Here is a 57,671-nt window from a genome sequence, read left to right as displayed (position 1 = left end):
GCGGTCAGCATGTTGTCGAGCATCAGCACGTCGCCCGTGCGCCACGGGAACACGATGCGCTGCTGGTCGAGTACGCCGCGGATCTGCGCGAGCGCATCGGCCTCGAGCGGCTCGCCGTCGCCGTAGTACACGTTGCGCGGCACGTTCTCGAGCCCCACCGCATCGACGAGCGCTTCCTGCATGTCGTCGTCGAGCGCGGACAGGTGAAACAGGTTCGCCTGGTTGAACCACACGCGATCGCCGGTGCGCGGATGGCGCGCGACGGCCTGGCAGCGTTCGCGCGTGCGCAGCAGCAATTCGCCGTCGTCGTCGGTGCGCCATGCGGATTCGATGCCGCGCGCCGCGCACATCCGCTCGACCTCGGCCGGCTCGTCGGTGCCGAACGACTGCTGCCACGGCAGGTCGAGCCCCTGCCCGAAATTGCGCACGTACAGCAGCTCGCGCCGCTCGAAGCGCGCGATCAGCGCCGGATCGAGCGCGCGGTACACGGCGCGGCTGTCCGCGATCGGCGTCGCACCGCCCTTGGGCGCCGCGAGCGCGCAGTGGAACCAGATCCGCAGCGGCCATTCGCGCGTATACGACTGCTCGTTGTGCAGCGGAATCGCGCGGTGCGGCGGGTATTCGGTCGACGTGTAGACGGCGCCTTCGACCTGGCTGCGCGGCGTCGACGCGTATTCATAGCCGATCAGCGGATCGCCGAACGATGCCGCGAACTGCTGGAACGCATCGATCGACGGCACGTGAAAGCCCGTGAATAGCACGCCGCCCGCCCGTTCGAGCGTGTCGGCCGCGATCTCGCGCGCCAGCGGCGCGACGTCGTCGATCGACATCCCGTCGCTGCCGCGCGGCGACACGACGGTGGGCAGCCCCGGCTCGATACGCAGGTCGTCGAGCGTCGGCAACGAAAGCAGGGTCATGCAACGTCCTCTTCAGGTGGCGCGCCGGATCACGGCGCAGCGGGTCACGATGCGCGCGACGCGCGCTCGCCGTCCATCGCGCGGCGCAGGCTCGCGGGGCGCATGTCGGTCCAGACGGTCTCGATGTGCGCGAGACAGTCGGCCTTCGGGCCGCTTACGCCGACCTCGCGCCAGCCGGCCGGCACGGGCCGGAACGTCGGCCAGATCGAATACTGTTCTTCGTCGTTGATGACGACCGTGTAGACGAGATCGTCGGTGTCGGCGGAAGGCGTCGTGGCTTGCGTCATGATCGGAAAAAAACGGGAGACGGTTGAAGGATGCGAAGCGGCGGATTTCGCCGCTCCTGTCTGATAGACGATTGGCCGGCGTGTTTTTTTACCGCCGCCGCGCGCGACCGCCCAGGAACACCGGGCACGCGACGCCGCGATGGCACGCGTCGAGGCATTCCGCGCAGTGGCGCTCCGCGTCGCGCACCATGAAATGCACGAGCGTCTGCGATACGTTCAGCGCGCGCGCGGTGGTCTGCAGTGTCTCCTCGCGCAGCCGCACCATCTCGAATGCCGCGCGGCTGCGCGCCGGCAGGTCGTCGAGCGCGGCCGAGACGCGCCGCAGCGTATCGCGCGTCATCAGCGCGGCTTCCGGCGTCGGCTCGGGCGACGGCACGTCGAAGCCGTCGTCTTCTTCCGTGTGATAGACGTTCTCGAGGCTCTGCCGGCGGCATGCGTCGATCGACGCATTGCGCACCATCCGCGTCACGTACGCGACCGGTTGGCGCACCGCGTCCTGGTTCGGGAAATCGACGAGCTTCACGAATACGTCGTGCACGACATCCTCGGCACGGCTCGCACAGCCGACGAAGCCGCGCGCGACATTGACGAGCATCGCGCGATGCGAGATCAGCACGTCGAGCAGTGCGCCCTGCGCGCGGGGCTCCGCGGCACGGCGCGCACGCGGCGCGGCGCGCGGCGGCAGGTCCGGATAACTGCCGAGGAACGGGTTCGCCGCTGCCGTCGCCGGTCGGTCGAGCACTTCCGCCATGGCCATCGATCTGCTCCGTCAGATTTCGAGATAGAGAAATTTAACGTAAACGCAAATCATTCTCAATACGATTCCCGAATACCCCTTTCAGTTGTCAGGATTTGTCTGAACAATTGGCGAGATCGTTGTTCGAGCGGACGGGGTTCGCTTCGTCGATCGCAGTGTGTGGCGAGCTTTCGGCGGTGATTCGAGCTTCAACGACAATGACTTCAACATGAAAACGCGACTGAAATCGCTCGCCGCCGCCGCCGTGCTCGCACCGGCCATCGCCGCAGCGCATCCGCATCGCGTATGCCACGTCAACCATCGCCATCACAAGGTTTGTCGCCGGGTGCGGCAAGCCTCGCGCAGCAGATGCGGAAAAGCGCCGGCTGGCCGGCGCTTTTCCATGGCTGGATGACAACACGCGCAGTCGCGCCCGCGTCCGTCAGTAGATAAACAACCGGATCGTCGCCGTCGCATCGAACCGCCCGATCTTCGGCGGCCCGAACGACTTCAGCACGGCGTCCATCAATACGCTTTGGTTCATGACGTTGGACGGGAATTGAGCCAGGTTGAACTGTTGGTTGAACGGAATCGCCTTGCCCTGGCTGTCTTCGATGCCGATACCGAAATTGCTGTCCTTCGCGGGCACCAGCAAACCGTTCTGAACCGGATAGCTCGTTTCGAAGTACCCGTCGACACGTACCGCAACGTTGCATTGCTTGGTCAACGACAACGAGAATCGCTTGCGCGGCACCGCCGGCAGGAAGCCGTTGCCGACCGCTTGCACCTGTCCGAAATTGACGATGCCCGGTTCGGGCGTCACGAGCACGTCGACGAAGCACGGCGTCGGCTTGAGGTTGCGCAGGCCGCTCAGGCGGTACTGGAAGCTCGTGCCGAATGCATTCAGCCCGAACTCGCCGTCGAACTGGAACACCGTATAGATATCGCTCGGCGGCTGGACCCAGTTGCCCTTCTTGCGCACGACGACCTGATAGTCGATGCTGATGCGCGTCTGCTGGCAACGCCCGCGGTTGAAGTCGTACCGGCTGCACGGCGGCACCGAATACCCGGTAAACACCCCGCCGCCGCGATTGCTGGTCTTGTCGAAATAGTCGACGCCCTTGTAGCGGATGCCGATCTCGAGCCCCCATGCGGCAGGGCTCGTGCGATTCGGATTCGCGTAGAAGTAAATGTTGTCGACGACCTTCAGGCTGCCGTCGTCCCCCAGGTCCTTGTAGCAATACCCCGACGTGGTGCGCACCGGCGACACCCAGATCACGTAGCCGTCCGGCGCGTCGGTCGGATACGACGCAACGCCGCCGATCGGCTCGGTCAACGAAGTCGCGCCGCTGTTGGTCAGGCAGCGCAGTGCCCATGCGGGCTGCACGGCCGCGACCAGCAGCACGAGTACGATCCAGCGCAACCAGGCCGCCGGCGATTCCCGATGACGCATTCCCCCGCTCATTTCTTCACGCTCTTGCACGCACCCGCATCGCACGCATACTCGACCGCCACCTGGCCGCCGTAATCGTCGATATGCGTGATGAACAGCGTCGACGGCGTCGCGGCCTTGAACGGCACATCGGCCGTGCTCATCGGGCTCACCATCACCGGCTCGATCGGCACCGGCGTCTTCTGTGCACCCGCGCTCACGTCGACCACCGTTACGTGGTACGGCGTCGGGTTGTCGAACACCAGCTTGTGCGCGGCCGCGTCGACGCGCAGCGTCATCGGCAGCGTCCAGTCCTCGTCGCGCGCGGGCTGCACGGCCTTCGGCCGGTAGAACAGCTTCATCTGCGTATGCAGCGCGATCTGCAGCGTGTTCGGCGTATCGGTCTTCGGCGGCACTTCGCGGATGTTCAGGTAGAACACCGATTCGCGATCCGCCGGCAGCGCCGTGCCCGGCAGCTTCGCGATCCGCAGCACGTTGCGCTCGTTCGCCTCGACGCGCTGCAGCGGCGGCACGACCATCAGCGGCGACGTGATCTTGTTGCCCTTCGCGTCCTCGAGCCACGACTGCACGAGATACGGATACGTCGTGCTCTTGTTGGTGATCGTGACGATCGCGGCCTGCTCGCCTTCGTTGAAGATCACGCGCGTGCGGTCCGGCACGATCGCCGCGTGCGCGGCGCCCGCGAGCAGCGCACCGGCGGTCGCGAGCACGCACGACGCGCGGCGCAGGAAGGACAGGAAAAGAGAATTTTTCATCGCAGGATCCGTGGATTCATCGTTCGACCCGCGCGGCCGCTGCGTGCGACTCGCCGGGCGTCTGGCACGTCACCGGGATCGGCGTGCCTTCGAGTTGGAGCTGGTTCGGCAGCGCATCGACCGCGCAGAGCGTGCGTTCGCCCGCGCGCACCGCGAGCGACGACTTCGGCTGAACCTGCGTCAGGAACGCCGCACCGCCCTCGCCGACGATGCCGAGCTCCTTGCCGTTCGCCGCGTCCTGCACCGACGCACCGAACGGCAGCGGCTTGCCGGCCGCGTCGATCAGCGTCAGGTACAGGTTGCTGCCGCGCGCGGCGGAGAACTTCACGAAGCCGATCGCGCCGTCGGTCAGCACCATGCGCTGGATCGGGTTCGACACCTGCACTTCGAGCGGCAGCTTCTCGACGTTGACGGTCGCGTCGTACACGTTGTACGGCGAGATGCCGTCGAGCACCGCATAGCCGCGCGAATCGGTATGCGTGAGCGTGCCGGACAGCGGCACGTCACGCACGCCGTCGGTCGACACCAGCAGCCGCGTGTCGCCCGCGTTGCCGTTCGCGTGCGCGGACACGCCGTACTGCGTCGCGACGAACGAACCGTCGACTTCCAGCGACGCCGCCGCATACGCATTGGCGAGCGTCGACGCCTGCGCCGTGAGCTGGTACGCCGACGTGCGCTGGCGGAAGCTCGCGTTCGCCGACGCGCGGCCGTCGGTCTCGCCGGCGTTGACCTGGTAGGTGCGGCCGTCCGGATCGTCGTAGATATAGCCCGCGTTCACGCTCGTGCTGCCGCTGCCCGTCGTCAGGTTCGACGTGACGGTGTGGCGGCCGCCGATCGGCAGCGTCGCGGTGATCGAGAACTGGTTGCCGCTCGCGCCCGCGCTCTGTGTGCGAAATGCCGACACGCTGACGTTCAGGTTGCGCAGCGTGCCGACCGAGAACGCGCGCGTCAGCGTGAGACCGACGCGCTGCTCGGACGAACGCGCCCAGTAGGTCGTCTGGTCGTACGAGAAATAGGTCGACGTATCGCCGAAGCGCTTCGACATCGTCGCCGAGTAGCGCTGCTTGCTGTTGGCGAGGCCGTATGCGGTCGGGTCGCCCGTGAACTGCGCGAAGTTCGTGTATTCGCGCTCCGAAAACCGGTAGCCGAAGAAGCGCACGTCGGCGTCGAGCCCGTCGAAGTGCTTCGAATAGTTGACGCGGTACGAGTTGCCGTTGCGCGTCGCGCCGTTCCACCACAGGCGCGCCCGCGCATGCGTGACGTCGGCCGACACGGCGCCGAAGGTGCCGAAATCGCGGCCGACGCCGAGCGCGATCGACGTATAGCCCGATGCGGCGATGAAGCCGCCGTACACCGTGACGTCGAACGGCAGGCCGTACGCGATTTCGCCGAAGCCGAAGAACGGCGTGATGCCGGCGCCGCCGAACAGGCGCGGCTTGCCGACGGCGGCCTTGTAGCGCAACTGCCCGGTGCGCGCCAGGAACGGCACGGCGGCCGTCGTCACCTGGAAGCGCTGCACGCTGCCGTCCTCTTCCTCTACCGCGACGTCGAGCGTGCCCTGCACGCTCGTGTTGATGTTCTGCAGCGCGAACGCGCCCGGCGACACGCGCGTCACGTACAGCACGCGGCCCGCCTGCGACACGGTCACGGTCGCGTTGGTGCGTGCGACGCCCGCGATCAGCGGCGCATAACCGCGCAGCGAAGGCGGCAGCATGCGGTCGTCGCTGCGGATCGACGCGCCCGTCAGCGCGAACGTGTCGAAAATGTCGGAGCTCAGGTAGTCGTCGCCGATCGTCGCCGTCGACTGGATCGACGGCAGCGCGCGAAATGCGTAAAGCCGGCTGAAGCGGAACGTGCGGTCCGCGTACGCCGTGTTGCCCACGTTCGACTGCGCCTGGTAGTCGCCGCGAAAGCGCCATGCATCCCAGTTCGCGCCGATCGTCCCGTAGGCCTGGATCGCATTCGTCTGCCGGCCGCCCGCACCGAAGTTGCGGTTCGTGTTCGCGATCACGCGATAGTCGAGCATCGCGCCGGGGATCCCTTCGGACCAGCGCTCGGGCGGCAGGTAGGTCGAATCGCTGAATTCGAGCGCGGCCTGCGGAATCGTGATCTTGAGCCGCCCGTCGCTCTTCAGGTAACGCACGGTCGCCCCCTCGATCGCGCCGAGGTCGACGCAGCGTCCGCCCTGGAAGCGCGGCAGGTCCTTCGCGAGCGAAGGCTTCAGCCCGAACTGCGCGACGAGCTCCGGCCGCAGGCACGGCTTGCCCGCGCCGGACGCGTCGACGGCAATGAACTCGATCGACTGCAGCCCGTAGAACAGGTCGTTGACCTGCACGTCGAGCATGTACTCGCCCGGCAGCGTGAAGTCGGCCTGCGAGAACTGCGACAGGTCGACATTGCTCGTTCCGTCGATGTCGAGGAACGACGAATTGAATTCCGTCGCATGGCTCTGGCTGCCGACGACCAGCACGGAGACGCAAAGGAAGGAATGTCTGATTCGCACGCGGCGCTACCGGAAGTCCGAGGAAAGGAAAAACGGGAGGAAAAATGAACGAGGAAGGGTGCGCGCACCCTTCCCCGGTACGGCGGCTTACTGGTAGCGGACCGTGAAGTTCGCGACGCCGTCGGCGGTACCCGGCGTCACGCCGGCTGCCGTCGCTTCGTACATCGCTGCGAAGCGGGCGATGTTCGTGCCGTTTTGCAGCACGGTCGGCGCCTTCTGCTCGGCGCCGTTGTCGAGGTATTCACCCGACGCAGCCTGCAGGCGGATGCCGACATTGGTTGCCGAACCGATCGTGGCGAGCAGCTTCGGCTGGCCCGCGCTCGACGTGCCCGTGAACGTGAAGTACGCGTTCTGCGCGATGCTCGTGTCGCAGTCGGTCAGCTTGATGTCGAAGTTGGTCGGCGTGGACTTGTCGCCTGCCTGCTTGAACACGTTGGTCGGCACCTTGCCGAGGTTCACGGTCTGGTTGACCGAGCCCGAATCGATGCCGCATGCGCCCGCGACGATCTCGCCGGTGAAGTTGATCGTGCCGGTGCCCGCTGCGAAGGCCGAGGTCGACAGGGCCGCGAGTGCGACAGCGGTCAGGAGGGATTTTTTCATGACGTTTCCGTGAGAATTGCAAAGGGAATGGACGACGTGGCGGATACAAAAGGCAGCGTGTGGTTGGCTCCCGTCCGTCACGAGGCGGCATTATCGAGATAATCGTGAAAGTTTTTTGTAAATGATTGTTAAATGTCTCTGACAATGTTCGATTTGCGCCCCATCGATCGCATTCTTTCCCGGTAATTTCCAATTCGGACATTTTCATCCGCAGTCCTTTTTTGTTTCTCGCAACTGATTGAAGATTAAAGACATTTCTTTCCGGTAATCGTCGCAACCCCGCTTACCCTTGCTGGAATTGGCTCACGCCAATTCATCCCCGGAAAAGACAAAACATTGTCAAATGCCGCCACCGTTGGCAGATGGCAACGCCAGCATCAAATTATTTTCAACTGTCAGGAAATGAACCGCGCTTTCCATCAATCCTGATTTATTACGCAAACGATTGCGAATTGAATACAAACGTTTTACCGCGACACTTTGCCGCCCTCATTAATTTCAATGCACGGATTAATCCGACCGTCAATTCCATTTCGGGAATCAGACAATTGCGCCGCAGTCGGAACGAGACATGCAGGCCTGAATGGACGAGATGAAAATGGAAGATGCACGGCACACGTTTGCGCCGGGTGGCGACACGATCGGTCGCCGGATGCGGGCCGTTCCGGAAGATGCGCTTCCGCCCTGCCGCGGGATGAAAAACGGTCTGGATGACTTGCCCGGCAGCGGAAGGTCTCGCCGATAGCGATCGGCGATACAGCGGGCGACGATGTCGATCGAAGCGACGGCCGCACGACGAATCGTGCGGCCACCGTCTGGTTGCCCGACGCGCTGCGGCGTCAGGCGAAGTGCATCACATCACGCGGAAGCCGCGACCTCCGCCGACGCCGAGGCCGGCGCCCAGCCGCCGCCGAGCGCGCGATACAGCGCGATCGCGTTCGCGAGCCTGAGCTGCTTGAGCCGGATCAGCTCCTGCCCCGACTCGTAGGTGCTGCGCTGCGCGTCGAGCAGTTCGAGATACGTCGCGACGCCGCCCGCGTAACGACGCTCCGCGAGCTTCAGCCGCGCGCCGTCCGCCGTGTAGACGTCCTGCTGCGCCGCGAGCTGGCGATCGATCCAGTCGCGCGCGGCGAACGCGTCGGCCACTTCGCGGAACGCGGTCTGCACGGTCTTCTCGTATTCGGCGACCGCGATGTGCTTGCGCGCGTTCGCGACGTCGAGGTTCGCGCGATTGCGTCCGCCCGCGAAGATCGGCAGCGTGATGCGCGGCGCGAACGTCCACACGCTCGTGCCGCCCGCGAACAGGCTCGAGAACGCGTCGCTGACCGAACCGTAGTCGGTCGTCAGCGCGATGCGCGGGAAGAACGCCGCGCGTGCGGCGCCGATCTGCGCGTTCGCGGCCTTGAGCCGCGCTTCAGCCTGCCGGATGTCCGGCCGCCGTTCGAGCAGCGCGCTCGGTGCGCCGGGCGCCACGGGCGCGATCGACAACGTGTCGAGCGCGGTCGCGTCGCCGGGCACGTTGCGCGCGAAATCGCCCACGAGCAATTGCAGCGCCCGCACGGCCTGCGCATGCTCGCGCTGCAGCGCGGCCTGCGACGCACGCGCGGACGCCACCAGCATCTCGGCCGAACGCAGCTCGATCGCGTCGCTCGTGCCGGCCGCGTAGCGGCGCTGCGTGAGCGCGGCCATGCGCACGCGCGCGTCGAGCGTGCGCTGCGCCAGCGCAAGCTGTTCGTGCAGCGAGCGCTCCGATACATACGCACCCGCCACTTCGGCGATCACGCCGATGCGGACCGTGCGCTGCGCGTCGGCCGTCGCGAAATATTCGGCGAGCGCCGCGTCGGACAGGCTGCGCACGCGGCCGAACAGGTCGAGTTCGTAGGCGCTCACGCCGACGCCCGCGCGATACAGCCCGCTGATCGCGCTTTCGCGCACGACCGGGTCGTACTGGCGCGTGCGTTCATAGCCGAGATTCGCATCGACCGACGGCATCAGGTCCGCGCGCTGCACGCCGTACAGCGCGCGCGCCTCCTCGAGCCGGCCGGCCGCGATCCGCAGGTCGCGGTTGTTCGCGAGCGCCGCGTCGATCCACGCCTGCAGCGCCGGATCGGTGAAATACGCATGCCAGTCATCGAGCAGCGCGGCGGCGGCAGGCGTCGCATCAGACGCCGCCGCCGGCTCCAGGCTTTCGTCGACCGGCGCATAGGTAGCCGGCACCGGCGCCGCCGGACGCTCGTAGCGCGGCGCGAGCGAGCAGCCGGCGAGCGCGAGCGCGGCGGCCAGCGCGAGCTGCGCCCGCAGCGCAGCGCGTGCATTCAGCGCAAACATCATTGCGATCCCTCCATCGTCGCCGGCTGCGTCCCGCCGCGCCGGCGCGGGCCGACGTCGAACAGGCGGCCGACGATCACGAAAAACAGCGGGACGAGGAACACCGCGAGCACCGTCGCGGTGATCACGCCGCCGAGCACGCCGGTGCCGATCGCCATCTGCGCGCCGGACGCGGCGCCCGACGCAAACGCGAGCGGCAGCACGCCGACGCCGAACGCGAGCGACGTCATCACGATCGGCCGCAGCCGCAGGCGCGCGGCCTCGAGCGCGGCGTCGACGAGCGACATGCGCTGCGCGACCAGGTCCTTCGCGACTTCGACGATCAGGATCGCGTTCTTCGCCGACAGCCCGATCGTCGCGATCAACCCCACCTTGAAATAGATGTCGTTCGGCATCATCCGCAGCGTGACGCCGAGCACCGCGCCGATCACGCCGAGCGGGACGACCAGCATCACCGCGAACGGGATCGACCAGCTCTCGTAAAGCGCCGCGAGCGCGAGGAACACGACGAGCACCGACAACGCGAACAGCATCGGCGCCTGCGCACCCGACAGCCGCTCCTCGAACGATTGCCCCGACCACGAATAGCCGATGCCGGCCGGCAGCTTCGCGGCAATCCGCTCGATCGCGGCCATCGCCTCGCCGCTGCTGTGGCCTTCCGCGGCCGAACCGTTGATCGTGAACGACGGATAGCCGTTGTAGCGCGTGAGCTGCGGCGGCCCCATCGTCCAGTGCAGCGTCGTGAACGCCGCGAGCGGCACCATCTCGCCGCGCGCGTTGCGCACGCGCAGCTTCTTCACGTCGTCCGGATCGAGCCGGTGCAGCCCGTCGGCCTGCACGACCACGCGCCGCACCTGCGTGCCGTGCATGAAGTCGCCGATATAGTCCGAGCCGAACATCACCGCGAGCGTCGTGTTGATCTCGTCCATCGACACGCCGAGCGCCGAGGCCTTCGCGCGATCGATGTCGAGCTTCAGTTGCGGCGCGTCCTGCGTGCCCGCGAACATCAGGTCGGTGAGCGCGCGGTCCTTGCCGCCCGCCGCGAGCAGTTGCTCGCGCGCGGCGCTGAACGTCGCGTAGTCGAGCCCGCCGCGGTTCTGCAGCCGGAAGTCGAAGCCGCTCGACGAGCCGAGATCGGGCAGCGCCGGCGAGTTCATCGCGAACACCGTCGTGTTCGGCGTGCCCGCGAAGCGTTCGTTGATGCGCGCGACGATCGACTGCACATGATCGCGCTCGGCCTTGCGCTCCTTCCAGTTCTTCAGCGTGACGAAGATCATCCCGCCGTTCGGCCCTTCGCCGTACAGGTTGAAGCCGCCGAGCGCGAACGTATACGCGGCCGGCTCGTCGTGGCGGATGTACGACTCGACCTCGCGCACGCTCTGCATCGTTTCCGCGAGCGGTGTGCCCTGCGGCCGGATCACCATCACCATGAAGTTGCCCTGGTCCTCGTCCGGCAGGAACGCGGTCGGCAGTTGCGTGAGCATCAGCGCGGCGGCCGCGGTCAGCGCGCCGTACACGACGAGCCAGCGCAACGGCTTCTTCAGCATCGCGCCGACACGCGTCGCGTAGCGCTGCGTCGCACGTGCGACGAAACGGTTGAACCAGCCGAAGAAGCCGCGCTTCTCGTGATGGTCGCCGGACACGGGCTTGAGCAGCGTCGCGCACAGCGCGGGCGTCAGCGACAGCGCGAGGAATGCCGAGAAGCCGATCGACACCGCGAGCGACAGCGCGAACTGCCGGTAGATGTTGCCCACCGCGCCGCCGAAGAACGCCATCGGCACGAACACCGACGTCAGCACCACGGTGATCCCGACGATCGCGCCGCTGATCTGCTTCATCGCCTTGACGGTCGCGTCGTAGGGCCCAAGCCCTTCCTCGACCATCAGCCGCTCGACGTTCTCGACCACGACGATCGCATCGTCGACGAGGATGCCGATCGCGAGCACCATCCCGAACATCGTCAGCACGTTGATCGAGAAGCCGGCCGCGACCATCACGCCGAACGTACCCGCGAGCGCGACCGGCACGACGAGCGTCGGGATCAGCGTCGCACGCAGGTTCTGCATGAACAGGAACATCACGAGGAACACGAGCACGCCGGCCTCGATCAGCGTCGTGACGACCTTGTTCATCGACACGCGCACGAACGACGACGTCTCGTACGGGATCTGGTACTTCACGCCCGGCGGGAAATACGCGGACAGCTCGTCCATCGTCGCGCGCACGCGCTTCTCGGTGGACACCGCGTTCGAACCCGGCGCGAGCTTGATGCCCATCCCGGTCGCGACCTTGCCGTTCACGTACGACGGATAGTTGTAGTCGTTGCCGCCGAACTCGACGCGTGCGACGTCGCGCAGGGTCAGCGCGGAGCCGTCGGCCTGCGTGCGCAGCGCGATCGCGCCGAAATCGGCCGGCGTCTTCAGCGGCGCGTCGGCGAACACGGTCGCCGCGATCGGCGCGCTGGCCGGCACCGCGCTGCGGCCGATATCGCCGATCGTCACGCGCGCGTTGTGTGCGCGCACCGCCGACGCGATGTCAGACGCGGTGAGGCCGTGCCCGGCCATCTTCACCGGGTCGGGCCAGATCCGCATCGCATATTCGGCGCCCCAGAACTGCACCCTGCCGACACCGTCGACGCGACGCAGCGCCTGCACGACGTTCGCCGACGCATATTCGCCGAGCTGCACGTCGGTCATCCGGCCGTCGTCCGACGTCAGCGACACGACGAGCTGGATGTTGTCGGCGGCCTTCTCGACCTGGATGCCGTCGCGGCGCACGGGCTCGGGCAGCCGCGCCTCGACCGTCTTCAGCCGGTTCTGCACTTCGACGGCCGCGAGATCGGCGTTCACGCCCTGCTTGAACGTGAGATACAGCGACGCCGCGCCGGCGCTGCTCGTCGCGGACGTATACATCAGCCCCGGCGCGCCGTTCATTTCGCGCTCGATCAGCGCGGTCACCGATTCCTCGACGACCTGCGCGGACGCGCCCGGGTACGTCGCATAGATGCTGACGACGGGCGGCGCAATGTCCGGGTACTGCGCAACGGGCAGCGCGCGGATCGCGAACACGCCGACCAGCATGATGAAGATTGCGATCACCCACGCGAAGACGGGGCGATCGATGAAGAAACGTGCCATGTTGGTTTGAACCGGTCAGGTTTGACGGGCGGCCGCGTGCGAAGCGGCCGCTGCCGGCGCCGCCTTCGACGGCGGCGCCTTCTCGACGGGATTGACGGCCGTATCGGGCGCGAACTGCGCGGCGTTGTCGACGATCACGCGCTCGCCGCCCGTCAGGCCGCGCGTGATGCGCCAGTCATGGCCGCTCATCTGGTCGGCCGCGACCTCGACGTCCTTGACCTTGCCGTTCGCGCCGACGACACGCACCGACGTGCGATCGGTGGTGCGCAGCAACGCGTCGCGCGGCACGAGGATCGCCCGCTGGTCGACCGCCGTGTCGAGCGCGATCCGCACATACGCGCCCGGCAGCAGTTCGCGCTCGGGATTCGGGAACAGCGCGCGCATCGCGACGGTGTCGGTGGTCGGATCGACCGCGAGATCGCTGAACAGCAGCTTGCCTTTCAGCGGATACGCGGTGCCGTCGGCGCGCAACAGCGTCACCGCGATGTCGTGCTGCGCGATGCCCGTCGCGCGCCCGCTCTTCACCGCGCGGCGCAGCGCGTCGACATCGGCGGCCGGCTGCGAGAAGTTCACGTAGATCGGATCGAGCTGCTCGACGGTCGTGAGCGGCGTCGCCTGGTCCTGGCCGACGAGCGCGCCTTCGGTCACGAGCGCGCGCCGGGCGCGGCCCGCGATCGGCGCGGTGACGGTCGCATAGTCGAGCTGCAGTTGCGCACGCGCGAGCTCGGCCTTCGCGGACGCGACCTCGGCCTTCGCCTGCGTGTCGCCGGCGACGGCCTCGGTATGGTCGCGCTCGCTGACCGCGCGATCGCGCACGAGATCGTCGTAACGGCGGCGCTTGTCGCTCGCCGCGAGCAAAGCGGCCTGCGCCTTCGCGAGCGCGCCCTGCGCGGCGTCGCGCGCGGCCTTCAGCGGCGCGGGATCGATGCGGAACAGCACCGCGCCCTGCTTCACTTCCTGGCCTTCCTCGTAGGTGCGCGCGGTGACGATGCCCGCGACCCGCGCGCGCACTTCCGCCTGCCGGTACGCGTCGAGCCGGCCCGGCAATTCGACGGACATCGGCACGGCCGTCGGGCGCACCGTCACGACGGTCGCCTGCTTCGCGGTCTCTTTCTCCGCGCCCTGCTCGCCCTTGCCGCATCCGGCCACGACGAGCGCAGCCGCCAGCGTGAATGGCGCCAGCCGGCGGCAGCGCGACAGGAAGCACTTGTTGTTATTCATGTGTGACCTCGGATCGTTCGCCGCCGATAAAATGCGGCGGCTCAGGGTGGCCGATTATAATCAGTCACGACTGATTAAATAAACGCTGTTTCAATCTGACCGCCACACTGTCTCAATAAAACGACAGCGAATTGTAAGGAAACTCACGACATGGCCCGCAAGACCCGGGAAGAATCGCTCGCCATCAAGCACCGGATCCTCGACGCCGCCGAGCTCGTGCTGCTCGAGAAAGGCGTCGCGCTAACCGCGATGGCGGATCTCGCCGAGGCCGCCGGGATGTCGCGGGGCGCCGTCTACGGCCACTACCGCAACAAGATGGAAGTGTGTCTCGCGATGTGCGACCGCGCGTTCGCGCGCACGTCGGAAGGCTTCGACGCGGGCGACGGCCTGCCGCCGCTCGCCACGCTGCGGCGCGCCGCGTCGCACTACCTGCAGGAATGCGGCGAGCCGGGCCCGATGCAGCGCGTGCTCGTGATCCTCTATACGAAGTGCGAGCAGAGCGAGGAAAACGGCGCACTGCAGCGCCGCCGCATGCTGCTCGAGCTGCAGATGCTGCGGATCACGAAGGCGCTGCTGCGCCGCGCGATCGCGGCCGGCGAACTTGCCGCCGATCTCGACGTGCATCTGGCCGCCGTCTATCTCGTGTCGCTGCTCGAAGGCGTGTTCGCGTCGATGATCTGGACCAACCGTCTGCGCGGCAACCTGTGGAACGACGCCGAAGCGATGCTCGACGCCGGCTTCGATGCCGTCCGCACGTCCGCCGCGCTGCGCGGCCGCGCGCACAAATTGCCGGACTGACGAAATTTGTCGTAACAAATGCTGATTTAACCCGATTTACCGCACTGCGAAACGAATGAGCTGACCCCCTTTAAAATTTTTAACGTTTCGCGGAACATCGGTAGACTGACGCTGTCATCTTTCTTTAGCGTCTTCGTGATAACCGGGTTCGACCCGGTATGCACGCCGCCGTTCGAAGCGGGCCCGCCCCGCGCGTTGGGTCGAACGGAAACGACACAGGCCCCTGCCGGGGCCTGTTTTGTTGCACGCCCGCCGCCCGCCCCGTCGCCATCCGACGGCTGTGCCGCCGACGGCCCCTGCCCACACCCCTTTGAACCGCTTTCCTGGATGTGGACACCTTGGTCAAGCCTGCCGCAACCCCTGATGCTTTCGCGCCCGGCCGCGCGCAGCGCGTCGCGCGCGCGCTCGTGCCGGCCGCCGTGCTCGGCGCCCTCGCCGCACTCGGCCTTGCCGCCGCACTGCCGGCCGTGTCGCAACTGCCCGGCGCCGTCGATTCCGGCACGGCCGCGCTGCCGCAACGCGTGCTGTCCGACACGCCGTTTCCCACCGCGCAGCATTTCGTGACGAGCGAGCTCGCCCGCACGCTCGGCGAGCGCAATGAATACGGCGAACGCAACGACCGCAGCCAGCAGCCGGGCCTGTTCGCGCCGCTCAGTGCGCACCGCAACGACATGCTCGGCTATGCGAGCCTGTTCCAGTTAGCGCCGCCCGAAAACCAGCACGGGATGCGCGCGGGCGACATCGAGCTCACGCTCTCCGATACGCTGAACCGGCTCGACGTGCCGCCCGAGGTGCGCATCCAGCTCGGCGATCTCGTCACCGGCAAGGTCGCGATGCGTGCGAGTGCGCAGCGCGGCGACTATTACCGCGTCGCGTACGACACGAACGACGGCACGCCGCGCCTCACCGCGCTCGAACTGCGCGTCGCCGGCCGCACGTTCGGCGCGATCTGGTTCCGCGCGCCGGGCGCCGAGCACGGCGCGTACTACAACACGCTCGACGGCTCGCCGCTCGAAGCCGCCGCATTCACGATGCCGGTCAAGTGGACGCGCATCAGCTCGTTCTTCGGCGAGCGCATCCATCCGCTGTCGCAGGCGATGGCGTTCCATACGGGCGTCGATCTCGCCGCGCCGTCCGGCACGCCCGTCGACGCGGCGGCCGACGGCGTCGTGTCGTTCGTCGGCACCGATCCGGGCGGCTACGGCCGCTACGTGATCGTCGATCACGCGGACGGCTACTCGACCTACTACGCGCACCTGTCCGCGTTCGCGCACGGGCTCAAGACCGGCGAAACCGTGAAGCAGGGCCAGCGGCTCGGCTCGGTCGGGATGACCGGCGCCGCAACGGGCCCGCACCTGCATTTCGAGGTGCGCGTCGCGAACGATCCGGTCGACCCGCTGGTCACACTCGCCAACGCGCAGACGGCGCTGTCCGACATGCAGCTCACCGCGTTCCGCCAAGAGGCGGCGCAATGGCGCCTCCGCCTCGCGTCGATCAATACGGCGCCGTTCGCGTTCGCGCAGAACGACGGACCGCTGTGGGGCGATTTCGCGACCGACACATCGACGCTGCGCGCGGTCTTCAACGCGCACTACTCGGCGTCGTGATGCGCGTGCCGCCCGCCGTCGCGCTGTAAGCGGCGGCGCGGGCGGCCGGCCATCTATCGTTCATGTCCGTACTGCATACCGGGCCCGACCTGCCCGGTGTGCTGTCCGCTGCGGATATTCACCAGCGTTTCCTCACCGGCAGCTCACCACGGCCGCGGCACCCCCTCACCGCGCGGGTTCCGTGCACTCGGCCGTCGCCCGCTCGGCCGTCGCCCGCTCGACGCGTTCCGCGCGCGAGCCGCGCGACAGCAGCCAGCGTGCCGCGCCGTCGAGCGACGTGCACAGCACCAGATAGATCATCGCGACGAACAGGAAGATCGGCGCCGGATACACCATCAGCCGGTTGTTCACCTGCGTCGCGACGAACGACAGTTCCGGCACGCCGACGATATACGCGAGCGACGTGTCCTTCACGAGCGCGACCCACTGGTTGACGAACGACGGCGTCATGATCCGGATCGCCTGCGGCAGCAGCACATGGCGCACCGTCTGCCAGCGCGTGAGCCCGAGCGACAGCCCGGCCTGCCATTGTCCGTCGCCCGCGGCGACGATGCCGGCATGCACCGCATGCGCAAGATACGCGCCGCCGACGAGCGCGAGCGCGCAGACGACCGTCGCGAGCCCCGGCACATCCATGTGCAGCAGCACGGGCATCAGGAAGTACGTCCAGAAGATCAGCATCAGCACGGGAATCGCGCGGAAGAAGCCGATGAACGCGAGCAGCAGCACGCGTACCGGGCCGCGCGCGAGCGCCATCGCGACGCCGAGCGCGATGCCGAGCGCCGCCGATGCAACCGCCGACGCGATCGCAAGCACCAGCGACAGTGCGGCGCCGCCGAGCGGGCCGTCCGGGAACGCGCCGACGAGCAGGTACGGCAGGTTGGCGAGCAGCAGCGAAAAGTCCATCGTCAACGCCCCGCCCCAAGCCGGTCGCGCCATTGCGTGGCCGCGTACGCACCGGCCTCGATCGCGGCCACTGCCGCGACGTACAGCAAGGTCGCGACGCCGAACGCGGCGAAGGTCTTGAACGTTTCCGTTTCGACCTGCCGGGACGCATACGACAGCTCGGCCACGCCGATCGCCATCGCGAGCGACGAGTTCTTCACGAGATTCATGTATTGGCCGAACAGCGGCGGCAACGCGATGCGCACGGCCTGCGGCAGCACCACGTAGCGCAGCGACTGCATCGGCGTGAGGCCGAGCGCCGCCGCCGCGTCATGCTGCGCGCGGCGCACGCCGCGCAAGCCGGCTTCGCACTCCTCGGCGACGAACGCGGCCGTATACGCGCTCAACCCGATCCAGCCCGCGACGAATTCGAACGACGGCCATGCGAGCGTGAGCGGGCCCGCGCTCACTTCATGGCGCGCGTTCAGCCATGCGATCCACGTGTCGGGCAGCAACGACGCAACGCCGAAATACCAGAACAGCAACTGCACGAGCAGCGGCGTGTTGCGAAACGCGACGACATACGCGGACGCCGTCATGCGCAGCGCCGTGCCGCGCGCATGCCGCATGACCGCGAGCAGCAGCCCGCCGGCGGTCGCGACGACGGCCGACGCGGCCGCGAGGCCGAGTGTCAGCAGGAAACCCTGCCAGAGCCAGGACAGATATTTGGGAGCCAACCCGAGCATGCCGAGGTACGTGCGCGAAACACGCGATCGAAAAATGAAACGGAAAGCGCCGCGCTGCCGATGTTCCGGCAGCTCGCGGCGCGCGTGCGGCGTAGATCAGGTCTTGTCGCCGATGCGGAAGATGCGCGTGAGCGGCGTCTTCGTCGTCGGCCCGAACCACGCGTCGTAGATCTGCGTGGCGCGGCCGTTCGACTCGAGCCCCTTCAGCGTGTCGTTGACGAAGCCCAGCAGGCGCGTCTCGCCCTTCGGCACGCCGACGCCCATGTAGTCGTTCGAGATCGTGAAGGCAGGGATCTCGTAGTTCTGCTTGTCGGGCACGTTCGCGAGCAGGCCGATCAGTTTCGGGCCGTCCTGCGTGATCGCCTGCACGTTGCCGGCGCGCAGCGCGGCGAACGCGAACGGCGTGTCGTCGTACGCGACGATCGTCGCCTTCGGGAATTTCTCGCGCAGCGTGATCTCGTTCGTCGTGCCCTTGTCCGCGCCGACGCGCAGGCCGTTCAACTGGTCGGCCGATTTCAGCACGCCCCTCTTCGCGAGAAACTGCTGGCCCGACGAGAAATACGGAATGCTGAAGTCGACCTGCTTCGCGCGCTCGTCGGTAATCGTGAAGTTCGCGAGCACGAGATCGACCTTGCCGGACGCCAGGAACGGAATGCGGTTCGCCGGGTTGGTCGGCTGGAGCTGCAGCTTCACGCCGAGCTTGTCGGCGAGCGCCTTCGCATAGTCGACGTCGAGACCGACGATATGGTTGTTCTTCGCATCGACATAACCGAACGGCGGATTGCTGTCGAACGTTGCAACGCGCAGCACGCCGGCCTTCTTGATGTCGTCGAGACGGTCCGCATGCGCGACGGTGCCTGCGGTAACGAGCGCAGCCCCGACGAGCCACGTAGCGAGAGTGTGGATTTTCATGAGCACGACCTGATTTGTTATGAAGGCCGCCGCGGATCGCGCGGCGGCCCGGTTCGAGGAACATCGCGACGCGTGTGGGGTCGCGAAGCCGCTAACGTATCAGCGCGCGCGGCGAATCCGAACCAACAAATGGTGCTTTGCTCAGCGGGTTTCGTGATGAGCGATGCCGGCCGCGGGCGCGAATCGCGGCCAGGAATGCGTATCGTGCACCACGGATTCGGCGTCCTGGAAACGGCCTATCGCGCCGCGCATCGGGCCATGACGACCGCTTCGGTCGTCACGGAAACGTGAACGTGAATTCCGCCGCGCCGCCCGCATAGCCGGCCTTGAGTTCGGTATCGACGCCGGTCCGGATGTACTGCGCGCTCAACGGCATCACGGCCGTATCGCCGATGCGTTTCATCGGATATTGCTTCGCCGTGTCCGGTTCGTCGTAGGCGATCCGCTCGCCGGTCAGGCCGTTCGTCATCACGATGTTGAAGCCGCGTGCGACCGCAGTGCCCTCAGGCGCGCTCAGTTGCAGCAGCGTCTTGTCCGCATTCGGCTGGACCGCCTTGTCGCGGAAGCTGATCGTCGGCTTCGCCGCGGCCGCGCACCGGCTGAGCGCGATGTTGAAGTCGACCGGCTGAGACGTTGCATGCAGGCTCGGGAACTGGCCGAGCGATGCTTTACCGAGATTGACCGGGACAATCATGTTCGACTCGACTTCGCATTGTTTCGGCACCTCGATCCCGCCACCGCCGCCGATCGTCAGGTTGCCGACGCCGGTATAGGTGATCGATTGCTTGCAGTGGTGCGACGGAATGTGAAGCTCGGGTAGTCTCACGTCAGTGCCGAGCGACGCAGTGCCTTTCGGCAAGTTAATCGCGTACAGCGCGATGCTCGGCGTCCCGAGCAGATCGCTCACGACGATATCGCCTTCCGGCAACGAGGTCGCCGCTTTGGTCAACACGAGGTCCTGAAGAAAATAGACCATGATCACATTGCCGATGGACGGCGAGCCTCCCTCAACCTCGACGACCTCGGATTTCGCAACGGCAGCCGGATAAGCGTTCTGCACCAGCGTGCGCGCTTCACCGTCGCTGTCGACGCCCGCCCAGCGTAGCGCGATGCCATCCACGTTCGTTCGTGCGAGGCCATCGGTAATGATCGTTCCCAGGTTCCAGTGCCCGGCACTGACCAACTCGTACGTGCCGGGCGCGCCGACGTACTTATACGACACCATGAGCGACACCTGGCGCTGATAGAGCACGGCACCGATCGGTGTGCTGTTCGTCAATCGCGTGACCTGCCTCCAGGACGTCGCCTGGACATTGCTGAACGTGCAATCGCCCGCAGCAGCCGGTCGGCCCGTTCCAGCCGTTGCCGCACCGGCATGGCATACGCACGCTGCGGACAAGACCGCTCCGAGCATGCGCACGGACGCACGCCCCCATCGATATACACGCTGCAGTATCGTTGTCATGCTGTCTCCCGTTGAATCGGCGACGGACGCCGCAACGCCCGCCGCCGAATACCTTACTTCTCGATCACGCCCAGGTTGACACCCGCGAGTTGCTGCTGCGCAGCCGCACCGACCGCATAGCTCCACCGGAACGTGCCGCGATTCACGCCGACCAGACCACCGTAAACCTGCCGCCACGATGACGAAGTGCTGTTGTTGACGCGACCGCTCGCCACCGAATTCTCGACGAGCCCCGCATTCAGCCCGATGAGACCGCCGAGCGTTGCCTGGCAGCCGCCGCTGACCGCGCCCGATGCCGACGAGCCGAAGACTGCGCCCAGGTTGTCGCCGACGAGCCCGCCGACGACGCTGGACGTGCTCCCATACACGTTGCCGGTTGCCGATGCAACGGCAAGCGTGCCCGACATCGCGTTGGTACCGGCAAAGCCCCCGGCCGACGCGTACTGGCCGGCCGAGACGTCGCCGCTCGCATCGTTGTCGGCCAACCGGCTCGCGTTGTAGCCGGCGAAGCCGCCTGTCTTGCTGGTGTTGCCGCCCGTCGTCTTGCCGCGCGCGACCGAATGCGCGATCGTCCCGCCGAGATGGCTGCCAACGAAGCCGCCGTTGTTGCCTTGCCCGCCGGACACGGCGCCGTAAGCCTCGGCGTTGTCGACCAACGCATCGCCGCCTTGATTGACGCCGACAAAGCCGCCCGTTGCCCCCGAAGACGCACTGGAAACCGCACCCAGCGCCTTGCTGCCGGTCACGGAGCCCTGGTTCAACCCGACGAACCCGCCGATCGCCTGAGCGGACTTGCCGTCGACCACGCCGCTTGCAATCGAATCGACGATCGTGCCGCCGTTGTATCCGGCAAAGCCGCCCGCCGTACCGGCCGTGCCGCCCGTCGTACGGCCCGAGGCCGTCCCCTGCACGGTCCCGTCCCGCAGGTTCGCGCCGACCAGACCGCCGACGTTCACACCCGACAGCCCATAGGCAGACGTCGCGCCGAGGCTCGTCCCGTTGCTGATCGTGCCGCGATTCACGCCGACGAGGCCGCCGAGCGATGCCGTGTTCGATGCACCGCCCGATACGGTAGCGTTCGCCGTGCTGTCGGATATCTGTGCGTATCTGGCGTTCTCGCCGACGAGACCGCCGGCAGCGTACGTCATGCCGTTACCCTCCACCTTGCCGGTAAACGACGACTGCGCCACGTTGCCGAAGTTGATGCCGACGAGACCGCCGAGCACGTTGCTGCGACTGGCGCCCACACGCACCTGCATGTTGTCCGACACGGTCACGTTCGAGATCACGCCCCGGTTCTCGCCCGCCAGTGCGCCGATCGCGACCGGTCCGGGGCCGGAGATGGCGCCGACGCTCGACGATTTCAACGCAAGGTTCGCGATGCTGCCCGTGTTGAGTCCGAACAGGCCCGCGTAGGGGCTGCCGCTCGTAATCGACAGCTTGCTGATCGAATGACCGAGGCCATCGAACGTGCCGGAGAATGGCGCATCGGTACCGATCGTCCTGAACGCGGTGTTGTAATAGCCGCCGGCGATATCGTTGCCGAGCACGTACAGGCCACCCAGGTTCGCGTCGACGGCCTGCAACTGCGCAAGGTTCTGAATCACGGTATGGAGAAAGCCGTTCGATTCGAATCCGGCGCCGATGCCCGACAGCGTGACCGACGCGCCATTGCCGAGCGAATACGCACTGCCGTAATCGAGCTTGAACCTGGTATTCGCGCCGGTCAGCGCGATCGGCGCGTTGATCCGTGCGCCGTTCGCCGCGCTGACGGTCACACCGGCGTTCGCGCCCGTTGCACGCAACGCGCCGTTCACCACGACGTCGCCCTGCCGGCTCGTCAGCGTCATCTGATTGCCCGTCGCCCAGCTCACCGGGCCGTCGACCGACAGGTTGCCGCGCTCGGCGACGAGCTCGATATCCGTCGTCGCGAGGTTGCGCGCAAGCGTATCGGCAACGATCGTCTGTTGCCGGTTCGCACCCGGCGCGACCGACAGATCGGACGACGCGATGCGCCACATGCCGCCGCGCCCGTTGGTGGCGCGGGTATCGACCATCGCGCCGAGCGCGACCTTGACGTCCGCGCCGCGCGTGTCGATCGTGCCGGCATTGCCTGGCGTCGTCGCGCTGGCGTTCAGGGCACCGGCAACATTGACCGTGCCGGCGTCGTAACCATCCAGCGTAATCCGTCCGGCGGAATTCCTGAGTGTGCGCGCCTCTATGGCGCCCTGGTTGTTGACCACGGTCTGAAACAGCGTATTGGCGGTTCGCGCGCTCATCAGCACCTGCCCGCCATCGGCCTTCAACAATCGCTCGTTGCTGACCAGCGCGTCGACGGCACGCCCGTCGACTTGCACGCTGAGCAGCTTGCTGCCGTCGAAGTTCAGCGTGACGTCACTGCCCGCGGCAAGCGCGACGGTGCCCATTTGCGCCTGGACGAGGCCGCGGTTCTTCACCTGGGCGCCGAGCAGCGCAATCGCGCCGCCTTCGCTCGCGACGAGATTGCCGTGGGTAAGCACAACGCTCGGTGATGATCCGGCGAACCGATAGCGGCCGGCGGCGAAGTCGGCGTTGCTGATATCGAGCGTCGATGCCACCAGGCCACCGACGTTGACCTGCGCACCGCTGCCGAACAGGATCCCGTTCGGGTTGACGAGAAACACGCGGCCGTTCGCGTCGATGCTGCCATGAATCGCGCTGGCTCCCTGCCCCGTGATCCGGTTCAGCGCGATCGACGACGCGGACGGCTGGTTGAACGTCACGCGCTGCCCCGCATCGACGTTGAACGACGTCCATTCTGTCAACAGCTTGTCGCTATGCTGGTTGATCGACATCTGCCGACCGTTGTCGTATCGCAGGATGTCGGCCTTGCCGGACACGACGCTCTCGCCGACCGGCAATGCATGCGCCGACGTCAATGCGCCGCCGGCAAGCCATGCGATCGCGACGACTTTCCGCGCGCGCGTCGACGCCTTGCCGCGGCGACGGGCCCGTTCGCCTGCCACCTGCCAGACGCCCTGCCTGCTGTTCCATACCAGTGCGTAGGTTTTGTTCACTGTTGCTTTTCCTTGTAATGATTGAAACCCTGCCGATTTCCCCCGGCAGGACGGGTACTGCATCCGTTGTCGGGCGCGGCGTGGGACGCCCGCCGCCGCGCGTCGACGTTGCACGCACTCGACGATCAACGCGGTTCGAGCCGCCCCCGGTGTTCGCGCGAACGGCCGCCGTCGTCGACCGCATCGAAGACGATGTCGCCCTCGGGAATGCCGGGCTGCGCGTCAAGAGGAATCTCGCTACGACCGAACGGCGCGACATCCACCGCACCGCCGGCCAGCGCAACAGCCCGCCCTTGCACGACGACCCGCGTCAGCGTCACGTAATACGGCGTCGGGTTGACCGGCACGAGGACCGGACGCGGTCGGCTGTCCGCATACGTCCACTGCAGGCGATCCGGTGCATCACGCGGCTCGCCCGCGATGCCCTGCGGCCGGTACAACAGCTTCATGCGCAGCCGGTATGCAATTCGCAGCGTGTTCTCCGCCGGTCCGGCGGGCGGAACTTCGAGCAGGTTGATCCAGAAGCGCGATTCCCGGTCCGGCGCCAGTTCGTCGCCCACCGCGCGCACGCGAACTGCCAGCGTCTGCTGCGGTTCGAGCCGCGCGAGCGGCGGCGCGACGACGAAGGGCACGCGCAGCCCGCTCGGATCGGCGTTCGCGTTGCCGTCGTCGAGCCAGATCTGGACGAGGATCGGCGCGCTGCCGAGATTGCGGGCGGTGATCGTCTGCGCACGCGCGGCACCCGGATAGACGAAGCGGGTCCCGACGACCGACAGCGCCGCGCGGGCGGGGATGGAAACGATGGACAGCGCGACGGCGAAGATCGCGAGACGTGCCGTGCGGGTCGCTCGAAACGTCGAGCGTCGCTTGCACGGCGCGCGCGGCTGCAGGACTGTGAATGACACGAAATCGTCGACGGCGCGCCGCATCGGATTACGGCCTCCCGACGGACGTCGCCGCGGCCTGCGGCAGCATCTTCGAAGGTGAGCGGCACACGCGCGTGAGCGTCACGTAGCCGGTACCCGCGCGCTGCTCGGCCGGCACCGCATAGTCGATCGTGCATCGCTGATCCGCCCGCGTGCCCCACTCGACGCGAATCTGCCCGTCATGCGCGCCGCTGCGCACGAACAGGCGACTGCCCTGACCGACCGCCCCGAGCGGTGCACCCGTCCGTGCATCGAGCGCGCGCGCGGCGAACGGCAGCGGACGACCGTCTTCGGTCGTCGCATCGATCAGCAGCGCGCGCGCCTTCAGCGTGTCGTACGACAGCATCACGACTGCGCCGGCGCGCGGTGCGACGCTGCGCGAGACCGTCGTCATCTCGACGTCGTCCGGAATATCCTTCGGATCGATGTCGACCCGGTTGAGCTGATAAGGAACGAGGCTCGGGATGACCGCGTAGCCGAACCGGTCGACCCGCGCATCCGTATTGCCGACCGACGCGCCTCGCGCGTCCGGTGCGCGCACGACGCCGACCGTTTCGCCCAGCGTCGGCCCCGGCGTCACGCCGCCCGGATGCACCACCAGCCCGCCCGACGCGCTGAGCGACGCCTGCTGGTAGCCGCTGCCCATGCCGAAATTGCCCGCGAGCGACACCGCCGGCAGTCGGTACCCGGCGCCGAAACTGCCCGACGACGCCCGGTTGCTGCCGTCGTAGGTTCCCGACAGCGAGTACGAGCCGTTGCCTTGTTCGCCGAAACGCCCGGACAGGCCTGCCATCGTGCTCGTGCCCGCGCTGCTGTCGTGCGTCACCAGCGTATTGAAAGTCGGCGCGCGACGGGCGTTCCGGTCGAGCGGAATCGACACGCTCACGCTCGCGAGCGTATTGCCTGCCGGGCGCCCGAACGACGACATGCCGGCAGACATGTTGCGCACCCGCTGCACCGACGCGGTCATGGTCACATCGCGCCACTGCTTGCTGTAGCCGAGCGTGAAACTGAGCGTTTGGCCGCGCCCAGCCCAATAGCTGAGCGACGAGCCGTTCAGATAGATGTTGCCGCCACGTCCGAACTGCTGGCTGATGTTGACGTCGACGCGATTGCGCAAACGCGGGAACGCGTCCGTCGACAAACCCTGGGCTGCCCTGCCGGCCAGTTGCAGCGCGTCGCTCAGGCCGAGATAGCCTTTCGTCGAATAGCGATACGCGAGCAGCGAGAAGTTCGTACCGCTGTTCGGCAAATTCTTGCTGTACGACACGCGAATGCTGGACCCATTCATCCGCTCCCCACCAGGCGGCTGCACGCGCGCGACCGTGACGTCGGTCGCAATGCCGCCGACCGGCGTGTTGAACGCGACGCCCATCAGCACCGACTGGTAGTGCTCCGTGAACGCGCCGCCGCCATATGCGGTCACCAGGTTGTTGATCCCGCGCTGCACGGTGAACTGGCCGACATATTGCGTTCCGCCGCCGGAACCGAAATCGATGGCGCGCCCCGCCATCGCGCTGAAGCGCGTGACACCCGGCCGCAGCAACTGGACCGTCGTCGCGAACGGCACGGTGAAACTGTGCGTGTCACCGTTCGCTTCGGTCACCGTCACGTTCAGGTCACCGCCGTAACTCATCGCCTGCAGGTCGTCGATCTCGAACGGACCCGGCGCGACCGTCGTTTCGTGTACGAGATAACCGCGCTGGTGGATCGTCACGCGCGCATTGGACTGCGCGACGCCGCGCACGACGGGCGCGTAATAGCGCAGCGTGTCGGGCAGCATCCGGTCGTCGCTCGATATCTGGACACCGCGAAACGACACGGCGTCGAACAGATCGCCGCTCGTCGAGCTTTCCCCGACGCGCAACTGAGCTCGCCATGCGGGCAGATCCGTCTGCGCGTATACGTTGCCGCGCTGATACCGCACGACACCGCGCTGCGACCACGTGAAATTGCCCGTATGGCGAATCCGGAACGGCCCGGCGTTTGCACCCATCGTCAGCCCCGTATAGAGCTGCGCAAATTCGTAACCGCTTGAGCGCGTCGTGAATGCGTTCGCGTTGTAGTTCAGGACCGCGGCCGGCACGCCGTTCGTCCAGGTCGAAGGATCGACGAAATTGCTTCGACTCGCGAGCCGCATGTAGAACTGCGGAACGACCAGATACAACTTCTGTTCGTCCTGATCGAACGAAAGTTCCGCGCCGGGGACATAGCGGGAGACCGGCTCGCAAGTCAGCCCGTCGGGCAGCGGATCGGGCGGTGCGTCACGATCCTGGCCCCGCTCGCTGCGCGCCAGGTCGACCCCCGAGCGTTGCAGCATCGCGCGGTCGTAGCACGGCCGCACGCGGCCGTCGCCGGCGCGCCGGAACGAAACCTCCTCCACCCCGCGCCACTGGCCGTTGACGACGATATCCACGCGTCGCTGCCCTTCCGTCAGGACGTTCTGACGTTCATAGGGCGTCGTGTCGATCGGCGTGGCGCCGGAACCATGCATCAGCATCGATGCGTCGAAACGGATCGCGTCGCCGGTCGACGGGGCGGATTCCGTGGGAGCCGGCACACCGTGGCCGGCATCGTCGTACGAGCGCGCGTCGGGGGCCGCGACCGCGCGCTCCACGAGCATGCCGGCGCTCGCGACCGTGATCGCGAACGGCGTGAGCACCGATGCGACTGCTCGCAGGCGCGAGCGAGGCCGGTTACACGATACTGATGCGCGCTCGCACGGAAAAGGGAGTGTCGATGGGATCTGCATGGGAAATCATGTTGTTTCGCATGCCGAATCTATTGAACGCCATCTTGACGTGGCGAAACGGTATGCTGAATCGTGCCTCGATGTTGCGCGGCCTGACGGCCCGGTCAGTCCGCCAGCTTTTTCGTTATCGTGGCGCGGCCGCCGTAGTCGTCGATGACCATGTAGCGCACGATTGCCGGTTTGTGAGGCGATGCGACGCTTCCCGGCAGCTCAAACCTCGCGCTGCCGAACGGCTCGACCATTCCACCGCCGGCGGACACGAATGTGCCACCAGGATCGCTCTCCACCTTGCCGAACGAAACGTAGTACGGTGTCGGATTGGTAACTTCGAGCATGAACTCGCGTTTGCCCCCGCCCGACGTTGCCGCGACCGCTTTCCAGACCAACTGATCGGGCGCGGCGTCCGCGCCGTCGGCAAGCGCCGTCGGTCGGAAAAACAACTTGATGCGCGTCCGGAAGCCGAAACGCAGTTGATTGTCGCTATCCTTTTGACTGGCGGGCACCTCGAGGACATTCAACCAGTAAACCGATTCGCGATCGCCGGGCAACGCAGCAGGCGTGTGCGTGATACGCAGCACGGCGCCGCGGCCAGGTTCGACGCGCTTCAGCGACGGGGCGACGACGAATGGCACCTGCAATTGCTCGGGCGGCACGTCGATGCGACCGTCGTCGATCCAGCTTTGTGCGAGCACCGGCTGCTCCGACGTGTTTTCGACGCGAACGGTCACATCACGCTCGCGTTCCGGGAAGACAACACGCGTGCCGTTCAGAACAAGCGCTGCCTGCGCCGGCACGGCGCAGGCAGTCCATGCCACGACGCAACACGCCACCACATAATTAAGAGTACGAAATGACAAGATCATGGCATGGGACACGTACTACAACGATCAGTAATAGGCCAGCGTATAGCGGATGAACGAATTGCCCGACCCGGTCTTGATCGCCGCCTGATCGACCGTCGACACGTAGGCGGCCGAATAGGCCAGGGTCGCCGTATTGTTCTTCACGGTCGCGACCTGTGCATCCGCCAGGTTCTGCGGCTTGCCGAGCCAGATCTTCCCGGCCTTGCCGTTGCCGGCATCGCTGACCTGAATCTCGATGCCTTCGGCCGGCTTCGTCCCGACGAGTTTCAGGTTGCCGGTCACCGGATTGACGTTGGCCGACGCCGGATCGAAATCGATCACGACTTTCGTATCGTCGGTACAACCCGCGTTGCCGCCGATATTCAGCGCGAACGGCACGGCGGTCGACGTCGAGCCGGCCGTGGCGAACGTGCTCGGGTTGATATGGTCGCCCAGCGGCACTTCGCGGATGTTGTCCACGCCCGGCGCCTGTCCGTTGATGTTGCACGTGACATCCGAGATGCTTCCCTCGAACTTGATTGTCCCGTCATATGCGTGGGCGACCGTCGGAGCCAGTACTGCGCCTGCAATACCGGCCGCAACCCAGCACCGAAGAAGATTCATCTTCATTTCCACCTTCCTATGAGATTGATTGGCTTGTGGCATGCCGCTCGTTCCGCGTCATGCCGTTTACTTCAACGGCCTGACGCGAAATACCGGCCGCATCGTCAATCCTGGAGGCATGGCATTTGCCGTGCACTTCGAATATTGACGATCCCGCAATTCTATTTACTCGGACTTGAAATTAATATCGTACAAGTAAGAAATTGATAAAGCCGCAAGCATGCGTGGAGGAACGGATTCGGGCGGTTTATTGATGCGGCCGCCGCTGGAGCGACTTTTCTGGAAGAAAGGCTGCCTTGAGATGCCCGCCCGGCAGTCGATTCGACGATATACGCAAGCATGAACAGACGTGCGCGTCAATACCCCAGATGATAGATACGCATATCATCTATGGAAATCCTAATTCAATACACGACACCGGGATAAAACCTAATTCGACTACTGAAATCGCTGAAGAAAATAGAAATCGGAACGATCAGGCCAAGAAAGAATATGTTTATGTTCGATTTTTCGTGATTCTTGATAGCTGCGGTACATCGCGAGAACACGCGTTGTCCATTACCGACAATCTGCAGGACCAGGACCGGAGCGGAGGATATGTCGAGCGCAGGCATGGCTCATGCATGCGTCGGTCAGGCAAGCGTGCGAATGGATGTACGCGGTGTACGCGCCGGCAAGCGCACATTGATCGTGTCGCCGTCGCGCGGGGCGAGCGCCAAAAAAGACGCCCGCTGCAAGCAGCGGGCGCGAATCCCAGTCAAGGAGGTGTCACACGAACTACGGGTTCAGATTAAGCAAATCGCGCGTCACGGACAACGAATCGATTTCGATATCGATATGACGGCACACGCTCATGCCGGCACTTCCCGCGTCGAGCAGTGGATGCCGCCGCCGCCCGACGCGATGCCGAGGATGTCGACCTGCACGATCGCCCGGTTCCCCGCATACGGGCGGACCGCGGCGACCGCGGCCGCGTCGGCAGCCGCGTCGTTGAACTTCGGCATCACGATCGCGCCGTTGCACGTGTAGAAATTGATGTAGCCGGCCGCGAAATGCGACATCTGCCGGTCGTTCAGTGTGGTGCCGGCCGACGAGCCGAAATTGACCGGCGGCACGAGCTCGACGATCTGCAGCGGCCGGCCGTTCGCATCGGTCTGCCCCGCGAGGCGTTGCCGGTTCGCATCCGTCAATGCGCGTTCGCCGGTCGAATTCGACGCGTCGTAGCAGCACGCAACCACACCCGGCGCGAGAAACCGCGCGTAGAAATCGACGTGGCCGTTCGTGATGTCGCTCTCGCCGGCCGGCGTCGCCGCACCGCCCGCGCCACCCACGCCGGCACCGCGCGGATAAGTCGCCGTGCCCGGCAGCCAGATGATCTTGCGCACGCCGAGCGTGCGCCGCAGTTCGGCGAGCACGGAGTCTTTCGCCGTCGGCAGCAGCGTCGCGTTGGCGATGACGCCATTAGGGAGGTCGAACAGTTGCGGATTCCGGTTCACGTGCAGCACGGCCGACTCGGTGAGGATCGCTGTTGCGTCGCCATCGAATTCGATCGCGCCGCCTTCGAGCGTCAACGTGCTGCGGATCAGGTTCGCGCCTTTCGTCTGCGCCATCCAGCCCGCCAGCGTGCTGTCGCGGCCGAACGGCTGGAAGAACTTGCCTGCCTTCGACCGGTTGCTCGCGGCCGCAACCGCCGGCGGGACCGCCGCGCCGACGCCGTCGGTGTTCGCATTGCCCCAGCCGTTGAAATTGAAGCCGACCGCACTCAGCGCATTGCCGTTCGCGGTGTCGCGGACGAACACGCAGCCCGTGTCGCGCACCCAGAAATCGTCGAAGCCGTCGGCGAGCGCCACGAGGTTGATCCCGCCCACGCCCGCCGGACGCGCCGCATAACGTGCATGCAGGTCGGGATTCGCGACGCTCGCGCTCGCAAGCAGCACGCGGGCCGCTTCCAGGTCGGCCGGCAGCACCAGCAGGTCGACCGGTTCGGTTGCGCCGATCGCCTTCGCGACGTCCATCAGATCCGCTCGAACCCGGTCGATGCCGGCATCCGTGCTCTGCGGCGTGACCGGCATCCAGATGCCTTCCGTGCCGGACGCGAAAGCCATGTAGGTCGACGCATGCGGCGCCTCTTCGGCGGGCAGCCGGTACGCGGCCTGCCGCGCCGACGGCGTCACGCGCGGCGCGGCAGTCGCGTCGGACGCGCCGTCACCGCCACCGCATGCAGCCAGGCTGCCCAGCAGAGGCATGCCGAGCCACGCGGCCGAACAGCGGATGAATCCGCGCCGGCCGGTATCCGGCATGTGCCGCACGAGTTTGTCCACGCTTGCGCGGGTCCCTTTTTTCGTCATGTGTTCACTCCATTGCGCAACCGGCGCGCGTGCGCGCATGCCGGCTTCCGTCCACCGGGACGGATTCCGCGTTGTTTTTCAGTAGTCCGGAACGACCGGCAAATGTCGGAAGCCGTGCGAACCGGTCACGCAGACCGGCCCGCGGCCGCACTCAGGCCGGCTGCTGTTGCGTGGTGCAGTGGATGCCGCCGCCGCCCGCCGCGATGCCGTCGATGTTCAGTTGAATCACGTCGCGGCCGGGAAACAGGTCGACGAGCGTGTCCCGCGTATTGCGGTCGGCCCGGCTATCGCCGAACTGCGGCGCGATCACCGCGCGGTTGCACACGTAGAAGTTGATGTAGCCGGCCGCGAACTCCGCGTTCTCGTAGGTGTGCCGGACGGTTTTCGGGCCCGGCAGCACGACAACCTTCAACGGGCGCCCCTTCGCATCGGTGGATTTCCGCAGGATTTCCAGATGCTGCCGCGTCACCGCGTGGTCGTACGAGGACGGATCCGTGTCGAGTCCGGCCACCACGACGCCCGGGCTCGTGAAGCGCGCGTAGAAGTCGGTATGCCCGTCGGTGATGTCCTTGCCCGCGATGCCCGGCAACCAGATGATCTTCTTCAGCCCGAGCAGGCGGCTCAGCTCCGCCTCGCACTGCGCCTGGCTGACGCCCGGATTGCGGTTCGGATTCAGCACGCAGCTGCGCGTGATGATCGCCGTCCCCTCGCCGTCCACTTCGATGCCGCCGCCTTCCAGCACCAGCCGCGTGTCGATCAGCCGCGCACCGGCGCGCTCGGCGACGAACGGTGCGACTTCGGCATCCTGATCGTGTTCCTGCTTGTTGCCCCAGCCGTTGAAATTGAAGCTCACGCCGCCGAGCTGACCCGACCCGTTCCTCACGAACACGGGCCCCGTGTCGCGCATCCACAGATCGTCGACCGGATGCTGGACCAGCTCGACCGACGAACCGCACAGCCGCGACGCGATCGCATAGTCCTGCTCCCGCACCAGCATCTTCAGCGGCTCGTGCGCGGCGATCGCCTTCGCGACCGCGGCCAGGTTCTCGCGCACCACGGGCAACAGCCGCGCGCCCCAGATGTCCTCGCTCGGGCCGAATGCCATCCAGGTCGCCGTGTGCGACGCACCCTCGTCCGGCATGTGCCAGCCTGCGCCCTGCTGCGCGTGCGCGGCACGGCCCAGCAATCCGCCCAGCGCGCTGGCGGCCAGCGCCGCGCCCGATACGGACAGGCCGCGTTTCAACAGTTGACGTCTCGTTGTCATGGCATTCCTCTTTCGCTTGCCGGTTGCTTCAATGGTGTGTTGGTGTGCCGTCACGGCCGTGCCGTCTTGAAACCGAGCCAGGTTCGGCCTTCAAGACGCATCACGGCCGGCGATTCGGCGATCGGCGTAAATAACGTGCGTCGCGTCGACTCGTCCGGATAGATGCCCGGATTGCGGACCAGCGCCGGGTCCATCAGCTTCAGTGCGCCCTGGTTCGCGTTCGCGTAGCGCGTCGCATTCGAGATCTTCGCGATCACGTCCGGACGCAGGATGTAGTTGATGAACGCATGCGCGTTGTCCGGATGCTTCGCGGACGCCGGAATGACCATCGCGTCGAACCACATCAGGCTGCCGATGCGCGGGATGTCGTACACGATGTCACGCTTCGGATCGCGCCCCTTCGCCTTCTGCGCGGCCAGGTTGATCGCACCGGAGAAGCCGACCGTCACGCACAGCTCCCCTTCGATCAGCTCGTTCGCATCGGACGATCCGACGAACTGGCGGATGAACGGCCGGACCTTCATCAGCATCGCCTGCGCGGCCGCGTAATCCTGCGCGGACGGATGCATCGGATCGCGGCCGATGTAACGCAGCGCCAGCGGCAGCACCGTGCTCGCGGAGTCCTGCAGGCCCAACCCGCATTTCGCGGCGACGCGCGCCGCGATCGCCGGGTCGAACAGCAGGTCGAGGCTGTCGGCCGGCATGTCCTTGCCGAGGATCGCGCGCACTTTCGCGCGGTCGTAGCCGACGCCCACGGTGCCCCACATGTACGGCACGCCGTACTGGTTGCCGGGATCCGACTGCGCCATCTGTTTCAGCAGCGACGGGTCGAGATACTTCAGGTTCGGCAGCCGGCGCTTGTCGAGCTTGCGAAACACGCCGGCCTGGATCTGCCTGGCCATGAAGTCGTTGGTCGGCCACACGAGGTCGTAGCCGCTGTTGCCGGTCAGCAGCTTCGATTGCAGCGTCTCGTCGCTGTCGTACGCGTCGTAGCGGACCTTGATGCCGGTTTCCTTCTCGAACGCGGACACGGTATCCGGCGCGAAGTAATTGCTCCAGTTATACAGGTTCAGCACCTTCTCTTCGTCGGCGCGGGCCGTGCCGGCCAGCACGCACAGCACGAGGCCCGGCACCGCGACGCGCAGCCATCCTTTCCGTTTCATCGGGCATTCCTCATCGATAGCAGGACGACACGCCGTCGCTGGTCAGCAACGTGCGATACATCTCCGGGCGGCGATCGCGGAAAAAGCCCCACGATTGCCGGTCGGCGCGAATCGCGTCGAGGTCGAACGTGTGCACGAGCACGGCTTCGTCGGTGCGGTTCGCCTCGGCCCGCTTCTCGCCGGTGTGATCCGCGATGAAGCTCGACCCGTAGAACACGCCCGTGAGCGCCTGCTGCTGCGGATTGCCGTTGCCGAAGCCGACCTCGCGGCCGATCCGGTTGGCGGCCACCACCGGCACCATGTTCGCGGCCGCATGGCCCTGCATCGTGCGCTGCCAGTGGCCGGCCGAATCGAACTCGCTGCTGAACGGCTCCGAGCCGATGATGGTCGGAAAACACAGGATCTCGGCGCCCAACAGCGCGAGGCAACGCGCCGTCTCCGGATACCACTGGTCCCAGCAGATGCCGATGCCGATCCGGCCGAAACGCGTGTCCCACACCTTGAATCCGGTGTCGCCGGGCGTGAAATAGAACTTCTCCGTATACCCCGGCCCGTCCGGGATATGCGTCTTGCGGTAGACGCCCAGCACGCGTCCGTCGGCGTCCGCCACGGCGATCGAGTTGTACGCGGCATTGCCCGCGCGCTCGAAGAAGCCGATCGGCAGCACGATGCCGAGTTCGCCGGCCAGTGCCGCAAAACGGGCGATTTGCGCGTTGCCTTCGAACGGCTGCGCGAGTTCGAGATGACGCACGTTCTGGTCGACGCAGAAATACGGCATCGCGAACAGCTCCGGGCACAGCACGAGATTCGCGCCCTGCGCGGCGGCTACGCGGATCAGGCGCTCCGCGGTGGCCATGTTGTCTTCGAGGTTCCAGCTGCCCGACGCCATCTGCACGGCGGCGACGGTGATGTGTTTGGACGGCATTGCAATTGCTCCTCGTGGGATCGATACCTGCTGGTCAGGCGTCGCTCAACTCGCGACGGAAGGCTGCTGTTGCGTCGAACAATGGATGCTGCCGCCGCCGATCGACAGCGTCGGGATCGGCAACATCTCCACGTTACGCCCCGGGAACGCGCGACTGAAGACCTCGCGTGCGGCCTGATCCTGCTCGACGCCGAACGCGGGCACGATCACCGCGCCGTTCACCAGGATGTAGTTCGCGTAACAATCGCAGTAGCGGTCGGAGCCGAAGCGTTCGCTGACGATCGGCGACGGCAGGTCGAGCAGCTCGAAACGGCGCCCGGCCGCGTCGGTCGCGAGTTCCAGTGCGCGGCGGTTTTCGCGCATCACGCGGAAATAGTCGCCCTGCTCCGGCAGCGCGGCCTGGCACAGCATCCGGCCGGGCGCGATGAACGACGCGATACCGTCCACGTGCCCGTTCGTCTCCACTTCGTCGGGATTGCCGGGCAGCCACACGATCTTCTCGACACCCAGCATGCGGCGAAGCTCCGCGTCGATCTCCGCGCGGCTCAGGTGCGGGTTGCGATTGGGATGCAGCAGGCAGCTCTCGGTGGTGACCAGCGTGCCCTGCCCGTCGACGTAGAACGAGCCGCCCTCCAGCACCATGTGCGAATTGAAGATCTCGGCACCGGCCGCGCGCGCGATGTCCTGCCCGGCCTGCTGGCAACCGTCGTACGGCTGGTACTTCTCGCCCCAGCAGTTGAAGCGGAACACGGCCGCGCCGAGCTCGCGCTGCTCGCTGACGAGGAAGATCGGCCCGCAATCGCGCAGCCAGTTGTCCTCGGCCGCGACCGGCAACACGTCGACACTCGCGCCCACCAGCACGCGCGCGGCGTCGGCCTGGCTGTGGTGGACGGCCACCACGCAGCGCTGGTAGCGGGCGATGGTCCGCGCGACCAGTGCGAATTCGCGGCACACCTGCGCGTAATGAACGCCCCACAGGTCTTCGCGACCGTCGAGAACCGGCCATCCGAGCCACGTGGCATCCATGGACTCCCATTCGGCGGGCATCCGGTAACCGCGCTGGCGAGCATCAAAGCGACCCATCGATCAGCCTCCGTTGTGATTGATGGCCGATTGTGCGACAGGTTAAACTTGATGAATATTGATATTTTTTGACCGAATCAATCAATTCACCTCATATCTTGATGCAACGCGTTCCGTCCCTGAAACTGCTGACCGGCTTCGAAGCCGCGGCCCGGCTGGGCAATTTCTCGCGCGCGGCCGACGATCTGCACCTGTCGCAATCGGCGATCAGCCATCAGATCCAGCAGCTGGAAGCACAACTCGGGCAGCCGCTGTTCCGCCGGCGCGGCCGCGGTGTCGAACTGACCATCGCCGGCGAAGTCCTGCAGCGCAGCGTGCAGCGCGCGATGGACACGTTACGCGGTGGGCTCGACCGCATCGCGACCTACCTGAACCCGGGGCTCGTCGTGCTGGTGTGCCCCGCGCCGTTGCTGCACGGCTGGCTGCAGCCGCGCCTCGAACAGTTGCAGCAGGTGCTGCCGGACCTGTGCCCGCTGCTGTCGACCGACGAAACCGCGCGTTACGTCGACGAGATCGACGTCGACATGACGATCGGCACGCGGCCGATGCTGCAGCCCGGCCTGCTGGATATCCCGTTCATGCGGGACGAGTGGGTGACGGTATGCGCGACGCCGCTGGCGGCGCAGCTCGAACGCGTGCCGCGCGGCGCGCACCCGCGGCATGCGGGGCTTATCTGCCTCGAAGCGAGCCTGACCGACGAGCGCCTGGCGACGGCGTTTCGCGAGCAGCTGTCGGATTTCCGGATGCACGCGATCTACGACGATCAGCGGCTCGTGCTGGACGCCGTGCTGCGCGGCCGCGGCATCGCGTGCCTGCCGCGCCTCGTCGCGCAGGCCGGCCTCGACCAGCGCGCGCTGACCGTGCTCGCCGACTACCCGCGCCTGCCCGGCACCACGTGGTGGCTGTCGCGCATCGACGGCCCGTCGCGCTCGCCGATCGTCGAGCGGATGTTCGAATGGCTGGTCGAGCAAGGCCGGCAGTCGGGCGTGCCCGATCCGGCGGCCGCTCCCATGCCGCCGCCCGCGTAATCGCGCGCCGCAAAAAAAACGTCCCGCCAGTTGGCGGGACGTTCGTCACGATGCAAATGCGCGCGCTGCGCAATCGATCACGGTTCGTGGCGCAGGTACCCTTCCTTGCTCGGATCGCGCATCCGCCACGACACGATCAGCGAGATCGCGCACAGCACGGTCACGTACCAGTAGAAGGTTTCCTCGCTGCCGATCGACTTGAACCACAGCGCGACGTACTCGGCCGAGCCGCCGAAGATCGCGTTCGCGACCGCATACGACAGGCCGACGCCCATCGCGCGCACTTCCGGCGGGAACATCTCGGCCTTGATGAGACCGCTGATCGACGTGTAGAAGCTGACGATCGCCAGCGCGACCGTGATCAGCACGAACGCGGCCACCGGGCTCGTGACGTCCTTCAGCGCATGCATCAGCGGCACCGTGCCGATCACCGCGAACGAGCCGAACAGGATCATCGACGTACGGCGGCCGATCCTGTCGGACAGCGCGCCGAACACCGGCTGAATCAGCATGTAGACGAGCAGCGCGACGGTCATCACGTTGCTGGCCGTCTTCGCGTGCATGCCGGCCGTGTTCACGAGGTACTTCTGCATGTATGTGGTGAACGTGTAGAAGATCAGCGAGCCGCCGGCCGTGAAGCCGACCACCGTGAAGAACGCGCCCTTGTGCTGCCACACGCCGCGGATCGTGCCGGCGTCCTTCTTGTCGCGCGACGCGCTGGTCGACGTCTCGTCGAGCGATTTCCGCAGGTACAGCGAGATCAGCGCGGCCGCCGCGCCGACGACGAACGGGATGCGCCAGCCCCAGGCCTTCAGTTCGTCGGTCGACAGCGTCTGCTGCAGGATCACGAGCACCAGCAGCGCACACAGCTGGCCGCCGATCAGCGTCACGTACTGGAACGACGCGAAGAAGCCGCGCCGGCCCTTCAACGCGACCTCGCTCATGTAGGTCGCGCTCGTCCCGTATTCGCCGCCCACCGACAGCCCCTGGAACAGGCGCGCGACCAGCAGCAGCGCCGGCGCGAGCGCGCCGATCTGTGCATAGGTCGGCAGCACCGCGATCACGAGCGAGCCGCCGCACATCATCAGCACCGAGATCATCATCGCAGCACGCCGGCCGTGACGATCGGCGATGCGGCCGAACAGCCAGCCGCCGATCGGACGCATCAGGAAGCCGGCCGCGAACACACCGGCCGTGTTCAGCAGCTGCGTCGTCGTGTTGCCGCTCGGGAAGAACGCCGGCGCGAAGTACAGCGCGCAGAACGAGTAGATGTAGAAGTCGAACCACTCGACGAGGTTGCCCGATGAGGCGCCGACGATGGCGAACACGCGCCGCCGGGTGTCATGCGCGGACAGCGCAGCTTGGTCGGTCTGGACGTCCATGGATTGGTCTGTTCCTTTTAGTGCTTTCTGGGCGAGACGGCTGGGGGCCGCCGCGTGCGGTCGCACGTGGCACCGGTTCCGGCGGCACGGCGCTACGGGATTTTAGCGAAATGTAAAGTAACAGGCTTTCCGGGTTCGTCCGGATGTAGAAGATTTTTCTCCTGCCACGCGTTCGTCATATGAAAACGCCAGCCCGCGGGCTGGCGTCCGATGCAAACATTCTTGAAGCCGACGATCAAACGCGCACCTCCGGCGGCACGTAGCGGCACTCGTAGCGCTTGCGCACGGTGCCGGCCTCGTCGACGCTTTCCAGGTACACGTCGAACTGCCAGAGCCGCGCCATGTGCTTGAGCACCTCGTCGCTGTCGTTCGACAGGTGGCGGTTGTCGGTCATGAAGTGACGCAGCGTGAGGCTGCGGTCGCCGCGCGTGTTCACCGCCCACACCTGGATGTTCGGCTCGCGGTGGTGGATGTCGTACTGCCGCGACAACGCCTGCCGCACGTACTGGTAACCGGAATCGTCGTGGATCGCCGACACCTCGAGCGAATCGCGCATGTCGTCGTCGAGCACCGAGAAGAGCCGCATCTCGCGGATCAGGTTCGGCGACAGGTATTGCGCGATGAAGCTCTCGTCCTTGAAGTTGCGCATCGCATAGTGCATCGCCGGCAGCCACGGGGTGCCCGCGATCTCCGGAAACCACTTGTAGTCCTCTTCCGTCGGTGCTTCGCAGATCCGCCGGATGTCGCTCATCATCGAGAAACCGAGCGCATACGGGTTGATCCCGCTGTAGTACGGCTTCGTGACGGGCGGCTGGTAGACCACGTTGCTGTGCGAATGCAGGAACTCCATCATGAAGCCGTCTTCCAGCTTGCCCTGGTTGTACAGCGTGTTCAGCAGCGTGTAATGCCAGAACGTCGCCCAGCCTTCGTTCATCACCTGCGTCTGCCGCTGCGGGTAGAAATACTGGCCGATCTTGCGCACGATGCGGATCACTTCCCGCTCCCACGGTTCGAGCAGCGGCGCGTTCTTCTCCGCGAAATACAGCAGGTTCTCCTGCGGCTCGGGCGGATAGCGGCCTTCCTGCTCCTCCATCAGCTCCGGCTTCTTGCCCGGCAGCGTGCGCCACAGTTCATTCACCTGCGACTGCAGGTACGCCTCGCGCTCGCGCCGCAGCGCCGCTTCCTTCGACAGCGACGGCTTCTGCGGCCGCTTGTAGCGGTCGACGCCGTAGTTCATCAGCGCATGGCACGAATCGAGCAGTTCCTCGACCCGATCGAGCCCGTAGCGCTCCTCGCATTCCGCGACGTAGTTCTTCGCGTACACGAGATAGTCGATGATCGCGTGCGCGTCGGTCCACAGCCGGAACAGGTAGTTGCCCTTGAAGAACGAGTTGTGCCCGTACGCCGCGTGCGCGATGACGAGCGCCTGCATCGTCATCGTGTTCTCTTCCATCAGATACGCGATGCACGGATTCGAATTGATGACGATTTCGTACGCGAGGCCCATCTGGCCGCGGCGGTAGCTCTTCTCGGTCGCGAGGAAGTGCTTGCCGAACGACCAGTGGCGGTAGTTGACGGGCATCCCGACCGACGCATACGCATCCATCATCTGTTCGGCGCTGATCAGTTCGAGCTGGATCGGGTAGATGTCGAGCTCGTATTGTTCGGCGACCTGCGAGATGTGCGTGTCGTATTCCTCGAGCAGTTCGAACGTCCAGTCGGACGGGCACGGCAGCGGCTTGCGTTCGGCAACGTTCATACGCGCTTCCTTTTGCCCGGAGCCGGGCAAGTCGGCGGCCGGCGGCGGCGGTTCGGCCTGCGCGCGTTGCTGCGATGCGGCAGAGCCGGCCGTGTCGTCGCCGGAGGGGCGCGGCTCGTAGCCGCGCGACTCGTTGTGCAGATGGCGGGTCGTCATGACATTTCCACCTGCTTTTCGAACAATTCGCGAAACACCGGGTAAATCTCGGCAGCCGATTCCACTTTTTTCATCGCGAGATGCGGCTGCGACAGCGCGAGCTGCGCGTACTCCAGCCACAGATTCTGCTCTTCCGGCGCGACCTGGATATACGCGAAGTAACGCGTCTTCGTGAGGATATCCTCTTCCAGGATTTTGCGACACTTGGGCGAATCGTCGGTCCAGTTGTCGCCGTCGGACGCCTGCGCGCCGTAGATGTTCCACTCGGTCGGCGAGTAGCGCTCGTTCTGCACCTTGCGCATCAGTTCGAGCGCGCTCGACACGACCGTGCCGCCGCTCTCGGTCGAATGGAAGAAGGTATCCTCGTCGACTTCCTCGGCACGCGTATGGTGACGGATGAACACGACCTCGATGCGCTCGTAGTTGCGCTTGAGGAACAGGTAAAGCAGGATGAAGAAGCGCTTCGCGAGATCCTTGCGCTGCTCGTCCATCGAGCCCGACACGTCCATCAGGCAGAACATCACGGCCTGGCTCGACGGCTGCGGCTGCTTCACGCGGTTGATGTAGCGCAGGTCGAACGGATCGATGAACGGAATCCGCCAGATGCGCCCCTTCAGGTGATGGATCTCGGCCTCGAGCGTCGCGATGTCCTCGCGGCGGTCTTCCGGATCGCTCTTCATCAATTCGAGCTGCGCCTCGAGTTCGCGCAACTCGTTGACGAGCGGCGAGCCGAGCGCGATGCGCCGGCCGAGCGCGCTGCGCAGCGAACGCACCACGTCGATGTTGTTCGGCGTGCCTTCCGCCGACCAGCCCGCGCGCACGTTCTTCCAGCTCGGCACCGTCAGCAGGTGCGTCTTCACGAGGCGCGGCAGTTCGAGATCGTCGAAGAAGTACTGCATGAACTCGTCGCGCGACAGCTCGAACACGAAGTCGTCCTGCCCTTCGCCTTCGTTGCTGGCCTGACTGCCGCCGCCGCCCGAGCCGCCCTGCGGACGCGGGATCTTGTCGCCGCGCACGTAGTCCTCGTTGCCGGGGTGCACGTATTCACGACGCCCGCCCGGCCCGTGCCGGAAATTCGGCTCCGCGATGTCCTTGCGCGGGATCGTGATGCTCTGCGTGCTCTGGATATCCTTGATGCTACGGTCGCGCACCGCGTCGGACACGGCACGACGAATGTAGTTCTTGACGCGACGCAGAAAGCGTTCGCGGTTGGCGATGCTCTTGTTCTTGCCGGCCAGCCTGCGGTCGATGATTTGATGAAGCACTGCCGGTCTCCCGCTCGAAAGTCGATATGCCGGGACGCTCGCCGCACATGCCGTCTCCCGTCATGCGGGCGGCGTCTCTGAAAGCGCCCGTACGGACGCGCCGTACGGGCTCGGTACCGCGCGCGTCATGACGACTTGCGCACGCGCAGATACCAGTCGCAAAGCAGCCTCACCTGCTTCGGCGTATAGCCCTTCGCGACCATCCGGTTCACAAAGTCCTCATGCTTGCGCTGCTCCTCCGCCGAACCCTTTGCGTTGAACGAAATCACCGGCAACAGCTCCTCGGTGTTCGAGAACATCTTCTTCTCGATCACGACGCGCAACTTCTCGTAGCTCGTCCACACGGGGTTCTTGCCGGCGTTCGCCGCCCGTGCACGCAACACGAAGTTCACGATCTCGTTGCGGTAATCCTTCGGATTGCTGATGCCGGCCGGTTTCTCGATCTTCTCCAGCTCCGCGTTCAACGCGGCGCGATCGAAGCTCTCGCCCGTGTCGTGATCGCGGAATTCCTGGTCCTGGATCCAGAAGTCGGCATACGTGACGTAGCGGTCGAAGATGTTCTGGCCGTACTCCGAATACGACTCGAGATAGGCCGTCTGGATCTCCTTGCCGATGAAATCCGCGTAACGCGACGCGAGCACGTCCTTCACGAAGGACAGGTACTTCTGCTCGGTTTCCGGCGGGAACTGCTCGCGTTCGATCTGCTGTTCGAGCACGTACATCAGGTGCACGGGGTTGGCCGCGACCTCGCTCGAATCGAAGTTGAACACGCGCGACAGGATCTTGAACGCGAAGCGTGTCGACACGCCCGTCATCCCTTCGTCCACGCCCGCGTAGTCGCGGTACTCCTGATACGACTTCGCCTTCGGATCGGTGTCCTTCAGGTTTTCGCCGTCATACACCTGCATCTTCGAGAACAGGCTCGAATTCTCCGGCTCGTGCAGACGCGACAGCACCGAGAACTGCGACATCATCTTCAGCGTGCCCGGCGCGCATACGGCCTCGGCAAGCGACGAGTTGCGGATCAGCTTCTCGTAGATCTTGGTCTCTTCCGACACGCGCAGGCAGTACGGCACCTTCACGACGAAGATCCGGTCGAGCAGTGCCTCGTTGTTGCGGTTGTTGCGGAACGCCTTCCACTCCGACTCGTTCGAGTGCGCGAGGATGATCCCGTCGAACGGAATCGCGCCGAAGCCCTCGGTGCCCTTGAAGTTGCCTTCCTGCGTGGCGGTCAGCAGCGGGTGCAGCACCTTGATCGGCGCCTTGAACATTTCGACGAATTCGAGCAGGCCCTGGTTCGCGAGGCACAGGCCGCCCGAGTAGCTGTACGCATCGGCATCGTCCTGCGCATACTGTTCGAGCTTGCGGATGTCGACCTTGCCGACCAGCGACGAGATGTCCTGATTGTTCTCGTCGCCCGGCTCCGTCTTCGCGATGCCGACCTGCCGCAGGATCGACGGATAACGGCGCACGACGCGGAACTGGCGGATGTCGCCGTTGTATTCGTGCAGGCGTTTGACGGCCCACGGACTCAGGATGTTTTTCAGGTAGCGGCGCGGAATGCCGTACTGTTCCTCGAGGATCGGGCCGTCTTCGTCGTAGTCGAACAGCCCGAGCGGCGATTCGTTGACGGGCGAGCCCTTCAGCGAATAGAACGGCACGCGCTCCATCAGTTGCTTCAGACGCTCGGCGATCGACGACTTGCCGCCGCCCACCGGGCCGAGCAGGTAGAGGATCTGCTTCTTCTCTTCGAGCCCTTGCGCAGCGTGGCGGAAATACGCGACCACCTGCTCGATCACTTCCTCCATTCCGTAGAACTCACGAAACGCCGGATAGACCTTGATGACCTTGTTCGCGAAGATCCGCGACAGGCGCGGCTCGTTGCGGGTATCGATGTGTTCAGGTTCCCCGATTGCTGCCAGCATGCGTTCACCAGCCGTCGCGTACGCGGATGGATCGTTCTTGCAGAGCGCGAGATACTCCTCCAGCGAGAGCTCTTCCTCTCGCGTTTTTTCGAAGCGGTTCGCGAAGCTGCTGTAAATATCCATGCTACCTCCCTCGCCTGAGTCTGAAGACGTGCCTGCCTTCGTACGACTGCGCAGAAGCAAGCGCGTTCGAATTCATCCTAAACCCTTTCTTATTTTTTTTCACGAACTCTTCGTATGAAGTTCGTTATTCTCGACAACACCGCTTGGACAACACATTTCGCCGTTTTACAATCGATCTCCCGAGCCGCAGAATCTGCATCCGCCGCGTCTTGTCGAACGACGGAACGTCTTGTGCGTTGGACACATCCGACGTCGTCGCTTCTCCCCTTCATCCCTATACGTTCGAGCGGCCGTTTACGACGACACGCTTCGCGCACCGTTACAATTTTTTTGCGCAGCGCCCTTACGGAGATACCCGTACGACAGTTGCGGGCATACGACGCGCATCGTTGCGTGTATCCGCCGGGACGGGTCGCGCGATGCACGCAACGATGCACGATCGTTCATGCGCACTGTCACATTTTGTCTGCCGCCGAAACGACGACGCCCGCATGTCGCGGGCGTCGTTCGTCACCAAATGGGGATAGATACGCGGCATGCGCGAATCAGAAGGTCTCCCAGTCGTCGGCGCCGGCGGCCGCAGCGACCGGCGCCGCTGCGGATGCCGCGGATGCAGTCACGGGCTTGCGAGCCGGCGTCGCCGCAGCCGTGCGCTTCGGCGGGGCATCGCGATCGTCGCGCGCAGCAGCCTGTTGTGCCGGCACCGCAACCGCCGTCGCGGGGGCACGCGACGCGTGACGCGCCGCAACCGGCGCGACGGCGCCCGGGCGTGCCGCTTCGTCGTCGAGCTGGAACACCGACGCCGTTTCGCGCAAGCGCGCAGCCTGTTCGTCGAGCGACTGCGCGGCGGCCGCGGCTTCCTCGACGAGCGCCGCATTCTGCTGCGTGACCTCATCCATCTGCGCGACCGCGCGCGCCACCTGGTCGATCCCGCCGCTCTGTTCCTCGGATGCCGCGGCGATTTCGCCCATGATGTCCGTCACGCGCTGCACCGCACCGATCACGTCGCTCATCGTGCGCCCCGCTTCGTCGACCAGTGTCGAACCCGACCGGATGCGCTCCACCGATGCGTCGATCAGCGCCTTGATCTCCTTGGCCGCGGTCGACGAACGCTGTGCGAGGCTGCGCACCTCGCCCGCGACGACCGCGAAGCCGCGGCCTTCCTCGCCCGCGCGCGCGGCTTCGACGGCCGCATTCAGCGCAAGAATGTTGGTCTGGAATGCGATTCCTTCGATGATCGCAATGATGTCCGCGATCTTTGCCGAGCTGTCGTTGATCTCGCCCATCGTGCCGACCACCTGGCCGACCACCGTATTGCCCTTGTTTGCAATCTCCGATGCGTTCGCGGCCAGCGAACTTGCCTGTCGCGCATTGTCCGCGTTCTGTTTCACGGTGCCGGTCAGCTGTTCCATGCTCGACGCGGTTTCCTGCAGCGCAGCGGCCTGTTCCTCGGTGCGCGACGACAGGTCGATGTTGCCGGCCGCGATCTGGCGGGCCGCGGTCGCGATCGACTCGCTGCCGCCGCGCACGGTGCGCACCGTGTCGACGAGCCCGCGCTGCATCTTCGCGAGGCCGTCGAGAAGCTGGCCCATTTCGTCTCGCCGGTGCACGACGATCGGCCGGCGCAGGTCGCCTGCGGAGATCGCGTCGAAATGCGCGAGCGCGTCCGCGATCGGGCGGCCGATCGCGCGGCTCAGCGTCAGCCACGACAGCAACGCGGCGCCGAAGCCAGCCGCGAGCGCGACGATCGACAGCACGCGCAGCGTGTCGAACACCGTTTCCGCACGTTCGAAGTTCGCCTTCGCATCGGTGAACTGAAAGTTGCGCAACGCTTCGCTCGCCACCGAGAGATCGTTGTAGAGCGCCTGGAGCTGCTTGGCGCCGTCGCCGATGCGATCGCGCTGGTCCGCCCCGACGATGCTCGCGAACGCGTCACAGCTGCGTTGCAGCGCCAGCCGCTTCGCGGCGACATCCTGCGCGAGCCGATCCTCCTCCGGCCCGCGCGGCAGCGCGAGATACTTCTGCCACCACGCGTCGGACTGCGTGCGCATCGCACGGCTGCGCTCGATGGCGGCCGCCGAATCGGGCGTGCCGGACAGCAGCGCCGCGCGGTCGAGCGCGAGGCGCTCGCGCGCAGAGAACATCTCCGCGACCGCCACGTCGACCGCACTCGGCATCTGGTTCGTGAAAATATCGCGCGTCGAGTCGTTCGAACGCGTCATCCCGTACAGTCCGAGCACGCCGGTTACGCCCAGCAGCACCGCCAGAAACGCCATCGTCAAACCGATGCGCGCACGAATCGTCAGATTCCTGAACACCATCATCCATCCTGTGTTGCGTCGTCATGAACGGGCCAGGCCCGTTGGCTCGAAGCATTGCTTCACTCCGTGCATTTACGACCGTGTAGTGCACAACTTGATGGTTTTCCAGCAATTTTTTCGAATTATTAGTCTGTTTATTACAGACGGCTGAATAATTGGCGGGAAATCCGGCGGGTTCGCCGAACCGGATGGGAGAAAGCCCGCGGGGCGCCGGCCGGTGGCCGGTGGCTGATGACAGGCGGTACGGCCGGCCGTCGCATGTGACGGGCCGGCCGCGATGCGGAATCGGCGATCGGGCCCTATTCGGCCAGTTCGGCGAGCGTCGGAATCGACGGCTGCGCGCCTGCTCGCGTGACCGACAGCGCCGCCGCGCGTTGCGCGAAGCGGATGGCCGTGTCGACGTCCGCGCCGGCCGCGATCCGCGCGGAAAAGCCGCCGATGAAGGTGTCGCCGGCTGCCGTCGTGTCGACGGCCTGCACGGCCGGCGCCGGATAATGCCGCGCGATGCCGTCGGCCGTCAGCGCGAGCACGCCGCGCGCGCCGAGCGTGACCAGCACGTTGCGCGCGCCGCCGGCCTGCAGCGCACGCGCGGCGGCTTCCGCATCGGCCGGATCGCGCACCGGCAGCGCGGTCAGCGCGGCCGCCTCGACTTCGTTGGGGATCAGGTAATCGACCAGCGGCAGCCAGCCGTCCGGCAGCGGCGCGACCGCCGGGGCCGGATTGAGCACCACCGTGCGGCCGAGCCGCCGCCCGGCCGACAGCGCCGCGAACACCGCATCGGGCGGCGTCTCGAGCTGGCAGATCAGCACGTCCGCCGATGTCAGCGCGGCTTCGTGGCGCGCGACCGTGTCGGTCGCGACCTCGCCGTTGCCGCCCGCGACGATCACGATCGCGTTCTGGCTCGCATCGTCGACGACGATCAGCGCGACGCCGGTCGACGCCGACGCGCTCGTCGCCAGCCCCGTGCAGTCGATGCCCTCGGCTTCGAGGCCCGCGCGCAGCGCAGCGCCGTGCGCATCCGCGCCGACGCAGCCGATCATCGCGACCTGCGCGCCGAGCCGTGCGGCGGCGACGGCCTGGTTGCCGCCCTTGCCGCCCGCCGCCTGCGCGAATGCATGCCCGGCGAGCGTTTCGCCCGGCAGCGGCAGCCGCGGCGCACGCACGACGAGATCCATGTTCAGGCTGCCGACCACCGTCACGCGGCCGGCGCCCGCAGCGGCCGCCGTCATGCGCGACCGCCGGAGGCGGGCGGCTCGCGGTAGATCGCCGTCGATTCGCGCAGCACGAGGCGCGGCGACACGACGCGACGGCGGCTCGGCACGGCCGTCGAGCCGCCGCCGATCCGCTCGATCAGCGTCTGCGCGGCCATTTCGCCGAGCGCGCGCACCGACTGGCCGACCGTCGACAGCGCCGGATACGTGTAGCGGGAAAATTCGATGTCGTCGAAACCGATGATCGAGCAGTCGTCGGGCACGCGCAGCCCGCGCTCGGCCGCCGCGCGGAGCGCGCCGACGCCCATCAGGTCGTTGCCCGCGAAGATCGCGCTCGGCCGCACCGTTTCGAACAGCCGCGCCGCCGCGTGATAGCCGCCGAGGCACGAGAAATCGCTTTCCGCGATCGCACCCGGCACGATGTCGACCCCGCGCTCGGCCATCGCGCGGATGAAACCGTGCACGCGCATCGCGCTGACGGCCGTATCGGTCGGCCCGGTGATGCAGCCGATCTTCGCGTGCCCGAGTTCGAGCAGGTGGCGCGTCGCCAGGTACGCGCCGCGCTCGTGGTCGATCTGCACGAGGTCGGCCGCGAGCCCCTCGATGTTGCGGTCGACGACGACGAGCGGCGCATGGATGTCCGCGAGCGTCTGCGCCAGCACCGCATCCTCGCCCGCCGATGCGACGATCAGCCCGTCGATACGCTTTTCCTGCAGCACGCGCAGGTAGTTGCGCTGCTTCACGGGATCGTCGTCCGAGTTGCAGAAGAACACGCAATAGCCGTTGGCCGCGCACTGATCCTCGATGCCGCGCGCAAGCTCCGCGAAGTACGGATTCGTGCTGTTCGGCACGACGAGGCCGATGGTTGCCGTCGCCCGCGCCTTCAGCGAGCGCGCCACGGCCGATGGCACGTAGTTCAGCTCGCGGATTGCGCCCTCGACCTTCGCACGCACGTCCGCGGACACCGGCCGCGAATTGTTCACGACGTGCGAGACGGTCGTAAACGACACGCCCGCCATGGCCGCCACATCCTTGATCGTCGCCATTTCCCGTTTCTCTCTGGTCTGTTCTGTCTGTCTTTCTACCGAACGCGCGCGCGCCGGCTGCGATACGTATCGAGCACGACCGCCACCACGATCACCGCGCCGGTGATGATCCGTTTCGTCGGCTCGTTCGCGCCGATCTGCGCCAGCCCCGCGGCCAGCACGGAGATGATCAACACGCCGAAAAACGTGCTGATCACCGAGCCGCGCCCGCCCATCAGGCTCGTGCCGCCGATCACGACGGCCGCGATTACCTGCAGTTCGAGGCCCACGCCCGCGTTCGGGTCGGCCGCCTCGAGCCGCGAAATCTGGAACAGCGACGCGAGCCCCGCGAGCGCGCCCATCAATGCGAATACGAGGATTTTATACGGTCGCGGGTTAACCCCCGCAAGTCGGACGGCTTCCTCGTTCGTGCCGATCCCGACGAGATAGCGCCCGAACACGGTGCGCGTGAGCCCGAACTGGGCCGCGATCATCACCGCGACCGCGATCAGGAACGCCGGCGAGATGCCGAGCGCGATCGGGTTCGACAGGAAATCGAACGCATCGCCGATATAGGCCGTGCGCGAATTCGTCAGCTGATACGCGAGGCCGCGCGCGGCCTCCAGCACGCCGAGCGACACGATGAACGACGGGATCCGCCAGCCGACCGTGACCGCGCCGGTCAGCGCGCCGGTGGCGGTCGCGACCGCGATCCCGATCAGCGCGGCGGGCAGCGGCCCCCACTGCCATTTCAGCGCGGCGACGCTGACCATCGACGCGGCGAGCGCGAGCACCGAGCCGACCGACAGGTCGATCCCGGCAATGATCAGCACGAAGGTCATCCCGACCGACATCACGACGAGATCGGGAATCTGGTTCGCGATCGTGCTGAACGTGTCGTAGGTCAGGAAATGCGAGCTCAGCACCGAAAACAGCGCGATCATCGCGGCCAGCGCGCCGGCGAGCCCGAGATAGTTCGACAGGCCGAGCCGCGTGCCGGACAGCGTGCGCGCGCGGCGCCCGGTCACGTCCTGCTGCGCGCCTGCGTCGGTCGGGGATACGGGAGGCTGGGTCATTGCTGTCGTCCTGTCGTCGAAGTGCCGGGAGCGGCGCCCTGCGCCGGCCCCGCGTCCGGATGCTGCGCGCCGCCCGGCGGCGTCTCGCGGCCGAAGCCGGCGAACGCCGCGGCCAGCAGCGCATCCTGGGTCCAGTTGCCGCGCTCGAACACGGCGGTCATGCGCCCGGCCGACATCACGCCGATCCGGTCGCAGATCAGCATCAGCTCGCGCAGGTCGCTCGACACGACGACGAGCGCGCGGCCTTCGCGCGCGAGCGCGCCCATCAAAGTGTAGATCTCGAATTTGGCGCCGACGTCGATGCCGCGCGTCGGCTCGTCGAACAGCAGCACGCCCATGTCGCGCGCGAGCCAGCGGCCGATCACGACCTTCTGCTGGTTGCCGCCCGACAACTCGCCGACCGCCTGCGTCGCGCCGTGCGTGCGGATCCGCAGCGCGTCGATCTGCCGCTCGGCGAGCGCCGTTTCGCGCGCGGTGTCGACGATGCCGCCGCGCGCAAGCCGGTCGAGCTGGCCGAGCGACACGTTCGCGGTGACCGACTGCGACAGCAGCAGCCCCTCACCCTTTCGATCCTCGGTAATCAGCGCGATGCCGTGCTTCACCGCATCGACGGGCGAATCGATCCGCGCCGGTTTCAGCGGCTGGCCGACCGCGATCATCCCGGCATCCGGCGCATCGGCACCGTAGATCAGCCGCAGCAGCTCGGTGCGCCCCGCGCCGATCAGCCCCGAGATGCCGAAGATCTCGCCCGCACGCACCTCGAGCGACACGTCCTGCACGGCCGACCCGCGCGTGAGGCCCGACACGACGAGCCGCGGCGCGCCGATATGGCGCTCGCCGAGATCGATGTGCTCGCCGATCTCGCGCCCGACCATCAGCGTGACGAGCCCGTCGGATGTCGTCGCCGCCATGTCGCCGGCATGCACGAGCCGGCCGTCGCGCAGCACCGCGACGCGTTCGGCGACGCGCGCGAGTTCCTCGAGCCGGTGCGAGATGTAGACGATCGCGACACCGCGCGACTTCAGCCGATCGATCTGCTCGAACAGCAGCGCGACTTCGCGCGCGGTCAGCATCGCGGTCGGCTCGTCGAGAATCAGCACGCGGCAATCGCCGATCAGATTGCGCGCGATCTCGACCATCTGTTGATGGCCGATGCCGAGCGCACCGACGGGCGTATCGGGATCGACCATGTCGAGCCCGACCTGCGCCATCGCAGCACGCGCGTCGTCGCGCAGCCGCGCGCGATCGATGATCCCGAAGCGCCGCGGCAGGCGGTTCAGAAACAGGTTTTCGGCGATCGTCAGCGTCGGCAGCAGGTTCAACTCCTGCATCACCATGCGCACGCCGAGCGCCTCGGCCTGCGTGCGGCTCGCCGGCGCATACGCGTGGCCGCCGAGCTGCATCGTGCCGGCGGTCGGTTCGACGAGCCCGCCGATGATCTTCGACAGCGTGCTCTTGCCGGCGCCGTTCTCGCCCGTCAGCGCGAGCGCCTGGCCCGCCGCAAGCGACAGCGTGACGTCAGCGAGCACGGGTTCCGCATAGGTCTTGCCGATGCCGGAAACGGACAGCACCGGGCCGGCTGAACGGGAGGGTTGGAAGGTCGGTTCCATCGCGATCCTGGTTGCGGCCGCGCGCACGCGGCGCGCGGGTGTGACGCTCACTAGTGCATGTGAATGCAGTGGCCGTGATCGCGCTCACTCCGGATAACGGCCGCCGCGCCGGATTCTTGAGGGCGGCGGCCGCACCGGCGCGGCGTTACTTCGTCACGAGATCCACCGGCGTCTCGACCACGCCGGACATGTCGGCCTGCTTGCGATGCTCGGCGATCGCCTTGAGCGCCGTGTCGATACCGAACACGGCCTGCTTCGCCGCGTACTGGTCGGCGGTCGCGAGCACGCGGCCGTCCTTCAGCATCGGCTTGATCGCGTTGATGTTGTCGTAGCCGACCACGGCCACCTTGCCCTGTTTGCCGGCCGCGCGCACGGCCGACACGGCGCCGATCGCCATGTTGTCGTTGCCGCACAGCAGCGCCTTCAGGTTCGGGTATTCGTTGAGCATCGCGGCAGCCACCGCATTGCCCTTGTCGATCTCCCATTCGCCGGACTGCACCGACACGACCTTCATCCCGCCCGCCTTCATCGCGTCCTGGAAGCCGGCCGTGCGCTGCTGCGCATTGGTCGTCGTCGACACGCCTTCGACGATGCCGACCTGGTCGCCCGCCTTCAGCTTCTTCTCGAGGTAATCGCCGATCTTGCGCGCGCCCTTGCGGTTGTCCGGGCCGACGAACGGCACGTTCAGGTTCTTCGACTTCAGCACGTCGGGATCGAGCCGGTTGTCGATGTTCACGACGATGACGCCCGCGTCGACGGCCTTCTTCACGACCGGCACGAGCGCCTTCGAATCGGCCGGCGCGAGCACGATCGCGTCGACCTTCGACACGATCATCTGCTCGACGATGCGGATCTGGTTCGCGGTGTCGGTCTCGTCCTTGATGCCATTGGTGATCAGGTCGAACTGATTCGCGTTGTGTTTCTGGTATTCCTTCGCGCCGGTTTCCATGGTCAGGAAGAACTCGTTGGCGAGCGACTTCATCACGAGCGCGACCTTCGGCTTGGCCGCAGATTGCGCGTGGACAGCCGGTGCGGCGGCGACCGCGACGGCGGCAAGCGCGGCGGTCAGAAAGCGACGGCGAAAGCGGACATTCATACACATCTCCTGGCGACTGGCCCGAAGGGCCGGACTGTTGTTTTAATGTGAGCAAACGTTTGCGCCACACTACCCGAGCAATGGCCATCGATGCTGCTGTCGGTACCACGGAATGGAAGCGAGGCAGACGGCCGACTGCCTGGCGCGTGCTGTCGTTGACGCGCCACCGCCGGCTGGAAGCCGGCGGAGTGAAAGCTATGCTGTACCGATTCGTGTCGACGCGCAACCTGTCTGATCAATATTTAAGGGTTTTTTCGGAGTGCGCGATCGTGCGTCGCGACGCGCAAAAACCACACTTGCGGAGGCCGCAGCGCGTCACGCCGGGTCCTGCGGCGCCGGCTCGTCTTCGTCGGCCGACGGCGGCGCGCCGAAGCGGTTCGCATGCGGCGTGCCGGCGATGAAGCCGTTCATCACGAACAGCGCAATCGCGCCGACGATCGGTACGAAGAGCAGCAGCATCCACCACCCCGACTTGTCGATGTCGTGCAGCCGCTTCACGCCGACGGCAATCGACGACCACACCGCGACGACCGCGATCGCGAACAGCACGAGCATCGCCAGCAGCGGCAGATCGTCATTCGACGAACCGCGGGAACCTGCGTCGAAAAACGCGCTGACCAACGCGGAAACCAGCGCGTAGATCCACCACGGCATGCGCCCGATCCGGCCTTCGAAGGAAAAGAGAAACCATTTGAGATTCATTGTTTACCTCTTCTTCGTGCGTGCTGCGTGCTGCGTGCTGCGTGTTGCGTGTTGCGTGTTGCGTGTTGCGTGTTGCGTGTTGCGTGTTGCGTGTTGCGTGTTGCGTGTTGCGTGCTGCGTGTTGCGTGCTGCGTGCTGCGCAATGTGTCGTCGACTGTGTCGGAGGCGACCTTCCGCGCGCGTATTTTTCTGGATGCGGATTGCCTGCCAGTTTCGCTTTCCGCGCCTCGTCCTGGCGGCGTGAGTTGCGTGTTGCATTGCAGATGCTGGCCGGCCGGTCGGGATGACGACCGAGGAGCGGCTCGAATGCCCGTCATCCGGCATTCACGCGCATTGAATCATATCTTCCGAAAAATGGCCCGTTCGGCCTGGCCGAGTGGCCGAAACGAAGCGTTCGGATGTGCCGTCTCGTTTTTCTGCTGACAGGCGAACGCGTGTCGATCGCCGCGTGCGGCGAATCGGACTGGAAAGATTGAAAACCGCGACTGCGGTCGATGGGTCGATGAATCGGCCAACCATGATGGCGGCACCGCCCCTGCCGCCGCGCTGCGCATCGCATCGGGCGAACGCACGCCGCGCCGTCCGGGGCAACAGCCTGGACGGCGCGAGAACTGCTGCCGTCAGACGGCTTCGCGCAACAGCGCCGAGATTTCCGCTTCGTTCAGGTGCGGCGCGAACATCTCGATCAGCCGGTACGCATACGCGCGCAGGAACGCGCCCTTGCGCAGCCCGACCCGCGTCGTGCTCGCTTCGAACAGGTGCTGCGTATCGAGCGCGACGAGGCCCGTGTCACGCTGCGGATCGTAAGCCATCGCCGCGACGACGCCGATCCCCATCCCGAGCTCGACATAAGTCTTGATCACGTCCGCGTCGATCGCGGTCAGCACGACGTCGGGCACGGCACCTGCCGCCGTGAACGCCTGGTCGATGTGCGAGCGGCCCGTGAAGTCCTGGTCGTACGTGATGATCGGATACTCGGCGATTTCCTCGAGCGTCAGGTTCTCGCGGCCGACCAGCGGATGCCCCTTCGGCACGACGACCGTGTGGTGCCACGAATAGCACGGGAACGTGACGATGTCCGGATAGCGGTCGAGCGCCTCGGTCGAGATGCCGAGATCGGCCTCGCCGTTCAGGATCATCTGCGCGATCTGCTGCGGGCTGCCCTGACGGAGCGCGAGATGCACCTTCGGGAACACGTCGGTGAACTGCCGGATCACCTTCGGCAGCGCATAGCGCGCCTGCGTGTGCGTCGTCGCGACGACGAGGTGGCCGCTGTCCTGGTCCGCGAACTGGCGTGCGACGCGGCGCAGGTTCTCGGCGTCGAGCAGCATCCGCTCGATCAACTGGTGCACGGCCTTGCCGGGCTCCGTGAGGCCCGTCAGCCGCTTGCCGCGTCGAATGAAGATGTCGACGCCCAGTTCATCCTCGAGATCCTTGATCTGCTTCGACACGCCCGACTGGGACGTGTACAGCACGTTCGCGACTTCCGTCAGGTTCATGTTCTGGCGCACCGCTTCGCGCACGAACCGCAATTGCTGAAAATTCATGGGTATGCCTCTTAGGCTGTCGTTGTTTGATTGTCGAATCGGAGCGAATTCCGCCCCCTGCCCTGCATTCTCGCTTCAACGCGCGGGAAACACGCGCACCGCGCGCGGCACGGCCGTCGCGCCGTCGCCGACCTGCAGCGAGAGCGCACGCCACGCGTCGCGATCGAGTTCCGCCTCGAGCGCACCGCCCGCGCGCGCCTCGAGCTCGACGCGCACCGAACCGCCGAGCGGGATCACGCGGCGCACGTCCACCGCAATGCCGTCCCGGTGCCCTTCGCCTGCCGGCCAAAGCTGCAGGTCGTGCGGGCGCACGTACGCGTTCGCAGGGCCCGCGAAATCGGCGTCGACCTCGATCGGCGCAGCAGCGCCCTCGGCGACGAAGCCGCGCCCGGCGACCGTGCCCGGCAGCCGGTTCGCCGCGCCGAGGAACTCGTACACGAACGCGCTCTGCGGATGATCGTAGACGTCCTGCGGGCTGCCGACCTGCTCGACGTGGCCGCGGTTCAGCACGACGATTCGATCGGCCACTTCCAGCGCCTCCTCCTGGTCGTGCGTGACGAAGATCGTCGAGATGTGCAGGTCGTCGTGCAGACGGCGCAGCCAGCCGCGCAGTTCCTTGCGGACCTTCGCGTCGAGCGCGCCGAACGGTTCGTCGAGCAGCAGCACCTTCGGCTCGACCGCGAGCGCGCGGGCGAGCGCGATGCGCTGGCGCTGGCCGCCCGACAACTCGGACGGATAGCGCTGCGCGAGCCAGTCGAGCTGCACGAGCTTCAGCAATTCGTGCACCTTGTCGCGGATTACGGCTTCCGACGGCCGCTCGCGGCGCGGCTTCACGCGCAGCCCGAACGCAACGTTCTCGAACACCGTCATGTGACGGAACAGCGCGTAGTGCTGGAACACGAAACCGACCTGGCGGTCGCGCGCACCGACCGACGCGACGTCGAGCCCCTGCAGCACGACCTGGCCGGCGTCCGCGTGCTCGAGGCCCGCGATCACGCGCAACAGCGTGGTCTTGCCGCAGCCGGACGGCCCGAGCAGCGCGACCAGCTCGCCGGGCGGAAAGTCGAGCGAGACGTTGTCGAGCGCCGTGAAGTCGCCGAAGCGCTTCTGAAGGTTACGGACGGTGATACCCATTCTGGTTGCCTCTTTACGATTTCGACGAAACGGCGGCGACAGGGCCGGCATGTGCGGGAACGGCGTCGCGCGCGCCGGCCAGTTCGGCGGCGAGATGACGCTCGGCGAGCAGCTTCAGCGCGAGCGTGACGAGCGCGAGCAGCGCCAGCACCGACGCCACCGCGAACGCCGCCGCGAAGTTGTATTCGTTGTACAGGATCTCGACGTGCAGCGGCATCGTGTCGGTCACGCCGCGGATGTGGCCCGACACGACCGATACCGCGCCGAACTCGCCCATCGCGCGCGCATTGCACAGGATCACGCCGTACAGCAGGCCCCACCTCACGTTCGGCAGCGTCACGCGGCGGAAGATCTGCCAGCCCGACGCGCCGAGCACGCGCGCGGCCTCTTCCTCGTCGGTGCCCTGCGCCTGCATCAGCGGAATCAGCTCGCGCGCGACGAACGGGAACGTGACGAAGATCGTCGCGAGCACGATGCCCGGCACCGCGAAGATGATCTGCACGTCGTGATCCTGCAGCCACGGCCCGAGCCAGCCCTGCGCGCCGAACAGCAGCACGTACACGAGGCCGGAGATCACCGGCGACACGGAGAACGGCAGGTCGATCAGCGTCGTCAGCAGCGCCTTGCCGCGGAATTCGAACTTCGCGATCGCCCACGACGCGCACACGCCGAACACGAGGTTCAGCGGCACGGCGATCGCGGCGACGGTCAGCGTCAGCTTGATCGCCGCCCATGCGTCGGGATCGGCCAGCGATTCGAGATAGAAGCCGACGCCCTTGCGCAGCGCCTCGACGAACACCGCGGCGAGCGGCACGACGAGGAAGAACGCGAGGAACGTCAGCGCGATGCCCGTGAGCAGCCAGCGCACGACGCGCGACTCGCTGACGGGGTCGAGCCGATTCGCGGCGCGCCCTTGCGCGGCCGACGACGGGGTTTTCAGCACGACGGTGGCCTCCTGGCTCATTGCTGGCCTCCTGCTGCGGTTGCGGTAACGGTCGCGGGCGCGGGGCCGCTTGCACCCTTGCTCGTCCTGCGCTGCAAATACCATTGCAGCGTGTTGATCAGCAGCAGCATCAGGAACGACACGACCAGCATCACGACCGCGAGCGCGGTCGCGCCCGCGTAGTCGTACTGCTCGAGCTTCGTGATGATGAGCAGCGACGTGATCTCGGATTTCATCGGCACGTTGCCGGCGATGAAGATCACCGACCCGTATTCGCCGAGCGCGCGTGCGAATGCCAGCGCGAAACCGGTCAGCAGCGCCGGCAGCACGGCCGGCAGCACGACGCGGCGGAACGTCAGCCAGCGCGACGCGCCGAGGCACGCAGCGGCCTCTTCCTGCTCGCGCTCGAAATCCTCGAGCACCGGCTGCACGGTGCGCACGACGAACGGCAGCCCGATGAAGGTCAGCGCGACCAGCACGCCGGCCGGCGTGAACGCGATCTTGATGCCGAGCGGCGCGAGATACTGGCCGACCCAGCCGTTGGTCGCGTAAACGGCCGCGAGCGAGATGCCGGCGACCGACGTCGGCAGCGCGAACGGCAGGTCGACGATCGCATCGACGAGGCGCTTGAACGGGAACGTGTAGCGCACGAGCACCCACGCGACGAGGAAGCCGAACACGGCGTTGATCAGCGCGCCGCCGAGCGCGGCCGAGAACGTCAGCCGGTACGACGCGAGCACGCGCGGCGACGTGACGGCGGTGACGAACTGGTCCCACGACAGCGTCGCGGTCTTCAGGAACGTGGCGGCGAGCGGAATCAGCACCACGAGGCTCAAATAGGCCACCGTGATGCCGAGCGTCACGCCGAAACCGGGCAGCGCGCTCGGCTTGCGAAAGGTGTACGTCGTCATCGGATGCTCTTGCTGGGTCGATGCTGCTCATGGGTCCGACGCAAACGCCGGCGCGATGAATTGCGCCGGCGGCCCGTCGGGGATGCGGCGCGCTGTCGTGGCGCACCGCTGTCGTTATGGCGTTACTGCGGCTTGTAGATCGAATCGAACACGCCGCCGTCCGCGAAATGCGTCTTCTGCGCATTCGTCCAGCCGCCGAACGTGTCGTCGACCGTGTACAGCTTCAGCTTCGGGAACTGCTTGGTCAGTTCCGCCGGCACGTTCTTCGAACGCGGCCGGTAGTAGTTGCGCGCCGCGATCTCCTGGCCCTGCGGGCTGTACAGGAAGTTCAGGTACGCGTCGGCCAGCTTGCGCGTGCCCTTCTTGTCGACCACCTTGTCGACCACCGCGACGGGCGGCTCGGCCAGGATGCTCACCGACGGCACGACGATCTCGAACTTGTCGGTGCCGAACTCCTTGACCGACAGGAATGCCTCGTTTTCCCATGCGATCAGCACGTCGCCGATCCCGCGCTGCACGAAGCTCGTGGTCGCGCCGCGCGCGCCGGAATCGAGCACGCCCGCGTTCTTGTACAGCTTCGTGACGAATTCCTTCGCCGTCTGCTCGTTGCCGCCCGGCTTGTGCACCGCATATGCCCACGCGGCCAGGTAGTTCCAGCGCGCGCCGCCCGACGTCTTCGGGTTCGGCGTGACGATCGAGATGCCCGGCTTGGTCAGGTCGTCCCAATCCTTGATCCCCTTCGGATTGCCCTTGCGCACGAGGAACACGATCGTCGACGTGTACGGCGACGCGTTGTCGGGCAGGCGCTTCTGCCAGTCCTTGTTGACGAGCCCCTTGTTCGCGAGCGCGTCGATGTCGTACGCGAGCGCCAGCGTGACGACGTCGGCCTGCAGGCCGTCGAGCACCGAGCGCGCCTGCGCGCCCGAGCCGCCGTGCGACTGCTTGAAGTTGACGGTCTCGCCCGTCTTCGCCTTCCACTCCTTGCCGAACGCCTGGTTGAAATCCTGATACAGCTCGCGCGTCGGGTCGTACGACACGTTCAGGAAGGTCGTATCGGCCTGCGCGTGCGTCGCAACGCCCAGCGTCGCCGCCGCGCCCAGCGCGAGTGTTGCGATCAGGCGGCC

Annotated in this window: 45 protein-coding genes (2 of these 45 running past the window's edge); 4 read left to right on the top strand and 41 right to left on the bottom strand. The window is 66.3% G+C overall.

The annotated features are described in order from the left end of the window. The 4 genes from R9B84_RS08365 to R9B84_RS08350 all read right to left on the bottom strand — a co-directional run. Positions 1-917, bottom strand: the 5' portion of a protein-coding gene (locus tag R9B84_RS08365) for a TauD/TfdA family dioxygenase (protein ID WP_423757606.1). Its footprint begins 103 nt before the window's first position; the window shows 917 of its 1,020 coding nt (coding positions 1-917); it begins with the start codon at positions 915-917; its stop codon lies off the left edge, out of view. A 44-nt stretch (positions 918-961) separates the two neighbouring features. Continuing rightward, positions 962-1,204 (bottom strand): MbtH family protein, encoded by a 243-nt coding sequence (locus R9B84_RS08360; RefSeq protein WP_021163602.1) that lies wholly within the window; start codon positions 1,202-1,204, stop codon positions 962-964. Positions 1,205-1,292: 88 nt separating this feature from the next. After that, positions 1,293-1,961, bottom strand: coding sequence for an RNA polymerase factor sigma-70 (locus R9B84_RS08355; RefSeq protein WP_423757605.1), 669 nt, complete (start codon positions 1,959-1,961; stop codon positions 1,293-1,295). 88 nt (positions 1,962-2,049) lie between these two features. Beyond that, complete coding sequence (locus R9B84_RS08350) at positions 2,050-2,268, bottom strand: hypothetical protein (protein WP_423760014.1); 219 nt, start codon at positions 2,266-2,268, stop codon at positions 2,050-2,052. Between R9B84_RS08350 and R9B84_RS08345 the strand changes: the two genes are divergently transcribed. Next, positions 2,206-2,355 carry an HHHH-motif protein gene (locus R9B84_RS08345; RefSeq protein WP_423759979.1) on the top strand — a complete coding sequence of 50 codons (150 nt, stop codon included), beginning with the start codon at positions 2,206-2,208 and terminating at the stop codon, positions 2,353-2,355. The genes R9B84_RS08350 and R9B84_RS08345 overlap by 63 nt on opposite strands. Positions 2,356-2,382: 27 nt before the next feature. Here R9B84_RS08345 and R9B84_RS08340 read toward each other — a convergent pair whose 3' ends face one another. From R9B84_RS08340 to R9B84_RS08310, 7 genes are all read right to left on the bottom strand, one after another. Continuing rightward, positions 2,383-3,405, bottom strand: a complete 1,023-nt coding sequence (locus tag R9B84_RS08340) for a fimbrial protein (RefSeq protein ID WP_423757604.1) — start codon at positions 3,403-3,405, stop codon at positions 2,383-2,385. Beyond that, positions 3,402-4,148 carry a fimbrial biogenesis chaperone gene (locus tag R9B84_RS08335; RefSeq protein ID WP_423757603.1) on the bottom strand — a complete coding sequence of 249 codons (747 nt, stop codon included), beginning with the start codon at positions 4,146-4,148 and terminating at the stop codon, positions 3,402-3,404. Before R9B84_RS08335 ends, R9B84_RS08340 begins: the two co-directional genes overlap by 4 nt. A 16-nt stretch (positions 4,149-4,164) precedes the next feature. After that, positions 4,165-6,618 (bottom strand): fimbria/pilus outer membrane usher protein, encoded by a 2,454-nt coding sequence (locus tag R9B84_RS08330; RefSeq protein ID WP_423759978.1) that lies wholly within the window; start codon positions 6,616-6,618, stop codon positions 4,165-4,167. A gap of 120 nt (positions 6,619-6,738) precedes the next feature. After that, entirely contained in the window at positions 6,739-7,251 is a 513-nt protein-coding gene (locus R9B84_RS08325; RefSeq protein WP_034184132.1) for a fimbrial protein, read from the bottom strand. An 858-nt stretch (positions 7,252-8,109) separates the two neighbouring features. Next, positions 8,110-9,579: an efflux transporter outer membrane subunit gene (locus tag R9B84_RS08320; protein ID WP_423759977.1), complete on the bottom strand. Its 1,470-nt coding sequence runs from the start codon at positions 9,577-9,579 to the stop codon at positions 8,110-8,112. Further along, positions 9,579-12,716 (bottom strand): multidrug efflux RND transporter permease subunit, encoded by a 3,138-nt coding sequence (locus R9B84_RS08315; RefSeq protein WP_423759931.1) that lies wholly within the window; start codon positions 12,714-12,716, stop codon positions 9,579-9,581. Before R9B84_RS08315 ends, R9B84_RS08320 begins: the two co-directional genes overlap by 1 nt. A gap of 15 nt (positions 12,717-12,731) precedes the next feature. Beyond that, entirely contained in the window at positions 12,732-13,937 is a 1,206-nt protein-coding gene (locus R9B84_RS08310; protein WP_423759930.1) for a MexX/AxyX family multidrug efflux RND transporter periplasmic adaptor subunit, read from the bottom strand. A 150-nt stretch (positions 13,938-14,087) separates the two neighbouring features. Between R9B84_RS08310 and R9B84_RS08305 the strand changes: the two genes are divergently transcribed. Beyond that, complete coding sequence (locus R9B84_RS08305) at positions 14,088-14,735, top strand: TetR family transcriptional regulator (RefSeq protein WP_423759929.1); 648 nt, start codon at positions 14,088-14,090, stop codon at positions 14,733-14,735. A 338-nt stretch (positions 14,736-15,073) separates the two neighbouring features. Next, the gene (locus tag R9B84_RS08300; RefSeq protein WP_423759928.1) at positions 15,074-16,342 is read left to right on the top strand and encodes a M23 family metallopeptidase; all 1,269 of its coding nucleotides are present in this window, start codon (positions 15,074-15,076) and stop codon (positions 16,340-16,342) included. 165 nt (positions 16,343-16,507) lie between these two features. Here the strand turns inward: R9B84_RS08300 and R9B84_RS08295 are convergent, their stop codons facing one another. From R9B84_RS08295 to R9B84_RS08230, 14 genes are all read right to left on the bottom strand, one after another. Further along, positions 16,508-17,248, bottom strand: a complete 741-nt coding sequence (locus tag R9B84_RS08295) for an amino acid ABC transporter permease (protein WP_423759927.1) — start codon at positions 17,246-17,248, stop codon at positions 16,508-16,510. A 2-nt stretch (positions 17,249-17,250) separates the two neighbouring features. Next, complete coding sequence (locus R9B84_RS08290; RefSeq protein ID WP_423759926.1) at positions 17,251-17,973, bottom strand: amino acid ABC transporter permease; 723 nt, start codon at positions 17,971-17,973, stop codon at positions 17,251-17,253. A gap of 96 nt (positions 17,974-18,069) precedes the next feature. Beyond that, positions 18,070-18,885, bottom strand: coding sequence for an ABC transporter substrate-binding protein (locus R9B84_RS08285; RefSeq protein WP_423759925.1), 816 nt, complete (start codon positions 18,883-18,885; stop codon positions 18,070-18,072). Positions 18,886-19,162: 277 nt separating this feature from the next. Further along, a complete protein-coding gene (locus R9B84_RS08280; RefSeq protein WP_423759924.1) occupies positions 19,163-20,476 on the bottom strand; it encodes a fimbrial protein in 1,314 nt (437 codons plus the stop codon). Next, entirely contained in the window at positions 20,404-23,406 is a 3,003-nt protein-coding gene (locus R9B84_RS08275; protein ID WP_423759923.1) for a filamentous hemagglutinin N-terminal domain-containing protein, read from the bottom strand. The genes R9B84_RS08280 and R9B84_RS08275 overlap by 73 nt, the downstream gene beginning before the upstream one ends. Positions 23,407-23,531: 125 nt before the next feature. Next, positions 23,532-24,311, bottom strand: coding sequence for a fimbrial biogenesis chaperone (locus tag R9B84_RS08270; RefSeq protein WP_423759922.1), 780 nt, complete (start codon positions 24,309-24,311; stop codon positions 23,532-23,534). A 28-nt stretch (positions 24,312-24,339) separates the two neighbouring features. Then, positions 24,340-26,994 carry a fimbria/pilus outer membrane usher protein gene (locus tag R9B84_RS08265; RefSeq protein ID WP_423759921.1) on the bottom strand — a complete coding sequence of 885 codons (2,655 nt, stop codon included), beginning with the start codon at positions 26,992-26,994 and terminating at the stop codon, positions 24,340-24,342. A gap of 194 nt (positions 26,995-27,188) precedes the next feature. Continuing rightward, a complete protein-coding gene (locus R9B84_RS08260) occupies positions 27,189-27,899 on the bottom strand; it encodes a fimbrial biogenesis chaperone (RefSeq protein WP_423759920.1) in 711 nt (236 codons plus the stop codon). Between the two features lie 72 nt (positions 27,900-27,971). Next, entirely contained in the window at positions 27,972-28,556 is a 585-nt protein-coding gene (locus R9B84_RS08255) for a fimbrial protein (RefSeq protein ID WP_423759919.1), read from the bottom strand. An 845-nt stretch (positions 28,557-29,401) separates the two neighbouring features. Further along, a complete protein-coding gene (locus R9B84_RS08250; RefSeq protein WP_423759918.1) occupies positions 29,402-30,898 on the bottom strand; it encodes an agmatine deiminase family protein in 1,497 nt (498 codons plus the stop codon). Between the two features lie 151 nt (positions 30,899-31,049). Next, entirely contained in the window at positions 31,050-32,162 is a 1,113-nt protein-coding gene (locus R9B84_RS08245) for an agmatine deiminase family protein (RefSeq protein WP_423759917.1), read from the bottom strand. A 50-nt stretch (positions 32,163-32,212) separates the two neighbouring features. Beyond that, positions 32,213-33,325, bottom strand: a complete 1,113-nt coding sequence (locus R9B84_RS08240; protein WP_423759916.1) for a polyamine ABC transporter substrate-binding protein — start codon at positions 33,323-33,325, stop codon at positions 32,213-32,215. 10 nt (positions 33,326-33,335) lie between these two features. Further along, positions 33,336-34,250, bottom strand: coding sequence for an N-carbamoylputrescine amidase (aguB, locus tag R9B84_RS08235; RefSeq protein ID WP_423759915.1), 915 nt, complete (start codon positions 34,248-34,250; stop codon positions 33,336-33,338). 45 nt (positions 34,251-34,295) lie between these two features. Continuing rightward, positions 34,296-35,333, bottom strand: a complete 1,038-nt coding sequence (locus R9B84_RS08230) for an agmatine deiminase family protein (RefSeq protein WP_423759914.1) — start codon at positions 35,331-35,333, stop codon at positions 34,296-34,298. A gap of 101 nt (positions 35,334-35,434) precedes the next feature. Between R9B84_RS08230 and R9B84_RS08225 the strand changes: the two genes are divergently transcribed. Next, positions 35,435-36,361, top strand: a complete 927-nt coding sequence (locus tag R9B84_RS08225) for a LysR family transcriptional regulator (protein WP_423759913.1) — start codon at positions 35,435-35,437, stop codon at positions 36,359-36,361. A gap of 77 nt (positions 36,362-36,438) precedes the next feature. Here R9B84_RS08225 and R9B84_RS08220 read toward each other — a convergent pair whose 3' ends face one another. The 16 genes from R9B84_RS08220 to R9B84_RS08145 form a co-directional block, all read right to left on the bottom strand. Then, positions 36,439-37,743, bottom strand: a complete 1,305-nt coding sequence (locus R9B84_RS08220) for an MFS family transporter (RefSeq protein ID WP_423759912.1) — start codon at positions 37,741-37,743, stop codon at positions 36,439-36,441. A 235-nt stretch (positions 37,744-37,978) separates the two neighbouring features. Beyond that, positions 37,979-39,658: a SpoVR family protein gene (locus R9B84_RS08215; RefSeq protein WP_423759911.1), complete on the bottom strand. Its 1,680-nt coding sequence runs from the start codon at positions 39,656-39,658 to the stop codon at positions 37,979-37,981. Then, positions 39,655-40,923 (bottom strand): YeaH/YhbH family protein, encoded by a 1,269-nt coding sequence (locus R9B84_RS08210; protein ID WP_423759910.1) that lies wholly within the window; start codon positions 40,921-40,923, stop codon positions 39,655-39,657. Before R9B84_RS08210 ends, R9B84_RS08215 begins: the two co-directional genes overlap by 4 nt. A 125-nt stretch (positions 40,924-41,048) precedes the next feature. Beyond that, positions 41,049-42,971, bottom strand: a complete 1,923-nt coding sequence (locus R9B84_RS08205; RefSeq protein ID WP_047900613.1) for a PrkA family serine protein kinase — start codon at positions 42,969-42,971, stop codon at positions 41,049-41,051. 545 nt (positions 42,972-43,516) lie between these two features. After that, positions 43,517-45,292: a methyl-accepting chemotaxis protein gene (locus tag R9B84_RS08200; RefSeq protein ID WP_423759909.1), complete on the bottom strand. Its 1,776-nt coding sequence runs from the start codon at positions 45,290-45,292 to the stop codon at positions 43,517-43,519. A 299-nt stretch (positions 45,293-45,591) separates the two neighbouring features. Beyond that, complete coding sequence (rbsK, locus tag R9B84_RS08195; protein ID WP_423759908.1) at positions 45,592-46,521, bottom strand: ribokinase; 930 nt, start codon at positions 46,519-46,521, stop codon at positions 45,592-45,594. After that, positions 46,518-47,549, bottom strand: a complete 1,032-nt coding sequence (locus R9B84_RS08190; RefSeq protein WP_423759907.1) for a LacI family DNA-binding transcriptional regulator — start codon at positions 47,547-47,549, stop codon at positions 46,518-46,520. Before R9B84_RS08190 ends, rbsK begins: the two co-directional genes overlap by 4 nt. 35 nt (positions 47,550-47,584) lie before the next feature. Further along, complete coding sequence (locus R9B84_RS08185; RefSeq protein ID WP_423759906.1) at positions 47,585-48,604, bottom strand: ABC transporter permease; 1,020 nt, start codon at positions 48,602-48,604, stop codon at positions 47,585-47,587. Next, on the bottom strand, positions 48,601-50,214 hold the full coding sequence (locus R9B84_RS08180; RefSeq protein ID WP_423759905.1) for a sugar ABC transporter ATP-binding protein: 1,614 nt from the start codon (positions 50,212-50,214) through the stop codon (positions 48,601-48,603). Before R9B84_RS08180 ends, R9B84_RS08185 begins: the two co-directional genes overlap by 4 nt. A 145-nt stretch (positions 50,215-50,359) precedes the next feature. Continuing rightward, complete coding sequence (locus tag R9B84_RS08175) at positions 50,360-51,310, bottom strand: sugar ABC transporter substrate-binding protein (RefSeq protein WP_423759904.1); 951 nt, start codon at positions 51,308-51,310, stop codon at positions 50,360-50,362. Positions 51,311-51,625: 315 nt separating this feature from the next. Beyond that, positions 51,626-52,012: a DUF805 domain-containing protein gene (locus R9B84_RS08170; RefSeq protein WP_423759903.1), complete on the bottom strand. Its 387-nt coding sequence runs from the start codon at positions 52,010-52,012 to the stop codon at positions 51,626-51,628. 620 nt (positions 52,013-52,632) lie between these two features. Continuing rightward, a complete protein-coding gene (locus tag R9B84_RS08165; RefSeq protein ID WP_423759902.1) occupies positions 52,633-53,559 on the bottom strand; it encodes a CysB family HTH-type transcriptional regulator in 927 nt (308 codons plus the stop codon). A gap of 75 nt (positions 53,560-53,634) precedes the next feature. Beyond that, the gene (locus R9B84_RS08160; RefSeq protein ID WP_069745421.1) at positions 53,635-54,693 is read right to left on the bottom strand and encodes a sulfate/molybdate ABC transporter ATP-binding protein; all 1,059 of its coding nucleotides are present in this window, start codon (positions 54,691-54,693) and stop codon (positions 53,635-53,637) included. 13 nt (positions 54,694-54,706) lie between these two features. Further along, positions 54,707-55,657, bottom strand: a complete 951-nt coding sequence (gene cysW / locus R9B84_RS08155) for a sulfate ABC transporter permease subunit CysW (RefSeq protein ID WP_423759901.1) — start codon at positions 55,655-55,657, stop codon at positions 54,707-54,709. After that, positions 55,654-56,547, bottom strand: a complete 894-nt coding sequence (gene cysT, locus R9B84_RS08150; protein ID WP_047900602.1) for a sulfate ABC transporter permease subunit CysT — start codon at positions 56,545-56,547, stop codon at positions 55,654-55,656. The genes cysW and cysT overlap by 4 nt, the downstream gene beginning before the upstream one ends. Before the next feature lie 122 nt (positions 56,548-56,669). Next, positions 56,670-57,671: the 3' portion of a sulfate ABC transporter substrate-binding protein gene (locus tag R9B84_RS08145; protein WP_423759900.1), read on the bottom strand. 36 nt of this gene lie beyond the right edge of the window; only the last 1,002 of its 1,038 coding nucleotides appear in the window; the start codon falls outside the window, past its right edge; it ends in the stop codon at positions 56,670-56,672.

It is taken from the genome of Burkholderia sp. NLJ2, assembly GCF_049487195.1.
In the GTDB taxonomy this organism is placed as follows: Bacteria; Pseudomonadota; Gammaproteobacteria; order Burkholderiales; family Burkholderiaceae; genus Burkholderia; species Burkholderia pyrrocinia.
Note: the sequence above shows the minus strand (reverse complement) of the source record. Positions and strands in the feature narration are given on the sequence as shown.

Bases quoted from the DNA above. Each gene is read 5' to 3' on its own strand.
- R9B84_RS08360 (WP_021163602.1), bottom strand. From the start codon at position 1,204: ATGACGCAAGCCACGACGCCTTCCGCCGACACCGACGATCTCGTCTAC.
- R9B84_RS08355 (WP_423757605.1), bottom strand. From the start codon at position 1,961: ATGGCCATGGCGGAAGTGCTCGACCGACCGGCGACGGCAGCGGCGAAC.
- R9B84_RS08350 (WP_423760014.1), bottom strand. From the start codon at position 2,268: ATGGCGATGGTTGACGTGGCATACGCGATGCGGATGCGCTGCGGCGAT.
- R9B84_RS08340 (WP_423757604.1), bottom strand. From the start codon at position 3,405: ATGAGCGGGGGAATGCGTCATCGGGAATCGCCGGCGGCCTGGTTGCGC.
- R9B84_RS08335 (WP_423757603.1), bottom strand. From the start codon at position 4,148: ATGAAAAATTCTCTTTTCCTGTCCTTCCTGCGCCGCGCGTCGTGCGTG.
- R9B84_RS08325 (WP_034184132.1), bottom strand. From the start codon at position 7,251: ATGAAAAAATCCCTCCTGACCGCTGTCGCACTCGCGGCCCTGTCGACC.
- R9B84_RS08320 (WP_423759977.1), bottom strand. From the start codon at position 9,579: ATGTTTGCGCTGAATGCACGCGCTGCGCTGCGGGCGCAGCTCGCGCTG.
- R9B84_RS08315 (WP_423759931.1), bottom strand. From the start codon at position 12,716: ATGGCACGTTTCTTCATCGATCGCCCCGTCTTCGCGTGGGTGATCGCA.
- R9B84_RS08310 (WP_423759930.1), bottom strand. From the start codon at position 13,937: ATGAATAACAACAAGTGCTTCCTGTCGCGCTGCCGCCGGCTGGCGCCA.
- R9B84_RS08305 (WP_423759929.1), top strand. From the start codon at position 14,088: ATGGCCCGCAAGACCCGGGAAGAATCGCTCGCCATCAAGCACCGGATC.
- R9B84_RS08295 (WP_423759927.1), bottom strand. From the start codon at position 17,248: ATGGACTTTTCGCTGCTGCTCGCCAACCTGCCGTACCTGCTCGTCGGC.
- R9B84_RS08290 (WP_423759926.1), bottom strand. From the start codon at position 17,973: ATGCTCGGGTTGGCTCCCAAATATCTGTCCTGGCTCTGGCAGGGTTTC.
- R9B84_RS08285 (WP_423759925.1), bottom strand. From the start codon at position 18,885: ATGAAAATCCACACTCTCGCTACGTGGCTCGTCGGGGCTGCGCTCGTT.
- R9B84_RS08255 (WP_423759919.1), bottom strand. From the start codon at position 28,556: ATGAAGATGAATCTTCTTCGGTGCTGGGTTGCGGCCGGTATTGCAGGC.
- R9B84_RS08250 (WP_423759918.1), bottom strand. From the start codon at position 30,898: ATGACGAAAAAAGGGACCCGCGCAAGCGTGGACAAACTCGTGCGGCAC.
- R9B84_RS08245 (WP_423759917.1), bottom strand. From the start codon at position 32,162: ATGACAACGAGACGTCAACTGTTGAAACGCGGCCTGTCCGTATCGGGC.
- R9B84_RS08240 (WP_423759916.1), bottom strand. From the start codon at position 33,325: ATGAAACGGAAAGGATGGCTGCGCGTCGCGGTGCCGGGCCTCGTGCTG.
- aguB (WP_423759915.1), bottom strand. From the start codon at position 34,250: ATGCCGTCCAAACACATCACCGTCGCCGCCGTGCAGATGGCGTCGGGC.
- R9B84_RS08230 (WP_423759914.1), bottom strand. From the start codon at position 35,333: ATGGGTCGCTTTGATGCTCGCCAGCGCGGTTACCGGATGCCCGCCGAA.
- R9B84_RS08225 (WP_423759913.1), top strand. From the start codon at position 35,435: ATGCAACGCGTTCCGTCCCTGAAACTGCTGACCGGCTTCGAAGCCGCG.
- R9B84_RS08220 (WP_423759912.1), bottom strand. From the start codon at position 37,743: ATGGACGTCCAGACCGACCAAGCTGCGCTGTCCGCGCATGACACCCGG.
- R9B84_RS08215 (WP_423759911.1), bottom strand. From the start codon at position 39,658: ATGACGACCCGCCATCTGCACAACGAGTCGCGCGGCTACGAGCCGCGC.
- R9B84_RS08205 (WP_047900613.1), bottom strand. From the start codon at position 42,971: ATGGATATTTACAGCAGCTTCGCGAACCGCTTCGAAAAAACGCGAGAG.
- R9B84_RS08200 (WP_423759909.1), bottom strand. From the start codon at position 45,292: ATGGTGTTCAGGAATCTGACGATTCGTGCGCGCATCGGTTTGACGATG.
- rbsK (WP_423759908.1), bottom strand. From the start codon at position 46,521: ATGACGGCGGCCGCTGCGGGCGCCGGCCGCGTGACGGTGGTCGGCAGC.
- R9B84_RS08190 (WP_423759907.1), bottom strand. From the start codon at position 47,549: ATGGCGACGATCAAGGATGTGGCGGCCATGGCGGGCGTGTCGTTTACG.
- R9B84_RS08185 (WP_423759906.1), bottom strand. From the start codon at position 48,604: ATGACCCAGCCTCCCGTATCCCCGACCGACGCAGGCGCGCAGCAGGAC.
- R9B84_RS08180 (WP_423759905.1), bottom strand. From the start codon at position 50,214: ATGGAACCGACCTTCCAACCCTCCCGTTCAGCCGGCCCGGTGCTGTCC.
- R9B84_RS08175 (WP_423759904.1), bottom strand. From the start codon at position 51,310: ATGAATGTCCGCTTTCGCCGTCGCTTTCTGACCGCCGCGCTTGCCGCC.
- R9B84_RS08170 (WP_423759903.1), bottom strand. From the start codon at position 52,012: ATGAATCTCAAATGGTTTCTCTTTTCCTTCGAAGGCCGGATCGGGCGC.
- R9B84_RS08165 (WP_423759902.1), bottom strand. From the start codon at position 53,559: ATGAATTTTCAGCAATTGCGGTTCGTGCGCGAAGCGGTGCGCCAGAAC.
- R9B84_RS08160 (WP_069745421.1), bottom strand. From the start codon at position 54,693: ATGGGTATCACCGTCCGTAACCTTCAGAAGCGCTTCGGCGACTTCACG.
- cysW (WP_423759901.1), bottom strand. From the start codon at position 55,657: ATGAGCCAGGAGGCCACCGTCGTGCTGAAAACCCCGTCGTCGGCCGCG.
- cysT (WP_047900602.1), bottom strand. From the start codon at position 56,547: ATGACGACGTACACCTTTCGCAAGCCGAGCGCGCTGCCCGGTTTCGGC.